At 42.6% G+C, this 56876-nt stretch carries 67 protein-coding genes, 1 tRNA gene, 1 pseudogene and 1 riboswitch (1 of these 70 only partly in view); of the genes and pseudogenes, 30 read left to right on the top strand and 39 right to left on the bottom strand.

Annotation, left to right across the window (positions count from 1 at the left end; genetic code table 11):
* On the bottom strand, window positions 1-448 hold the 5' portion of the coding sequence (locus LCY76_RS16170) for a site-2 protease family protein (protein ID WP_062233662.1). 230 nt of this gene lie to the left of the window's left edge; only the first 448 of its 678 coding nucleotides appear in the window; its start codon is at window positions 446-448; its stop codon lies off the left edge, out of view.
* Between the two features lie 13 nt (window positions 449-461).
* Window positions 462-1655: an MDR family MFS transporter gene (locus LCY76_RS16175; protein ID WP_248253469.1), complete on the bottom strand. Its 1194-nt coding sequence runs from the start codon at window positions 1653-1655 to the stop codon at window positions 462-464.
* Between the two features lie 244 nt (window positions 1656-1899).
* On the opposite strand from LCY76_RS16175, the gene mnmL reads away from it, so the two are divergent.
* Window positions 1900-2862 carry a tRNA modification radical SAM protein MnmL/YtqA gene (gene mnmL, locus LCY76_RS16180; RefSeq protein WP_248253470.1) on the top strand — a complete coding sequence of 321 codons (963 nt, stop codon included), beginning with the start codon at window positions 1900-1902 and terminating at the stop codon, window positions 2860-2862.
* Entirely contained in the window at window positions 2859-3431 is a 573-nt protein-coding gene (gene mnmM / locus LCY76_RS16185; protein WP_248253471.1) for a tRNA 5-(aminomethyl)-2-thiouridylate-methyltransferase MnmM, read from the top strand. Before mnmL ends, mnmM begins: the two co-directional genes overlap by 4 nt.
* Window positions 3432-3470: 39 nt before the next feature.
* On the opposite strand, the gene LCY76_RS16190 is transcribed toward mnmM, so the two are convergent.
* Both LCY76_RS16190 and LCY76_RS16195 read right to left on the bottom strand, forming a co-directional pair.
* Entirely contained in the window at window positions 3471-4535 is a 1065-nt protein-coding gene (locus tag LCY76_RS16190; RefSeq protein ID WP_248253472.1) for a tetraprenyl-beta-curcumene synthase family protein, read from the bottom strand.
* Between the two features lie 31 nt (window positions 4536-4566).
* Entirely contained in the window at window positions 4567-5346 is a 780-nt protein-coding gene (locus LCY76_RS16195) for an alpha/beta hydrolase (RefSeq protein ID WP_248253473.1), read from the bottom strand.
* 112 nt (window positions 5347-5458) lie between these two features.
* Here LCY76_RS16195 and LCY76_RS16200 point away from each other — a divergent pair, with 112 nt between their 5' ends.
* Window positions 5459-5977, top strand: a complete 519-nt coding sequence (locus LCY76_RS16200; RefSeq protein WP_248253474.1) for a gamma carbonic anhydrase — start codon at window positions 5459-5461, stop codon at window positions 5975-5977.
* Here the strand turns inward: LCY76_RS16200 and LCY76_RS16205 are convergent.
* Window positions 5950-6351, bottom strand: coding sequence for a VOC family protein (locus LCY76_RS16205; RefSeq protein ID WP_248253475.1), 402 nt, complete (start codon window positions 6349-6351; stop codon window positions 5950-5952). The genes LCY76_RS16200 and LCY76_RS16205 overlap by 28 nt on opposite strands.
* Window positions 6352-6524: 173 nt before the next feature.
* On the opposite strand from LCY76_RS16205, the gene LCY76_RS16210 reads away from it, so the two are divergent.
* From LCY76_RS16210 to LCY76_RS16230, 5 genes are all read left to right on the top strand, one after another.
* On the top strand, window positions 6525-6737 hold the full coding sequence (locus tag LCY76_RS16210) for a spore coat associated protein CotJA (RefSeq protein ID WP_248253476.1): 213 nt from the start codon (window positions 6525-6527) through the stop codon (window positions 6735-6737).
* Between the two features lie 6 nt (window positions 6738-6743).
* Window positions 6744-7007, top strand: a complete 264-nt coding sequence (locus LCY76_RS16215; protein WP_248253477.1) for a spore coat protein CotJB — start codon at window positions 6744-6746, stop codon at window positions 7005-7007.
* 24 nt (window positions 7008-7031) lie between these two features.
* Window positions 7032-7601, top strand: coding sequence for a manganese catalase family protein (locus tag LCY76_RS16220; RefSeq protein WP_248253478.1), 570 nt, complete (start codon window positions 7032-7034; stop codon window positions 7599-7601).
* 149 nt (window positions 7602-7750) lie between these two features.
* Complete coding sequence (locus LCY76_RS16225) at window positions 7751-8302, top strand: phosphatase PAP2 family protein (RefSeq protein WP_248253479.1); 552 nt, start codon at window positions 7751-7753, stop codon at window positions 8300-8302.
* A 17-nt stretch (window positions 8303-8319) separates the two neighbouring features.
* Window positions 8320-8490 carry a hypothetical protein gene (locus LCY76_RS16230; protein ID WP_248253480.1) on the top strand — a complete coding sequence of 57 codons (171 nt, stop codon included), beginning with the start codon at window positions 8320-8322 and terminating at the stop codon, window positions 8488-8490.
* A gap of 297 nt (window positions 8491-8787) precedes the next feature.
* Here LCY76_RS16230 and metK read toward each other — a convergent pair whose 3' ends face one another.
* Window positions 8788-9987 (bottom strand): methionine adenosyltransferase, encoded by a 1200-nt coding sequence (gene metK / locus LCY76_RS16235; protein WP_248253481.1) that lies wholly within the window; start codon window positions 9985-9987, stop codon window positions 8788-8790.
* A gap of 180 nt (window positions 9988-10167) precedes the next feature.
* A riboswitch (SAM riboswitch) is annotated at window positions 10168-10299 on the bottom strand.
* Window positions 10300-10581: 282 nt separating this feature from the next.
* Here metK and pckA point away from each other — a divergent pair.
* From pckA to LCY76_RS16250, 3 genes are all read left to right on the top strand, one after another.
* Window positions 10582-12165, top strand: coding sequence for a phosphoenolpyruvate carboxykinase (ATP) (gene pckA / locus LCY76_RS16240; protein WP_248253482.1), 1584 nt, complete (start codon window positions 10582-10584; stop codon window positions 12163-12165).
* Between the two features lie 136 nt (window positions 12166-12301).
* The gene (locus LCY76_RS16245) at window positions 12302-13576 is read left to right on the top strand and encodes an MFS transporter (RefSeq protein WP_248253483.1); all 1275 of its coding nucleotides are present in this window, start codon (window positions 12302-12304) and stop codon (window positions 13574-13576) included.
* Window positions 13530-14171 (top strand): TetR/AcrR family transcriptional regulator, encoded by a 642-nt coding sequence (locus LCY76_RS16250; RefSeq protein ID WP_248253484.1) that lies wholly within the window; start codon window positions 13530-13532, stop codon window positions 14169-14171. The genes LCY76_RS16245 and LCY76_RS16250 overlap by 47 nt, the downstream gene beginning before the upstream one ends.
* Here LCY76_RS16250 and LCY76_RS16255 read toward each other — a convergent pair.
* The gene (locus LCY76_RS16255) at window positions 14160-14960 is read right to left on the bottom strand and encodes an alpha/beta hydrolase family protein (protein WP_248254701.1); all 801 of its coding nucleotides are present in this window, start codon (window positions 14958-14960) and stop codon (window positions 14160-14162) included. The genes LCY76_RS16250 and LCY76_RS16255 overlap by 12 nt on opposite strands.
* A 145-nt stretch (window positions 14961-15105) precedes the next feature.
* Here LCY76_RS16255 and LCY76_RS16260 point away from each other — a divergent pair, with 145 nt between their 5' ends.
* From LCY76_RS16260 to LCY76_RS16270, 3 genes are read left to right on the top strand one after another with little or no spacing between them, the layout of a single operon-like run.
* On the top strand, window positions 15106-16095 hold the full coding sequence (locus LCY76_RS16260) for an ABC transporter substrate-binding protein (protein ID WP_248254702.1): 990 nt from the start codon (window positions 15106-15108) through the stop codon (window positions 16093-16095).
* A 27-nt stretch (window positions 16096-16122) separates the two neighbouring features.
* A complete protein-coding gene (locus LCY76_RS16265; protein ID WP_248253485.1) occupies window positions 16123-16902 on the top strand; it encodes an ABC transporter ATP-binding protein in 780 nt (259 codons plus the stop codon).
* Window positions 16903-16921: 19 nt separating this feature from the next.
* A complete protein-coding gene (locus tag LCY76_RS16270) occupies window positions 16922-17689 on the top strand; it encodes an ABC transporter permease (RefSeq protein WP_419714998.1) in 768 nt (255 codons plus the stop codon).
* 48 nt (window positions 17690-17737) lie between these two features.
* On the opposite strand, the gene ytkD is transcribed toward LCY76_RS16270, so the two are convergent.
* The 3 genes from ytkD to LCY76_RS16285 form a co-directional block, all read right to left on the bottom strand.
* Complete coding sequence (gene ytkD / locus LCY76_RS16275; protein WP_248253487.1) at window positions 17738-18214, bottom strand: RNA deprotection pyrophosphohydrolase; 477 nt, start codon at window positions 18212-18214, stop codon at window positions 17738-17740.
* Between the two features lie 400 nt (window positions 18215-18614).
* The gene (locus LCY76_RS16280) at window positions 18615-19133 is read right to left on the bottom strand and encodes a hypothetical protein (RefSeq protein ID WP_248253488.1); all 519 of its coding nucleotides are present in this window, start codon (window positions 19131-19133) and stop codon (window positions 18615-18617) included.
* A gap of 219 nt (window positions 19134-19352) precedes the next feature.
* Window positions 19353-19622: a holin gene (locus tag LCY76_RS16285; protein ID WP_248253489.1), complete on the bottom strand. Its 270-nt coding sequence runs from the start codon at window positions 19620-19622 to the stop codon at window positions 19353-19355.
* A 226-nt stretch (window positions 19623-19848) separates the two neighbouring features.
* Here LCY76_RS16285 and LCY76_RS16290 point away from each other — a divergent pair, with 226 nt between their 5' ends.
* Complete coding sequence (locus tag LCY76_RS16290) at window positions 19849-20061, top strand: hypothetical protein (protein ID WP_248253490.1); 213 nt, start codon at window positions 19849-19851, stop codon at window positions 20059-20061.
* A gap of 39 nt (window positions 20062-20100) precedes the next feature.
* Here the strand turns inward: LCY76_RS16290 and abbA are convergent, their stop codons facing one another.
* From abbA to LCY76_RS16305, 3 genes are all read right to left on the bottom strand, one after another.
* Window positions 20101-20283: an antirepressor AbbA gene (abbA, locus tag LCY76_RS16295; protein ID WP_248253491.1), complete on the bottom strand. Its 183-nt coding sequence runs from the start codon at window positions 20281-20283 to the stop codon at window positions 20101-20103.
* A 77-nt stretch (window positions 20284-20360) separates the two neighbouring features.
* On the bottom strand, window positions 20361-20543 hold the full coding sequence (locus tag LCY76_RS16300) for a Fur-regulated basic protein FbpA (RefSeq protein ID WP_053357475.1): 183 nt from the start codon (window positions 20541-20543) through the stop codon (window positions 20361-20363).
* Between the two features lie 98 nt (window positions 20544-20641).
* Window positions 20642-20806 carry a hypothetical protein gene (locus LCY76_RS16305; protein ID WP_248253492.1) on the bottom strand — a complete coding sequence of 55 codons (165 nt, stop codon included), beginning with the start codon at window positions 20804-20806 and terminating at the stop codon, window positions 20642-20644.
* Between the two features lie 171 nt (window positions 20807-20977).
* Here LCY76_RS16305 and LCY76_RS16310 point away from each other — a divergent pair, with 171 nt between their 5' ends.
* The gene (locus tag LCY76_RS16310; protein ID WP_248253493.1) at window positions 20978-21592 is read left to right on the top strand and encodes a DNA-3-methyladenine glycosylase; all 615 of its coding nucleotides are present in this window, start codon (window positions 20978-20980) and stop codon (window positions 21590-21592) included.
* A 13-nt stretch (window positions 21593-21605) separates the two neighbouring features.
* Here the strand turns inward: LCY76_RS16310 and LCY76_RS16315 are convergent, their stop codons facing one another.
* The gene (locus LCY76_RS16315) at window positions 21606-22307 is read right to left on the bottom strand and encodes a hypothetical protein (protein WP_248253494.1); all 702 of its coding nucleotides are present in this window, start codon (window positions 22305-22307) and stop codon (window positions 21606-21608) included.
* Between the two features lie 292 nt (window positions 22308-22599).
* Between LCY76_RS16315 and LCY76_RS16320 the strand changes: the two genes are divergently transcribed.
* On the top strand, window positions 22600-22794 hold the full coding sequence (locus LCY76_RS16320; RefSeq protein ID WP_053357472.1) for a hypothetical protein: 195 nt from the start codon (window positions 22600-22602) through the stop codon (window positions 22792-22794).
* 149 nt (window positions 22795-22943) lie between these two features.
* Here LCY76_RS16320 and LCY76_RS16325 read toward each other — a convergent pair whose 3' ends face one another.
* From LCY76_RS16325 to LCY76_RS16340, 4 genes are all read right to left on the bottom strand, one after another.
* Window positions 22944-23723 (bottom strand): GDSL-type esterase/lipase family protein, encoded by a 780-nt coding sequence (locus LCY76_RS16325; protein ID WP_248253495.1) that lies wholly within the window; start codon window positions 23721-23723, stop codon window positions 22944-22946.
* Between the two features lie 220 nt (window positions 23724-23943).
* Window positions 23944-24102 (bottom strand): hypothetical protein, encoded by a 159-nt coding sequence (locus tag LCY76_RS16330; protein WP_248253496.1) that lies wholly within the window; start codon window positions 24100-24102, stop codon window positions 23944-23946.
* An 85-nt stretch (window positions 24103-24187) separates the two neighbouring features.
* Window positions 24188-24505 carry a PqqD family protein gene (locus LCY76_RS16335; RefSeq protein ID WP_248253497.1) on the bottom strand — a complete coding sequence of 106 codons (318 nt, stop codon included), beginning with the start codon at window positions 24503-24505 and terminating at the stop codon, window positions 24188-24190.
* Window positions 24506-24552: 47 nt separating this feature from the next.
* Window positions 24553-26442 carry an OPT family oligopeptide transporter gene (locus tag LCY76_RS16340; RefSeq protein WP_248253498.1) on the bottom strand — a complete coding sequence of 630 codons (1890 nt, stop codon included), beginning with the start codon at window positions 26440-26442 and terminating at the stop codon, window positions 24553-24555.
* A gap of 259 nt (window positions 26443-26701) precedes the next feature.
* On the opposite strand from LCY76_RS16340, the gene LCY76_RS16345 reads away from it, so the two are divergent.
* Window positions 26702-26848, top strand: coding sequence for a hypothetical protein (locus LCY76_RS16345; RefSeq protein WP_248253499.1), 147 nt, complete (start codon window positions 26702-26704; stop codon window positions 26846-26848).
* Window positions 26849-27099: 251 nt separating this feature from the next.
* On the opposite strand, the gene LCY76_RS16350 is transcribed toward LCY76_RS16345, so the two are convergent.
* Together LCY76_RS16350 and LCY76_RS16355 are read right to left on the bottom strand one after the other, a co-directional pair.
* Window positions 27100-27327, bottom strand: coding sequence for a hypothetical protein (locus tag LCY76_RS16350; protein ID WP_053357468.1), 228 nt, complete (start codon window positions 27325-27327; stop codon window positions 27100-27102).
* Between the two features lie 219 nt (window positions 27328-27546).
* Window positions 27547-28200 (bottom strand): 3'-5' exonuclease, encoded by a 654-nt coding sequence (locus LCY76_RS16355; RefSeq protein ID WP_248253500.1) that lies wholly within the window; start codon window positions 28198-28200, stop codon window positions 27547-27549.
* Window positions 28201-28456: 256 nt separating this feature from the next.
* Here LCY76_RS16355 and LCY76_RS16360 point away from each other — a divergent pair, with 256 nt between their 5' ends.
* From LCY76_RS16360 to LCY76_RS16380, 5 genes are all read left to right on the top strand, one after another.
* Complete coding sequence (locus LCY76_RS16360) at window positions 28457-29830, top strand: sigma-54 interaction domain-containing protein (RefSeq protein WP_248253501.1); 1374 nt, start codon at window positions 28457-28459, stop codon at window positions 29828-29830.
* A gap of 84 nt (window positions 29831-29914) precedes the next feature.
* The gene (locus tag LCY76_RS16365) at window positions 29915-31249 is read left to right on the top strand and encodes an aspartate aminotransferase family protein (protein WP_419714953.1); all 1335 of its coding nucleotides are present in this window, start codon (window positions 29915-29917) and stop codon (window positions 31247-31249) included.
* Window positions 31250-31271: 22 nt separating this feature from the next.
* Complete coding sequence (speB, locus tag LCY76_RS16370; RefSeq protein ID WP_248253502.1) at window positions 31272-32243, top strand: agmatinase; 972 nt, start codon at window positions 31272-31274, stop codon at window positions 32241-32243.
* A 33-nt stretch (window positions 32244-32276) separates the two neighbouring features.
* Window positions 32277-33692 carry a sodium:solute symporter family protein gene (locus tag LCY76_RS16375; RefSeq protein WP_248253503.1) on the top strand — a complete coding sequence of 472 codons (1416 nt, stop codon included), beginning with the start codon at window positions 32277-32279 and terminating at the stop codon, window positions 33690-33692.
* A gap of 131 nt (window positions 33693-33823) precedes the next feature.
* Window positions 33824-33970, top strand: coding sequence for a YjcZ family sporulation protein (locus LCY76_RS16380; RefSeq protein WP_248253504.1), 147 nt, complete (start codon window positions 33824-33826; stop codon window positions 33968-33970).
* 204 nt (window positions 33971-34174) lie between these two features.
* On the opposite strand, the gene nagE is transcribed toward LCY76_RS16380, so the two are convergent.
* From nagE to LCY76_RS16435, 11 genes are all read right to left on the bottom strand, one after another.
* The gene (gene nagE / locus LCY76_RS16385) at window positions 34175-35563 is read right to left on the bottom strand and encodes an N-acetylglucosamine-specific PTS transporter subunit IIBC (protein ID WP_248253505.1); all 1389 of its coding nucleotides are present in this window, start codon (window positions 35561-35563) and stop codon (window positions 34175-34177) included.
* A gap of 38 nt (window positions 35564-35601) precedes the next feature.
* Window positions 35602-36504, bottom strand: coding sequence for an N-acetylmuramic acid 6-phosphate etherase (gene murQ, locus LCY76_RS16390; RefSeq protein ID WP_248253506.1), 903 nt, complete (start codon window positions 36502-36504; stop codon window positions 35602-35604).
* Window positions 36505-36515: 11 nt separating this feature from the next.
* Window positions 36516-37559: a DUF871 domain-containing protein gene (locus LCY76_RS16395; protein WP_248253507.1), complete on the bottom strand. Its 1044-nt coding sequence runs from the start codon at window positions 37557-37559 to the stop codon at window positions 36516-36518.
* Between the two features lie 27 nt (window positions 37560-37586).
* Window positions 37587-38954: a PTS transporter subunit EIIC gene (locus LCY76_RS16400; protein ID WP_248253508.1), complete on the bottom strand. Its 1368-nt coding sequence runs from the start codon at window positions 38952-38954 to the stop codon at window positions 37587-37589.
* Between the two features lie 241 nt (window positions 38955-39195).
* Window positions 39196-39921, bottom strand: a complete 726-nt coding sequence (locus LCY76_RS16405; RefSeq protein WP_248253509.1) for a GntR family transcriptional regulator — start codon at window positions 39919-39921, stop codon at window positions 39196-39198.
* Window positions 39922-39928: 7 nt separating this feature from the next.
* The gene (gene nagB, locus LCY76_RS16410) at window positions 39929-40669 is read right to left on the bottom strand and encodes a glucosamine-6-phosphate deaminase (protein WP_248253510.1); all 741 of its coding nucleotides are present in this window, start codon (window positions 40667-40669) and stop codon (window positions 39929-39931) included.
* 1 nt (window position 40670) lies between these two features.
* Window positions 40671-41855, bottom strand: a complete 1185-nt coding sequence (gene nagA, locus LCY76_RS16415) for an N-acetylglucosamine-6-phosphate deacetylase (RefSeq protein WP_248253511.1) — start codon at window positions 41853-41855, stop codon at window positions 40671-40673.
* A gap of 107 nt (window positions 41856-41962) precedes the next feature.
* On the bottom strand, window positions 41963-43222 hold the full coding sequence (locus LCY76_RS16420; protein WP_248253512.1) for an exo-beta-N-acetylmuramidase NamZ family protein: 1260 nt from the start codon (window positions 43220-43222) through the stop codon (window positions 41963-41965).
* Between the two features lie 13 nt (window positions 43223-43235).
* Window positions 43236-45320: a glycoside hydrolase family 3 protein gene (locus tag LCY76_RS16425; protein ID WP_248253513.1), complete on the bottom strand. Its 2085-nt coding sequence runs from the start codon at window positions 45318-45320 to the stop codon at window positions 43236-43238.
* A 224-nt stretch (window positions 45321-45544) separates the two neighbouring features.
* Window positions 45545-45883: a spore coat protein gene (locus LCY76_RS16430; RefSeq protein WP_248253514.1), complete on the bottom strand. Its 339-nt coding sequence runs from the start codon at window positions 45881-45883 to the stop codon at window positions 45545-45547.
* A 12-nt stretch (window positions 45884-45895) separates the two neighbouring features.
* Entirely contained in the window at window positions 45896-46165 is a 270-nt protein-coding gene (locus tag LCY76_RS16435) for a hypothetical protein (protein WP_248253515.1), read from the bottom strand.
* Between the two features lie 216 nt (window positions 46166-46381).
* Between LCY76_RS16435 and LCY76_RS16440 the strand changes: the two genes are divergently transcribed.
* Window positions 46382-46457, top strand: a tRNA-Ala gene (locus LCY76_RS16440).
* 357 nt (window positions 46458-46814) lie between these two features.
* On the opposite strand, the gene LCY76_RS16445 is transcribed toward LCY76_RS16440, so the two are convergent.
* The 6 genes and pseudogenes from LCY76_RS16445 to LCY76_RS16470 all read right to left on the bottom strand — a co-directional run.
* Window positions 46815-47252: an alpha/beta fold hydrolase gene (locus LCY76_RS16445; protein WP_248253516.1), complete on the bottom strand. Its 438-nt coding sequence runs from the start codon at window positions 47250-47252 to the stop codon at window positions 46815-46817.
* A 377-nt stretch (window positions 47253-47629) separates the two neighbouring features.
* On the bottom strand, window positions 47630-47779 hold the full coding sequence (locus tag LCY76_RS16450) for a hypothetical protein (protein ID WP_248253517.1): 150 nt from the start codon (window positions 47777-47779) through the stop codon (window positions 47630-47632).
* Between the two features lie 757 nt (window positions 47780-48536).
* Window positions 48537-48710, bottom strand: a complete 174-nt coding sequence (locus LCY76_RS16455) for a hypothetical protein (protein ID WP_248253518.1) — start codon at window positions 48708-48710, stop codon at window positions 48537-48539.
* A gap of 121 nt (window positions 48711-48831) precedes the next feature.
* The gene (locus LCY76_RS16460; protein ID WP_419714999.1) at window positions 48832-49092 is read right to left on the bottom strand and encodes a lipid II flippase family protein; all 261 of its coding nucleotides are present in this window, start codon (window positions 49090-49092) and stop codon (window positions 48832-48834) included.
* 160 nt (window positions 49093-49252) lie between these two features.
* Window positions 49253-50029, bottom strand: a complete 777-nt coding sequence (locus LCY76_RS16465; RefSeq protein WP_248253519.1) for a hypothetical protein — start codon at window positions 50027-50029, stop codon at window positions 49253-49255.
* Between the two features lie 399 nt (window positions 50030-50428).
* Window positions 50429-50689: pseudogene (locus tag LCY76_RS16470) on the bottom strand (sigma factor); the annotation flags it as partial.
* 91 nt (window positions 50690-50780) lie between these two features.
* Between LCY76_RS16470 and LCY76_RS16475 the strand changes: the two are divergent.
* From LCY76_RS16475 to LCY76_RS16485, 3 genes are all read left to right on the top strand, one after another.
* Window positions 50781-51092: a PH domain-containing protein gene (locus tag LCY76_RS16475; RefSeq protein ID WP_336606282.1), complete on the top strand. Its 312-nt coding sequence runs from the start codon at window positions 50781-50783 to the stop codon at window positions 51090-51092.
* Window positions 51093-51235: 143 nt separating this feature from the next.
* The gene (locus tag LCY76_RS16480) at window positions 51236-51691 is read left to right on the top strand and encodes a GNAT family N-acetyltransferase (RefSeq protein ID WP_248253521.1); all 456 of its coding nucleotides are present in this window, start codon (window positions 51236-51238) and stop codon (window positions 51689-51691) included.
* A 229-nt stretch (window positions 51692-51920) separates the two neighbouring features.
* Complete coding sequence (locus LCY76_RS16485) at window positions 51921-52313, top strand: hypothetical protein (protein WP_248253522.1); 393 nt, start codon at window positions 51921-51923, stop codon at window positions 52311-52313.
* A 415-nt stretch (window positions 52314-52728) separates the two neighbouring features.
* Here LCY76_RS16485 and LCY76_RS16490 read toward each other — a convergent pair whose 3' ends face one another.
* Window positions 52729-53568, bottom strand: a complete 840-nt coding sequence (locus LCY76_RS16490) for a tyrosine-type recombinase/integrase (RefSeq protein ID WP_248253523.1) — start codon at window positions 53566-53568, stop codon at window positions 52729-52731.
* A 352-nt stretch (window positions 53569-53920) separates the two neighbouring features.
* Between LCY76_RS16490 and LCY76_RS16495 the strand changes: the two genes are divergently transcribed.
* Window positions 53921-54790, top strand: a complete 870-nt coding sequence (locus tag LCY76_RS16495; RefSeq protein WP_248253524.1) for a hypothetical protein — start codon at window positions 53921-53923, stop codon at window positions 54788-54790.
* A gap of 11 nt (window positions 54791-54801) precedes the next feature.
* Window positions 54802-55128, top strand: a complete 327-nt coding sequence (locus LCY76_RS16500) for a hypothetical protein (protein ID WP_248253525.1) — start codon at window positions 54802-54804, stop codon at window positions 55126-55128.
* A gap of 189 nt (window positions 55129-55317) precedes the next feature.
* Here LCY76_RS16500 and LCY76_RS16505 read toward each other — a convergent pair whose 3' ends face one another.
* Window positions 55318-55737 carry a winged helix-turn-helix domain-containing protein gene (locus LCY76_RS16505; protein ID WP_248253526.1) on the bottom strand — a complete coding sequence of 140 codons (420 nt, stop codon included), beginning with the start codon at window positions 55735-55737 and terminating at the stop codon, window positions 55318-55320.
* 654 nt (window positions 55738-56391) lie between these two features.
* Here LCY76_RS16505 and LCY76_RS16510 point away from each other — a divergent pair.
* Window positions 56392-56841 carry a hypothetical protein gene (locus LCY76_RS16510; RefSeq protein ID WP_248253527.1) on the top strand — a complete coding sequence of 150 codons (450 nt, stop codon included), beginning with the start codon at window positions 56392-56394 and terminating at the stop codon, window positions 56839-56841.
* The last annotated feature ends 35 nt before the right edge of the window (window positions 56842-56876 follow it).

The raw sequence follows: 56876 nt of genomic DNA on the forward strand, positions 1-56876 counted from the left end.
AATTAAACACAAACAGCAGAACATTCAAATAAACGAGCATGTTGATCATCTTGTCGATAAAGTCGACTCCCTTTTCCGGCACACTGTCCACTACACCGGTTGAAAAGAGGGCATAAAAGATGATAACTCCTATTATTGCAATTAAAATATTGCTCAGAGGTCCCGCGATTGATACGAGAATGCTATATAAATGAGGACGTTTAAAATTCCTGCGGTCCACAGGCACTGGCCGAGCCCAGCCAAAACCGGCGATCAATAAAAGGATCGTACCGATCGGATCAAGATGGGCAACAGGTGAAAGCGTCAATCGGCCCTGGTCTTTAGCCGTAGAATCACCGCACAGATACGCTGCATAAGCATGAGCAAATTCATGAACCGTAAACGCAATAACCAATGAAATAATGACAAAAGGCATCTCTTGTAAGTTAAAAGCCAAGAAGTTTTCCATTCAGCTCTCCTATCTAACCTGTCTTTTTCTGTGAAAGGCCTCCAACAGCAATCTTCCGGTCATAGATTTGAGTAAGCACAATACTGATCATAAACAAAACAAAAATCACGCCGAAAACAGACTTCATTCCCCACACATCTGCAAGAATTCCGCCAAAAGACGGGCCGATCATCCGCCCGGCCGTTGCCGTACTGTTGACGATTCCCTGATAAAAACCTACCCTTCCTGCCGGAGCCAGATCATTGGCGATGGACGGCACACCCGGCCAGACGAACATTTCACCTATCGTCAAAATGACCATGGCTCCCATAAAACCTGAGAATGCTTCGGCACGGCTGACCGTTACAAATGAAACGATAAAAATAAGATAGCCTACGAGAATTTGAGTTTTTGTTGAAGTAATCCAGTGTTTTAATATGTAGGCCAGCACGGGCTGCAGCAATACGATCAATGCTCCGTTAACTGTCCAAAGCAGACTGTAAAGCTTCAGGCTTATCCCCGCCTCCTGCGTAAAAACGGCAATGGTCGATTGCCATTGCACATAGCTGATCCAGGCCAGCAAGTAACCGCCGCACAAAATCAGAAGCCCGGTAAAGATGGTTTTGTTCTTAATCTTAGAATCTTGCGTTAAAATCGTTTCTGGTGCAATTTCGGAAGCTTTATTGCTGATACCCTTATACCCGAACAGAACGAGCAGGAAAAACAGCGCACAAAGCAATGCGTTACCGACAAAAGACCATTGAAAGGAATAGGAAGCGACAAGCCCACCGCATGCCGCACCGGCAGCAACACCGACGTTCTGAGCGACATAGATGGCGTTAAACGCTTTTCTTCCTCCTTCTTTCCAAACGGTTCCCGCCATCGCGTACATCGATGGAAAAGTAATACCCATGCCAAAACCGATGACAGCCAGGAGAGAAGCGTAGAACATAAAATCATGATAAAAAACAAGCATAATCAGGGCTGCCAATGTGACAGATACACCAGTGAGTATGGCTCTGTATCCCCCAAGACGGTCAAACACAATACCCCCGGCAAGATTCCCGAGAACCCCCGCTCCTGAGTTACACATGAGCACGATGCCGGCGACTGTCAATGACTTGTGAAGATGCTCATGGATATAAATGGTATTCACCGGCCACAAAAACGATGCTCCCGTAACATTCAGGACCATTCCAATCACCAGCAGCCAAAGCGGTCTAGGCAATCAAAGCCCCCCTAACAAGAAAGAAATACCCCTAAGTATTGTAGAGCTTTTTATGCCCGGTGACAATCCGCAGATACGCCTTTTCCCATAAAATCACTCATTTTCTTCCTGTTGGAGATTTGCTCCCCCCGTGCTAAAATGGCTTGTAGTGTGTAAGAAGGGGCTTGGGTATAGCTCAGGCGCCCGAATGCGGGATTTCAGCTCAAAACGGCCCTTTCAGCTTTTCTAACTAAGGAGTGACACAATGTCTCAATCGATTATTCCCGCCCATTATGGCGATAAACGTTTTTATACATGGAATCAGCATCTGCGGAGCCATTTTAATGAGAAGATTATTAAGATTCCGCTGGATGGCGGGTTTGACTGCCCGAATCGTGACGGGAAAGCTGCTTATGGCGGCTGTACGTTCTGTTCTCAGAGCGGGTCCGGTGATTTTGCCGGAGACCGGCGGGATGACTTGATTACCCAGTTCAACACCGTTAAAGAACGCATGCACCTCAAATGGAAAAAGGGGAAATATCTCGGGTATTTTCAAGCCTTCTCCAACACATACGCACCGGTTGAAAAACTTCGCGAAATGTTTGAGACGGTCTTGGAACAGGAAGGTGTAGTAGGCCTTGCGATCGCGACCCGCCCGGATTGTCTCCCTGATGATGCAGTTGAATATCTCGCTGATCTGAACGAACGGACCTATCTATGGGTGGAGCTTGGTCTGCAAACGGTCCATGAACGGACAGCTCTGCTTATTAACCGTGCACACGATTATCAAACGTATGTTGATGGCGTTAATAAGCTCCGTAAGCATAATATTCGTGTATGCTCCCACATTATTAACGGGCTTCCCCTGGAAACACCTGAAATGATGATGGAGACCGCGAAAGAAGTCGCCAAGCTCGATGTGCAGGGCATAAAGATCCATCTGCTGCACTTGTTGAAAAAAACGCCGATGGTAAAGCAATATGACCAGGGAATGCTGGAATTTTTAGATTTTGATACGTATGTCGGGCTCGTTTGCGACCAGCTCGAAATCCTTTCCCCTGACATGATGATCCACCGTCTCACTGGTGACGGACCGCCTGATCTGCTGATTGGGCCGATGTGGAGCATGAACAAGTGGAAAGTACTGAATGCCATTGAATCCGAAATGGAACGCAGGGACAGCTTTCAAGGGAAATTTTATAAAAAGGAAACGGTACAACCACTATGAAGATCCAGGGTATACTTCCGTTTGCACGGACATTGCTGGAAAGTGCGGTTCTAAAAGGCAGTGCTGTCATTGACGCCACATGCGGAAATGGCCATGACACATTATTCCTTTCCCGCCTCGTCGGAAGAGAGGGCAATGTTTTTGGTTTTGATATACAAGAAGAGGCGATTGTAAACACTAGAAAACGTCTGCTGGAGCATGAGGCCGAAAATAATGTAACGCTTTTTAACACCGGACATCATCATATGAAATCATATATCCCAGATTCGTTTCACGGAAAAATAGCCTGTGCTGTTTTTAATCTCGGCTATTTGCCTGGCGGAGATAAAGAAATTGTAACTCAGAGTGAATCCACCATCGAAGCCATTAACCAGCTTTTTGATCTGCTGGCGCCGGGAGGCCTTGCTGTATTGGTGATCTACCACGGACACCCGGAAGGAAAAACGGAAAGAGACGCAGTTATGGAATATGCTCAGGGCCTCGATCAGCAAATGGCTCATGTCCTGCAGTACGGATTCATCAACCAAAAGAACGATCCTCCCTTTATTGTCGCCATTGAGAAAAGATAAAAAGGAGTGGAATCTGCCGCAGCAGTTTCCGCTCCTTTTTTAGATGGAAGGTCTTACTCTTTGCATTAGTCTTCGGTTCATATAGAAAAAGAGAGTATAGCTTCCGCCCATTCTCATGATTTTTCCTGCCGTCTTTTTAATTCCCGGATGGCGGTCGACTTTTTGGTCAGCCAGATAGATGCCTAATAGACCACGGTTGATCAATTTATGAAACTTGCGGTCTGGCAGGCGGTCAATGCTGTTATCCGCTTGCTGGACGAAATGCCCAAACCGCTCAAGAAGCTGATTGCCGTTTTCGTAATAAGAGCAAAAATTAAGGTCGCCGCCCTCTTTATCTTCTTCCTGATCCACAAAATAGTCGAGCAGAATATGAAGGCCTTGCACCCACGGAAAGTAGCCGTTCTTAATGACTTTCACTTGTTCCTTCGTAAGGCTTTCCTGTGATGCATACGAAACGAGGCAAAAAATACCGAGCGTTGAACCTGTACAAGCTGAGAACTCATACCAGCTCATCGCTGGGATAGAATCTTTATGGCTGCTGAACCAAGCCTGCAGCCGCGGAACTCTTTCTTCAATGACCACGTGCTTATGTATTTGCAGATCACAATAATAGTGAGCCAAATCAAGCAATGAATCTGAGATTGAATCGTAATGCGGTATTTCACTAAGAATGGTCTGGCAGGTTTGAACAAGGCTCCATAAATAATCCCCGTCATTCTGATCATCCCTCATGCGATAATAATTTTTGCGTTCTGCACCCGGTGTAAGCGCATGAATCATGGATTCGTGAAGAGCCTCAAAATCCAGCGGGTCCAGCGATGTGCTTCTGTCACAAAGATTATCCAGATAGTCGCTGATCGTCTGATAAGCCACTACAAATTCGATCACTCTTTTTCTTTGATCTCCGGCCAGGAGGGCCAGAATCGCTCCTCCCTGGCAGTGAAATTCCTTCGTATCAATGCTCATCAATGCTTGTTTTCTAAGTTCTTCGTTCGGAATCAATTCTGCTTTTTCACGCCATTGTTCAAGAAAGAGAGAAACATCGGGCAGAACATTGCGATAGATGCGATACATTAATGCCCATGGTTGATTCGGTACACTCATTCAATTCCCACCCCTAGCAATTATCAAAAAATCAAAAATGCAGATTCAAATAGGATTTAATAAATTTAAACACGTCGTCCCTTTCCGGTTCATTCAGTACTTCATGATACAGTCCGGGATATTCTTTGTACATTTTGTCGTGCAGTTCTAACTGGTTAAACCAGTCACGGACAGCCAGTTTGTCCACGATCCGGTCATCTCCTGCCTGAATGACGAGCAGCGGAATGTTTGGAAACCGGCCGGTATGTGTATTGGCCATCTTCATTGCATTCACAAGCTCCCGGTACCATCTGACAGATACACGGTCTACAAGAAGGGTGTCCGTTGAATCCCGGAGCAATACCTGCTCATTCCTTGTTTTATTTACAGGTTCAATGTTTGCAGCAAATTTAACAGATGGCGCCACTTTATTCAATACTTTTGACAAGGTGTCAATTCCCTTCGACGGCTGGCTCGCGAGTCCGAGACATGGAGACGAAAGAATGATGCCCTTGATATTAAAGGATCTTTCCGTAACCGCACGGATCGAAGCAAGCCCGCCCATGCTGTGGCCGAAGAGAAATACGGGCAGGTAGTAGTGAGCAGCTTCACCAATCCACGTCTCAATGGCCGTGATGTATTCATCAAACGAGTCGATGTGCCCCCTGCGGCGAGTCGTCGTCCCCTGTCCTGGAAGATCTCCCATCAGGACGTGAAAGCCAGCCAGATTAAATTGCTGAATCACCCATTCATAGCGCCCATGGTATTCTCCAGCGCCATGGACCATAATGACGACACCCTTAGCTTCGTCCTTAGTTTCCCACTTCCACATAACCCCATCCCCTTCTCGAAATAATTTTCAATTAAACTTTCATTTGATAGAATAGGTTGAAAAGCTGAAGCGCTTTGTTTTTATTATTTTATACGAAATAGGATGTGATATTTTGATCTACCCTTACAATGGCAAACACCCGGTTATCTCAGAGACTGCCTATATTGCGGATTATGTAACCATTACAGGCGATGTTACGATCGGTGAATACAGCTCTATTTGGTTTAACTCGTCGATACGCGGAGATGTTTCTCCTACCATTATCGGTAATAGCGTCAATGTTCAGGATAATTCTGTTCTTCACCAGAGCCCTAATCGGCCTCTTATTCTGGAAGACGGAGTAACCGTGGGGCACAGCGTGATCTTACATAGCAGCATCATTCGAAAAAACGCACTGATCGGCATGGGATCTCTTGTACTTGACGGCGCTGAAATCGGTGAAGGAGCGTTTATCGGAGCCGGCAGCCTCGTACCTCCGGGCAAAAAGATTCCGCCGAACACCCTTGCATTCGGCCGTCCTGCCAAAGTGATCCGGGAACTGAACGCAGAAGATATTGCCGACATGGACAGGATCCGCCGCGAATACCAAGAAAAAGGGCAATATTATAAATCACTTTCAGAAACAGACTGACGCTCTCCGTTAAATTCTATTAAATTTCCATCTGGATCACTGACATAAACCTGATGCCACGGTGTTTTATTATCCGGCTTATTTAAATAAGGTATTTGATGGTGGTCCAGCTTTTTTAACAGTCTCGGAATATCTGTAACACGGATGGCAAAATGGCCATCCCTGCTATCCAATTCATCTGTTCCTCTCAAAGCCTTGCCTTTTACGTTTGTGATCAAATGAAGCTGTGTTGCCCCAAAATCGTACCAAACACCTGGAAAGCCGAATTGAGGCCGCTCTTTGCTCGCTGAAAAACCCAAGATTCCCTCATAAAAATAAAGTGCTTTTTTCAAATCAGTAACTACTAGTGAGACATGATGGACTCCTTCGTACATGGCTTCCCCTTTCTTTCCTCTTTATTTTCCGTTCATCACTTTTCTTTTCTTGATAAATCATACCATAAGATGTTTTCTTATTTAAATTGTAGGCTCTATCCTGATAAAATCCACATAATCGCCACCGTTAGAAAATAATTTAGTAAAAGTACGATTGTCGGAGGTGAAATCCTTTGAAACATGTAAAATCCTATGTTCCTTTCCATAGCAGGTTCGATCCATGCCAGCCGATCGGAAGAAAGTATTATTCTACTCCTCCTCACTTATATATGACATTCCAGCCCTATAACCTGCCGCAGTTCTCACCACAGGAAGCATTAAAAAAAGGAACGCTTTGGCCGGCATTTTATGATTACTATGAAAATCCTTATGAAAGAAGGAGTTGATCAGGAATGGAAACAGGCCTTCCAGCTGAGTATTATCAGCTCCTCGAGGAATTACAGGCGGTTGATTTTGTGCTTGTTGAATTAACCCTGTATTTAGATACCCATCCAAATGACACAGCCAGCATTCATCAGTTCAATCATTACGCCCAGGAACGCAAAAAATTGAAGAAAGCCATTGAGTCAAAATATGGGCCGATGCAGCAATACGGAAACAGTTATTCAGGTGCTCCCTGGGATTGGAACAAAGGCCCTTGGCCGTGGCAGGTATAAAAGTAAAAGCATGGGAGGGCAACTATGTGGATTTATGAAAAAAAGCTGCAATATCCCGTTAAAGTCAGCACATGCAATCCGATGCTGGCTAAGTTTTTGGTTGAACAATATGGGGGGGCAGACGGTGAGCTTGCTGCTGCATTACGGTATTTGAATCAGCGGTATACGATCCCTGACAAGGTCATCGGCTTGCTCACCGACATAGGAACAGAGGAGTTTGCCCATCTTGAGATGATTGCCACGATGATCTATAAATTGACAAAGGATGCCACTCCCCAGCAGATGAAGGATGCAGGGCTCGATACCCACTATGCCAATCATGACAGCGCGCTCTTTTATCATAATGCAGACGGTGTGCCATTTACTACAGCTTATATTCAAGCCAAAGGAGATCCGATCGCTGACCTGTACGAAGACATTGCAGCAGAGGAAAAAGCACGTGCTACGTATCAATGGCTGATCGACATGTCGGATGATCCAGACCTCAATGACGGGCTGAGGTTTTTGAGGGAAAGGGAGATCATCCACTCTATGCGGTTCCGTGAAGCTGTTGAAATTCTAAAAGAAGAGCGTGATCAGAAGGTTTTCTTTTAACCTCATTTATACCGGAAGCTGCAAACCGCTTGAATTCATCCAGGCGGTTTTTTTCATTTATTTACAATTTCTTCACACTGCCTTTAAACAGCGGCAATAAACCTCTTGTAATCTGAAAGGGAAATCGTTATCAAGCAAGGAGGACTTCCATGGCAAGAGTAACCGGCTGGATCTATGAAAAGGAATGTGATGTGTTTAAATGGGTGAACGGCAGACTGCAGCACCGTTTGCTGGATAAGTATTTCAATGTGATCACACACATTGGCGGAGCAACGTGCACCATTCTAACTACACTGCTTCTCCTGCTTACCATTCCTGCAGATCTGAAGAAATTTGCTGCTGCAGGAATCCTGTCTCTTATTCTCAGCCATATTCCTGTTGCGATTTCAAAGAAATGCTATCCCCGGAAACGCCCTTATCTGATGATCCCGGGTACTAAGACCTTCAGTAATCCGCTGAAAGACCATTCTTTCCCTTCAGGGCATACGACCGCGATCTTTTCGGTCATCATCCCGCTCGCTTTCATCCATCCCGGATTGCTTACCTTACTGCTTCCGCTCGGATTGTCTGTTGGCATCTCGCGTATGTATCTAGGCCTTCATTACCCAACCGACGTGCTCGCCGGTATGATCCTCGGGATCAGCTCAGGAATCTTTTCCGTGTTTTTACTCAACGTTTATCTCGTTCCTTACTTTTTATAAAATTTAGGAGGGGTTTCATGAAAAAAGCACCACAGGAAAACCGTTTGATGATTGTGCAAGAAATCAGTCCGAATCTCAAACCAAGAATCGACCTAGCAGCAATCTTCAAGCTTCCTGTATTCATGAAAACCTTTGTGCATAAACCTCCAGATTTAATTGAAAAGGTGCCAGGCACCTTTCAAAAATAAACAAGTCAAAAACAGTCGAAATGTGTCGCGCTTTAACAAATTGAAAATAAAAGTTCCGTTTTTGAACATAAATTTGATTTTTTGAACATAAAATTAGTTTTTTGAACATAAAACAAAAAATTTGAAAATAAAAACTTAAAATCATTTAATAAAGTTAGTTCTCCACACTTAATGAGTTAAAAAACTTCCAATTATGACGCTTATTCAAGCTTTTCCCCTACCCATTCGCTAAACCAAAACCTTAACAAACGACTAAAAACTAAGAAAAACCGGCCCAAAGGCCGGTTTTTCTTAATATTACGCGTTTGCTTGATCTTTAAGTGCTTCTGCTTTATCTGTTTTTTCCCAAGGAAGCTCAACGTCTGTACGGCCAAAGTGTCCGTATGCCGCTGTCTGTTTGTAGATCGGACGGCGAAGGTCAAGCATTTTAATGATTCCCGCAGGACGAAGGTCGAAGTTTTGGCGCACAAGATCAACCAATACTTCTTCAGAAACTTTTCCTGTTTCGAATGTGTTAACTGCGATCGATACAGGCTGTGCTACACCGATTGCATATGCAAGCTGAACTTCTACTTTGTCAGCAAGTCCGGAAGCAACGATGTTTTTCGCTACGTAACGAGCGGCGTACGCTGCAGAACGGTCAACTTTAGTTGCATCTTTACCGGAGAATGCTCCACCACCGTGGCGAGCATATCCGCCATACGTATCAACTATGATCTTACGGCCAGTTAATCCAGCATCACCTTGTGGGCCGCCGATAACGAAACGGCCAGTCGGATTGATGAAGTATTTTGTCTTTTCGTCAATCAATTCTGCAGGTACAACAGGCTTGATGACTTGTTCTTTAATGTCGGCTTGAATTTGCTCAAGTGTAATTTCCGGATGGTGCTGAGTGGAGATAACAATCGTATCGATACGAACCGGTTTGTCATCCTCATCATATTCCACCGTTACTTGAGTTTTACCATCCGGACGAAGGTAAGGAACTTCTTCGGTTTTACGCACTTCAGCCAATCGGCGGGACAGGCGGTGTGCCAAAGAGATCGGAAGTGGCATAAGCTCAGGTGTTTCATTGTTGGCATAACCAAACATAAGACCTTGGTCACCAGCACCGATCGCTTCGATTTCTTCATCAGTCATTGAGCCTTCACGAGCTTCAAGCGCTTGGTCAACACCCATCGCAATATCCGCAGACTGCTCATCAATGGATGTAAGAACTGCGCATGTTTCAGAATCGAAACCGTATTTTGCACGGTCATAGCCGATTTCTTTAATCGTTTCGCGAACGACTTTTGGAATATCAACATAAGTAGAAGTGGTGATTTCACCAGCAACAAGCACAAGGCCTGTCGTTACGGATGTTTCACAAGCGACACGTGCGTTCGGGTCGTTTGCAAGGATTTCATCCAGGATCGCATCGGAAATTTGGTCACAAATTTTATCCGGATGCCCTTCCGTAACTGATTCAGATGTAAAAAGACGACGACTTTTAGACAATTGAGATCCTCCTTCTCTATTGAAAGCATAGAGCAATTTTTTTATAAGATACGGTACTCATTCCTATATGGATACTTTGTTTTGTAAAATATTCAGGTTCAAACTGTTCTTAGACATAAAAAAAGCCTTTCCCTGGACCTAAAATACACGAGGGAAAAGGTCTTATGTCTACGCCTTCACCTCTTATTTTCAAGGTTTTTTCACCTTGCAGGTTAGCACCTTTTCACTTCACTGCACAAGGTGCATAGTGATGATGAAGTGTCGGTTGCTGGGTTTCATAGGGCCTGTCCCTCCACCTACTCGGAATAAGAGTAGCCGTTCCCGAAATATAATAGCGCAGTTCGACAAACCTGTCAACTTGAAAAGCTATACTTTCCCGCTCCAGCGGGAGAATAGGCGATCCTTCAAACGGAATTAGTACCTATTATATATGAAAGATTAAGCTTTTAAAAACAAAGAGCCTGATTTATGAACCAATTTACAATTTGTTAAATAAAATAGTATACATTATTTGTTCCAATGTGTTATACTAATTTCGAATTTACTTACGATATTAATGATAAATATATTTCTTAAAAGGATGGTTTTGCGAACATGAATACGGTTGATTTAACGACGACTTTAGATGACATTCTATCCAGCGCTGCTACTCATGAAAATCTACCTGTACCTATGCTTGTTGAAAAGGCGCTGCTCCGAAATGAAGGCATTTTATCTTCAACCGGTGCTCTCAGGGCCACTACTGGAAAATATACTGGACGTTCTCCTGAAGACAAATTCATCGTGGATGAAGCTAGCACACAAGATAAAATAAACTGGGGCAAAATCAATAAGCCCTTTAACGAAGAGAAATTTGAACAGCTCTATAAAAAAGTACTTCATTACTTAGGACAAAAAGAGGAATTGTTTGTATTCAAAGGATTTGCTGGTGCCGACCACGCGTACAGGATGCCTATTCAGGTGATTAATGAATTCGCTTGGCATAACCTGTTTGCCCACCAAATGTTCATCCGTCCGACTGCTGAAGAACTAAAAGGAATCGAAGCGGGATTCACCGTGGTATCTGCACCTGGATTTCAAGCAGATCCTGCTGTAGACGGGACCAATTCTGAAACCTTTATTATTATATCATTTGAGAAGCGTATCGTATTGATCGGAGGAACTGAATATGCAGGAGAAATTAAAAAGTCTATCTTCTCAGTCATGAACTACATTCTTCCTGAAAAAGGGATCCTTTCTATGCATTGCTCCGCAAATGTCGGGCAGGAAGGCGATGTAGCTCTGTTCTTCGGATTATCCGGTACCGGGAAAACTACGCTCTCTGCTGATCCGCATCGTTCATTGATCGGTGACGACGAACATGGCTGGGCTAATACTGGTGTGTTTAATATTGAGGGCGGCTGCTATGCAAAATGCATCAACCTCTCTGAAGAAAAAGAACCGCAGATCTGGAATGCAATCCGTTTTGGAAGCGTTCTCGAAAATGTCGTTCTTGACCATGAAACACGCGTAGGTGATTATAACGACGGTACGTTGACTGAAAATACTAGGGCTGCCTATCCAATTCAGGCGATCCCGAATATTATCCAGCCAAGTGTTGCTGGTCATCCGAACACGATCATCTTCCTGACAGCTGATGCATTCGGCGTATTGCCTCCGATCAGCAAACTGACAAAAGAACAGGCTATGTATCATTTCCTTTCCGGCTACACGAGCAAACTCGCCGGAACAGAACGAGGAATCACTTCTCCTCAAGCGACCTTCTCAACATGCTTCGGTGCGCCGTTCCTTCCATTGGAAGCAACTGTATATGCCGAAATGCTTGGAGAAAAAATCGATCATCATGAAGTAGAAGTATACCTGGTGAATACCGGATGGTCAGGCGGAGAATATGGTGTCGGCAAGCGCATGAACCTTTCCTACACAAGAGCCATGGTTCAGGCTGCCCTTCAAGGGGAATTAAAATCTGTAGAGACGGTAACCGACCCTATTTTTGGACTGCATACTCCAGTACATTGCCCAGGTGTTCCTGATCAAGTACTTCAGCCGAAAAAGACTTGGGAGAACCCGGAAGATTACGACCGCAAAGCAAAAGAACTTGCAGGTAAGTTCAAGGAAAACTTCGAAAAATTCAACAATGTGCCAGCAGAAATTAAAAGTGCAGGACCGCTTTGCTAACTAGCATCAACTAAAACCCATCTAAAACCGCTTCCCAGCCGAAGCGGTTTTTATTTTCCATAAAAAGGTTGAAATCGACACTTATGTCGCTTATAATAACGACATAAGTGTCATTTTAATTCTGAGGAGTGATCTCATGGAAAAGAAAGCAGGTAATACATTAAGTCAGAACAAATCTTTTATGTTTTTAATGTCGGCACAGGTCATTTCCAATCTTGGTGACTGGCTTAGCATCATGGCTATTTTTTCATTGATGGCTTTTAAATGGAACGCCTCACCGCTGGAGATGTCATTTGTCATTATTTCACTTGGACTCCCCATGACGGTTCTTGGACCGGTTGCTGGCGTGATCGCCGATCGCATGAACCGTAAAACCATCATGGTCTGTTCTGATTTTTTTCGCTGTATCATTATTCTTGGTTTGATCGTTGCATCTGTGTCTTGGCATGTGTACATTCTGCTCATTCTTCTGGGAATCTTCTCCTCTCTCTTTATTCCCGCCAAAAGCGGCATGCTGAAAGAAATCGTGTCCGATGACGATATGCAGCAGGCTGCTTCGATCAGCTCTGTCATTCAGGACGCGACGAAGATTATCGGTCCTGCCATCAGTGGATTTTTAGTAACCACGGCTGGAATCAGCAGCGTTTTTATTCTTGATTCAGCCAGCTTTCTCTTGTCCGCTTTGCTGCTGTTCGTGCTTCCAGGTGTTAAACCGCTTCACGAAAAAGAAAAACGCACAAAAGGATCTGTTATATCAGATTTAAAAGAAGGCTTTCAATATATAAAAACCGTACGCTTTATTTTGTTTGGCACTGGTCTCATGTTTGTTTCCATGTTGATCTTGCAGATGGCGGATGCCCAGTTTTCCGTTCTGATCCGATTACTCGAGACGGGCAGCCCGGCATTGGTAGGTTTAGTGGTCACTTGCTCAGGAGTTGGCTTTCTCGTAACCGGCTTATGTTTGACAAAATGGCAGATCAGATCTCCATGGCTGGCAATGACGATCGGTATCTTCTCGCTTGGAGGCGGTTTTATGATCATGGGATATCTGGCTTCTCTCCAGCTTCCCCACCCATTTATCTGGGCTCCTTCGCTAACCTTCTTAGCTGCCTCAGGTGCAGGTTTAATCTTCATCCCTTTCAATACAGCCGTTCAGAGACTAACACCCGTTCATATGACAGGAAGAGTATTTGGCCTGACGGGAAGCATTATAATGCTAGCGACACTTATAGGCCCGGTGACTGGCGGATTGGCTGGAAATCAATTCGGAGTGATCTCCGTATTTATTGTTTCTGGCGCTGGACTTGTTACAATAAGCATAGCGGCATTGTTTTTACGAAAATCGATTGAACGGAGCGATCAGTATGTCACCGAAAGTGCCTCACGAGCACAAGGAACAACGACAGCGTGAAATTTTAATGGCATCTAAAAAAGTGTTTGCCCAAAAAGGCTATGAAGCTGCCTCTATTAAAGACATCATGGATGCCACATCCATTAGCAGGGGCGGGATCTATGCCTACTTCTCAAACAAAGAGCACATCTTTCTTTCTCTATTGGAACAAATGATGGAGGATAACCGCACGGAGCTGGATGAGCTCCTTCAAAAGAATAATGGATCCGTTTGGAAAACTCTCCTTACCATATTGGATGACTACAGAAAGGCTGAATACGAAGATACGGAAAATCTTTTTAGTGCGGCAATCGTTGAGTACGGAATTACGCATTGGCGAAAACCGGAAAACAGAGATTACATCGAAAAACGATACGAAGGTGCTGCCGGTATTTTTAGCGTGCTAATCCAAAGGGGTGTGGACGCCGGTGAGTTTAAACCGATTGCCCCCGTTGATGATATTAGCCGGTTCATGATTAGCTTTCTTGATGGGTTAGCCATTTCAGCGATTAGTCTGACCCATGGCCTCATGCGTACCGGAAAACAGATGGATCTTTTTGAATCCACTTTAAAAATGATGCTCAACGTACAAAAGCCGGACTTGTCACAAAGGTGACAGCTCCGGCTTTTCTTTGTTTTGCGTTTTCATCCACTCACAAAAAGCATAGGTTATTTTCCGGTTTTCCTGCGGCGGAAAATGATGAGTATATTGCGGGTAGAACCAGGTTTCTACGTTTTTCTTTGGCTCCAGGCATTCTTTCAGCATTATAGAATGCTTGATTCCAACATTTTCATCACGGCTTCCATGGATTAATAAGAGCGGAACGTTAAGTTCTTCGCAGAAATATACAGGTGAACGTGTCCTATACCCCTCCGGATTTTTAGCAGGTGATCCGCCGATGACCCTTTTCATCATTTTGCGGAGGTCTACTCGTTCTTCATAGGTAAGGGTCATGTCAGAAACGCCTCCCCATATGACGAGTGAGCGGGCTTCAGGAAACTTTAACGCTGTAAAAAACGCCATTGGACCGCCTCTGGAAAACCCAAAGATATGAAGCTGATCCTGATCAACAGAAGGCAGTGAACGGAGCACCTCAAACGCATGAAATGCATCACACCGGTCTTCCCCGCAGAAATCTTCTCGTCCCTCTCCCCCTTCATTTCCCCGATAAAACGGAGCCATCACAACAAACCCCTGTGAAGCAAGCTGGATGATTCTCGGAATCCGTACCATCCCTACTTTTTTAATCCCTCCCCGTAAATATAAAAATCCAGGAAGATGCTTTGTCTGATGTTCAGGGATAGCTAACAGCCCTTTTACGGTTAATCCTTCACTCTTATATGTAATCTTGAATAACGTAATCTGTGGATGCGGTGATGGAAATCGTTGTGCATGAGTGATCAGGCTGCTTCCTAACAACACGCATTCCTCCTTTTTTTCATTAGGCCAACACACAATTTTTCAACTCACATAAAGTATTACATGAAATGCAAAACTTCATTCGAACATAAAGGAGGCACACCGCTTGAAACGGATAAAAGCTCATATCATGCTCTGCTTAACACTACTTCTCACTGCCTGTCTGCTATTGTCGGCATGCTCATCTGATAACTCCGAAAAGCAAAAACGCGATAAAGTAAGAATTGCCGAAGTGACCCGCTCCATTTTCTATGCTCCCCAATATGTTGCTATAGAAAAAGGGTTCTTTAAAGATGAGGGGATTGATATCGATTTAAAAACCACGTGGGGCGGCGATAAAACGATGACGACCCTGCTGTCTAACGGAGCTGATATTGCCCTCGTAGGCTCTGAAACTTCCATTTACGTTGATGCCCAAGGCTCCAGTGATCCGGTCATCAACTTTGCACAGCTGACTCAAACGGACGGAACCTTTTTGGTCGCAAGGAAAAAGCCAAACTATTTTTCATGGGATCAGTTAAAAGGCAGTACCTTTCTCGGACAGAGAAAAGGCGGAATGCCGCAGATGGCCGGCGAGTTCAGTTTGAAGAAGCACGGCATTGACCCTCATAAAGATGTGAAGCTGATCCAGAACATCGATTTTGCGAATATCGCTAACGCCTTCGCCTCAGGAACCGGCGACTATGTACAGCTGTTCGAGCCCCAAGCCAGTCTTTTTGAACAGAAGGGCATCGGCCATGTTGTTGCGTCATTTGGTGAAGAATCCGGCAAGCTTCCCTATACTTCTTACATGTCAAAACAAAGCTATATAAAAAAACACGGAGATGTACTGAAACGCTTTACGAAGGCCCTCTATAAAGCCCAGCTGTATGTTGAAACACATTCTGCAAAAGAAACCGCCACTCTCATTGCTCCGTATTTTGAAGATACATCGGTTGATCTCATCGAAAAGGTAGTCGACCGCTATAAAGGACAGCACAGCTATGCGGTCAATCCGATCCTTGAAGAAGGAGCATGGAGCAACCTGCAAGCTGTTATGAAAGAAGCGGGAGAACTTCCAAAGAAAGCTGATTACAACAAACTGGTTAACACCACTTTTTCCCGTGATGCAACGAAATAAACCTTAAATAGTAATGGAGGGATCACAGTGGCCTTCTTACAATTAAAATCGGTTGGTCAAACCTACTTTTCCAAGCATACGGCCACGACTGCACTGGAGGACATCACTCTCTCTGTATCCGAGGGAGAGTTTGTTTCTTTTCTTGGACCGAGCGGATGCGGAAAATCAACACTGCTATCCATCATCTCGGGACTTCTTAAGCCCACAGCAGGAACCGTTACACTAAGAAATCAGATCATTAAAGAACCTCATCCCAAGATCGGTTATATGCTGCAGCAAGATTACTTGTTTCCTTGGAAAACCATCAAGGATAATATCATGCTGGGGCTGAAGCTTCAGCATTGCCTTACTGAAGAACGACTACACTATACATTTTCTCTTATGAAGGAAATTGGACTGTACGATACACTCGACAAGTATCCGAGCGAATTATCCGGCGGGATGAGGCAGCGCGTCGCTTTAGTGAGGACACTGGCGACCAATCCCCAGATCCTTTTGCTGGATGAACCTTTCTCAGCACTAGACTTCCAGACTAAGCTTAAGCTGGAAGACCTGGTATCCTCTACACTCAATGAACATGGCAAAACCGCCATTCTTGTCACTCACGATATCGGTGAAGCGATCGCCATGAGCGACCGTATTATCTTGTTTTCCACGAAACCCGGCCGTATCTTCCGGACGTTTCCTGTATCCGGCCATCTGCGTAAGCGCCTGCCGTTCGAAGCTCGCCAGCATCCGGAATACGCGGTCATGTTTCAACAAATTTGGGAGGAGCTGGAGCAAATTGAGCAAAACGATACTGAATAAAGCCCACTCCGACTACTTACTGAATTTGCGCAGAAGAACGATTCAAGTCAGACTTACACAGCTTCTCATCTTTGTTGTATTTTTTGGCTTATGGCAATACAGCTCGGATCATAAATGGATCGATCCTCTCCTCTTTAGCTCGCCTGCAAAAATAGCTGCCTTGCTGGCGGAAAAAATTTCTGACGGAAGCGTATTTGTGCATATTGGCATGACGCTGACAGAGACAGTCATCGGATTCTTGCTCGGAACGTTGATCGGAACATCACTGGCTGCACTGATCTGGTGGTTCCCTTTTCTGTCAAGAGTACTTGATCCGTACCTGGTTATTTTAAATGCTATGCCTAAGGTTGCAATCGGTCCCATCCTAATTGTTGCTCTGGGGCCGAACCTTTCGTCTATCGTTGCCATGGGTGTGCTGATCTCAGTCATTATTACCACAATCGTCATCTACACGTCGTTTACGAATGTTGAACCGAATTATGTAAAGGTCATTCGATCATTCGGCGGCTCTAAATTTCAGTGTTTTAAAGAAGTCATCCTTCCCGCCTGCTTCCCTGCCATCATCTCCTCCTTAAAAGTAAACGTTGGCTTGTCATGGGTCGGAGTCATTGTCGGAGAATTTCTTGTATCGAAGGAAGGACTGGGGTACCTCATCATATATGGGTTTCAGGTCTTCAACTTCACGCTTGTACTGATGAGCCTTCTGATTATTGCATTTTTAGCGACGATCATGTATCAGCTGGTTGAGGCACTTGAAAAGAAATTAATCAAGAACCGTGAATCATAACCAATAGACAAAAAAACAGCAGACTGCTAATACAGCTGCTGTTTTATTTTATAAAAATTTTTCTTTTGTATGCTGAAGACTCTGGATCAGCACTTGATCCTTCATCATGAAACTGAATTTCCTGCTGCCATCAAAGGTTTCCGGAATCGTTTCAAAGAATACCGGACCATTTGTTTCATAATAGCGCTCTTTCAGCAATATTTTATCTACGGTAGCGTAATAGATATTTTTTATAATAAGGCCGCCCTTTCCGTCTACCTTGTATTGTCCTAGATAGTGAAGGGAAGATACGTGGCCTCCGGTCTCCTCAAAAACCTCCCGGACTGCAGCCTCATCCGCTGTTTCTCCAGGTTCAACCTTGCCGCCCGGAAACTCAATTCCGCGCCGCGGATGTTCAGTCAAAAGCCATTGGCCCCTGAAACGGCACAGCACCCAGACGTGCTTCGGATCTTTTGAGAACGGGTGATCTTCAAAGGAAAGCTTTACCGTATTATCGTAGTAATCTTTAAAAATTATCGGTTCCATTGTTTAGTTACTCCAAATCCCTAGGTTATATTCATTGTAAAGAAGGAAGCATGTATTTGTCCAATCTCATAAAAGACAATCATGACTATTATTTTAATTTCTTTTCATTTTTATGAAATGATCTTTAGTAACTCAATGGCGAATACAGGGGGATGGGATTGAAGAGCCAATTGAAAAGCAGATGCGGATAAGCGAACTTTTCCACGTCTGCTTTTCAAGCTCTTCATTTTTTTCCACAAGATCCGCTGACTCCAACTGTCGTCAGCTATCCCATCCATTCTCCTGAAAAAGACTTGAGGGTCTCTTTCAAGCATCAGAATGCGATGCTTGATAGGAAAGAAATTCAACAATATGCTTAACATGGCAAAAACGCATGAGAGATCTCATGCGTCTTTTGGCATCAGGTCACGGAAGCAAAAGTAATGACCCAATGGCTATTAACTTTTTCAAATCCAAGTGTTATACTATACTCCCCATATAAATCACTCTTATTTTTTTGAATGAGGTGATAAGATGTATCAGATAATTTCTTCAGCTCATAAGGTTTGTCTTTCTCCACCCACGGAGGAAGATCTGTAGGTATGATATACAGTTTACCGTTTTTTTCTTCGAACATTCCATTCACATAATCGCTTGCTACTTTTTTAGAAGCGATGTGGCTCAAATTACGAATAAGTTCCTCTTTACTGGAATAACCTTTCACTTTATATTGATCATCAACTTCAGGAGTAAGCTTATGAATAAATTCTTGGGATAATAATTTGGCATCCGGTTTAGAAGCTGTTGTTTCCTCTGCCAGAGCACGCTGTTCTATAAATGATACCGGCTCACCTTTAGAACCAGGTGAATCTGTCAAATAGTTTGGAGAAGCAAAAACAGCCAACATTGCTATTAAAAAACTGGTTGCATAATACTTCACATCGGTTCACCACCCTGTATTTTTTAATAAAATGTGTACTTAAAGTAAAACATTCCTTAAATGCAGCAAAGGAAAACCTCTTTTTCTGAATCTTTCATTTTTAGATGTTTCAGTATTTCTCCATCTATGCGTCTATTCCTTGTATTCTTGCTGAAATCACATCTATCTTCCCACACAAAAAAATACGACTATGGCTATAGTCGTATCATACAAGACGATCTATCCTGCTTTCCGGCTTGCTTTCCCTGAGCCTCTTTTACCCAGTTCATACAATCCAGTAGCGGCAAGTCCGGCGATTCCTCCGGACCATACTCTAAGAACAACCGTCATTTCGGTAAATGGATAAGCAAGGATTCCGACAAATATTCCAATGAAAAAGCTGATTAATGGAATGAATCTTTTCTTTATAGGGAAAGTACGTTTTAGCAGCTGTACCAAGCCCGTCACAAGAGGCGTTAAAAGTGAGGCAAACGTCACAATATGTTCCATTCCTCATCCTCCTTTGCTTTTTCATCTTCTTATGTTGATTCACAAACGATAGTTATTAAGTTCAACCCCAAGATTAAAATACCTTCTATATTTAAAAAATCCGTATTGCCCTGTACCGCTTCAATACCCTTGCATAAACTAAATTTGTTGGAAACGATTTACGATCCAAGGATTTGTGCATACTAAGCGAGAGATATAGAAACAAAGCATAACAGGAGTGAAATGCATGAGAAGAGAAGATGATTTGTATTTAATAATGCTAGAATCCAATGAACTGACGTGGTGGGAATATGCAAGAAAAGTATCTCCCAACATGCGGCCCAAACAGTACAAAACCTATTGGTCATTTCTAAAAAACAAAGGGAAGCTTCCTAAAAGATTAGTAAAAGAGGCGGAATGGAGAATGGAAGCCCGTCGAAAAGGATTGCTGGATTCATAAAAAATAACCCCTCTCTTTTAAAAAGGGGTTATTTTCGTTTCAATATCCTGTTTTATGTAATACCATAAGCAAGTCGTTCAATTTCTTTACCCGGTCATTTTCCGCTTCTCTTAAGCCGAGTTCGATTTCCATCAATTCAGATTGAACCAGTTCTTTCGCATACTTTTGAGTTAACGCAAGATCGGCCAATAACAGCTTGTCAGCATCGCACAGTTGATTCATAGAAATCCCTCCCTCCATCTATTATATAGGGATAAAGGGAAGAACGGCGTGTTCAAAATATGGTAATTCCAAAGCCCTTACATGCTAACATTGTCTTTGCCCTGCACAGAACTCCATTCTCTTTCCAATTCGGACAATGTAAATTCTTGCAAAAGCCGGTGTTCCTGCAGAATAAAGCCATGGTGAAGCAACTTCTGGATAAGAAACTGTTTTCGTTTTTCAACCGCCCGACGCAATTGTCCTTGAGGAACATTCATCATTGAACAGGTATCCTTTCGTTTTTATATACAGTTCTCTCCAGCTTTTACATTTTGCATTCCTTTCAAGATAAAAAGTCCCTTCCATAGAAGGGATCCCATTATTTAACCTGAGAATTGCTCCATTCTTCCACTACGGATTGAGGAGCACTCCAGCACAGCCAAGATACCATTGTCTTCAATCCAGACTTGCTAACATACCAATATTCATAGCGTCGTTTCGAAAGGTTTTCATAGATGCCCGTTTTCTTTACTTTTCCATCCATCATTAATGCCTCCCGTCTTTACACTATAGAATTCTACCTTGCTCTCTAACTTCCTTCTTTAAACATACCCAAAATTCTGACAATTGCAAATCTGCTGATTCGACAGGATTCCACTTAAAATAAGGGTATAAAAAAGGATAAGCATTTGTTATTCGTACTGGAGGATTACTTATGAATGAGAAACTATTTGAACTCCCTACACTAAAGCTGGCTAAAACATTGTTGGGAATGGAACTGGTTCATCAAACAGATGAAGGACTGGCCTCTGGCATCATCGTAGAAACAGAAGCCTACATGGGGCCCGAAGATATGGCCGCCCATTCATTTGGAGGCAAAAGAACGCCGCGAACCGAGATCATGTATGCAGAGCCAGGCCATGTTTATGTTTACTTCATTTACGGCATGCATACATGCTTTAATATTGTTTCCGGTCCTCTCCATAAGCCTGAAGCCATCTTGATCCGTGCCCTTGAGCCGAAAGAAGGGATTCCCATAATGATGCACCGCAGATCCATGAAAATCCCTGTCTTGGAAAATGGAGCCTGGAAACCTGGACAATTAAAGAAACTGACGAACGGTCCAGGAAAACTGTGCAAAGCGATGGGAATATCGTTAAACGACTACGGGCTGAAACTCAACGCGGAACATCTTTACCTGAAAGAATACAAGAGCTTATCTGACGAAGACATTGTCTCCGGGCCGCGAATTAACGTAGATTATGCAGGAGAGGCGGTTCACTATCCTTATCGTTTTTGGATCAAAGACAACATCTATGTATCAAAATAAAAGAGCATTCCGCTCAGGAATGCTCTTTCATCATTTTTTCTTCAAAATAAGGATCATCAGACGGTTCTTCATCCGGTTCAAACGGATCGTGAAGCTTTTCATTTAAACAGGCCAGCACAACACCGTCGAGCTGAGCAAATGTACGGATTCTTTTATTCATCCACAAATGCGCAATCACAAACCAAACGAGCAGGAGCAGAACGGTTTTTACTGTACTCTCCTGAGAAAACGAAAGACCTTCCAGGTGAAGGATATCCATCGCGAAGCTGGTAAACAATCCGATCAGGATCCCAATGGCATAGCCGACCGGCTTTCCGTTCTTCATCGTTCTTGTATTGGTCTTTAAGTACGTATGAAACAGCCGAAGTTCAGTCGGCCTCATCTGCATTAACCGGCTGCGCAAATAGTTTAGGTTCGGCAGCAGTCCCCGTGAAATCTCACGTTTCATCGACGTTTGCAGAAAAAGATCTAAATCCGCCGGCGAACCTAGGCTGTTCTTTAATTTACGATGCACAAAGTTATGGTAATAATAATAACGGATGGAAAGCTCAATGATTTTCACGGTTAACATCCCGATGAAAATCGCAGCTGAAAATTGCACCCAGAAATTTTGAAATAAAACTTCAATCAGCACGCCCAGCGCAAAAAATCCAGCTGCAGCTTTTGCCCATAACAGCTTACTCACCAATACGATCAGTTGCCAAAGTTGATCCACTCTATTTCCCCCTGACAGAAGAATTTCTATCTATCATGATACCATCTTTTCCATGCAGAAAGGTAAAATTTTACGTTGATTCAGAAAAAAGACAGCATAAAAAAAGGACAAATCGAATGAGGATTTTATCCACAAACTAAAAATATTTACCAATCTCTTTTTATCTTTTTAACTTTGGGGGAAGAATAGAGTCATGCTCCTCAATTAAATCATAGATTTACCCCGACAGCTTTTTTCATTAGGGCGAAATATATAAGGAATAGACAGAAATTCCTAAATAGGAGGCAGGACGATGAGAATTGTTTTTTTTGAAAAAGGAGATTTAAGTATTATTGTAGGATCTTCCCGACTAAAAGGTGAGTTGACTATAGAGCAGATTAAGAATGAAAGTGAAAAGAAGGCAAAAGAATTAAGCCAGCTCCTTGGCCGTGAAATCGGCTTTATGATTGATATGAACGGCAAGCTTGAAAACGATATCAAGCGTTAATACTTAAAGAACGATAAGTACTTCTAGTCAATGATGCTAATATTATTGAGGATTGGGATTTGCATGATCTTCGCTTAACACTAAGCTCTTTACTAGCGAGAAAACCCCGGATAGGCCAAGCCTGTCCGGGGTTTTGCATGATAAGAATATTATCTGAGTTTCAGTTCACCAAGCACCCGCTGTGCGATCCGGTAATACCCTTTCGGATTCGGGTGGATGGAATCTGAGAAATATTCCTGTTTTTGAATGCCTAGGAACAGTTCATAGGTGGAAATGTAAGTCGAGTTCGGTGTCTCTGCGCTGACTTGCTGAATGGATCCGTTCCACCGCTTGATGACACGGGAGGATACCTCATCATAAAAGTTTTCCGTGTAAGGATTATACAAACCGAGAATATAAATATGTGCCCTCTTATTCTGATTTCTAAGCTCGGCAGTTATCTTCTCCAGATTGCTATACAGAACCTTCTGGCCGATCGCCATTTCCTTCTGATTAATATTCCTGAAGTTCCACCCCGCCGTTTTTCTGTAATCGTTCGTTCCGATAAACAAGAAGATGTAGTTCGCCTGGCGTACGGATCGTGACACCATTCCATTGCTTAATTGCTTGTACAGCTGATCAGACCGCTGGCCGCTGATCCCATAGTTGTTAAGCACGACCGGGCGCTTCAATTCCTTTTGCATGCCCTGTCTGACTAAGCCGATATACCCTTTCCGCCGAGGATCTCCTCTCCCATAAGTCAGAGAGTCACCAAGCGCGACAATTCTTAATTGTTTTGGTCTAGGTTGTTTAATGTGTGTGTTTGGTGATTTTTTTTGTTCATTCCCCTGATTCTTTTCATGACTTTTTACAGAATAAAAGATAAAAAGAATGGCTGCTGCAATAACAACAGCACTAAGGGTATAAATCACCTTTTTTCGGTTCCCCAAAAAAATCCTCCTCTATCTGATAACCATAAAGCTGTAAAAAACATACGTTCAGCTATGTTACTGAGTTCCCTTTTGCTAATCCATTAAAACAGCAATCCGGCATCTTTTCAAGTTTCATGGCATATTTCGAATGATCAATTCATCATTTCCCATTCCGCGCCTGTTGGCTACATGGTTTTGCAAGTTTATAGAAAAAACTCCTCTTATCAAGGAGTTCTCTCTACTTCAAATTATAGTCATCTGATGTATACTCCCGGTCTTCCCACAAATTATCGATATCATAACGGCCGGTATCAGATTTTACGAGAGAACTGATCAGCAGGGCGGCGCCTCCGCACACTAAAAAAACTGGCACAAGCACAAGAACAAAGGAACCCATATTCCCACTCCTCTTCTTTTTCTCATTTATATGAATGAAAGAATGAAGATATGAGACATGGCAAAAAGTAAAAGAGAAGAGAAATCTAGTTCTCTTCTCTCCAGATGATCCATTCGTTCATTTCAAGCATTTCAATAAATTTAGCAAGCCTAGGAACAACAGGAGCTGCTTCTTCCCCAAAAGCTCTCTCCAGACCGGCAGCGATATCCTCGATCTTTTTTGTTCCATCGATTTGCGCTGCAACGAACGCACCGAGCGCATCGAGCTTTACCGGAAGGAACGAAGGCTGTTTAAAAAAACGGATAGACAGCCTTTCTAAAGGATTGGTCCGGGGAATCATCAGGTATACCTTTTCGTCCTTCCGTGTCTCTGTATGAATGCCCTGCTTGAATTGAGGGATCATTGTTAAAAGGTTTTTCTTTGTCTTTTTACGTGATGTGAAAAGACCCATTATTTTGTTTTATTCACTTTCGCTCTGGCAGAGAACCAATAGAGCAGCCAGCAGACGAACAAGAAGATCACAAATGGAATTAATCGATTATCAGTCATTGGTGTCGTTGGAATATCGACCTTAAAGAAGATTAGCACTGCAATTAAGACGCCGAGCAGAGATTCTCCTGCGATCAGCCCTGAGGCAAACAAAACACCTCTATCAGATCTTTCCTGGCGTTCTTCTTTTGATTTTGCCTTCACATCAACGAGCCAGCGTACCGCTCCACCAAACATGACCGGTGCCGATACATGAATCGGAAGATATAAACCAACAGCAACAACTAATGAGTTGAGGCCAAGGAACTCAATAACAATTGCTACCGCTGCACCGATAAAGATTAAACTCCATGGCAGATCTCCCCCAAATATTCCTTGAACGAGTACTTTCATGATTGCAGCTTTTGGAGCCGGAAGCTGCTGTGAACCCATTCCATAGGATTTATCAAGAACTACAAGGATAACTCCAATCACAAGTCCAGATGCGATAACACCGATCATCATGGCCACTTGCTGCTTCCAAGGTGTTCCGCCGACAAGATGTCCAGTTTTTAAATCCTGAGAGATGTCGCCTGCAACAGCAAGAGCTGTACAAACGATAGCCGCAACCGTTAAGGCAGCCTTCATCCCTTCCATACCATGCAAGCCTGTTACTTTATAAACAAGCGTTACAATTAATAATGTAGCAATTGTCATTCCTGAAACAGGAGACGAGGAGCTGCCGACAATTCCAACGATTCTTGAAGCTACGGCAACAAACAAGAAGCCAAATATCGCAATAGCGATTGCCCCGATAAATCCAACGTTTGTAATCGGTGCTGCACCAATAATGACCACTAGCGCAACAATTCCCAAGATGACATAACGGAACGGCATATCTTTATCTGTACGCTCAATGCCTCCCCCTGTTGCACCATCTGATAGACCTTTCATGGTTTTGGCTGCTGTGGAGATTAGAGTCGGCAACGTTTTAAGCAGTGTAATCAGTCCGGCTACAGCTACCGCACCAGCACCAATGTACTTAATGTAGTTGTCCCAGATACCCCAAGCATCAAGTTTCCCGATTGGATCTTCCGCAGGGAAGATCGCCGCAGTGCTGTCCGCACCAAAAAAGGCGATCGCCGGAATTAACACGATCCAGGCAAGGAGTCCGCCTGCCAGCATCTGTCCGGCAATCCGTGGACCGATAATATAGCCCACACCGAGCAATGCCGGGAAGATATCCATACCAACTACCGTATTCTTTAACTTTCCGACCTGAGTTTCGATCTCTGTTTTAAACAGCATGAAGCCGTCACCTAAAACCTTTACAAGTCCGCCGAACAAAAACCCGATGGCGACCGTTTTGGCATTGGATCCTCCCTTTTCTCCTGATTTTAGAACCTCGGCACAAGCCGTTCCTTCAGGATAAGGAAGATTTTCATGCTCCTTGACAATGAGCATCTGCCGTAAAGGAACCATCATAAAAACCCCGAGAAGGCCCCCTGTCAGTACGATAAAAATAATTACGGTCTGAGAAAGATTAATATCCAGCAGGAAGAATGCCGGCAGGGTAAACACAGCGCCTGCTCCAATCGCTTCTCCTGCGGTTGTCATAGTCTGTACAATGTTGTTTTCCAGGATGGAATCTCTTCGGAAAATCCCTCTAAGTACTCCCATGGATATAACCGCTGCAGGAATAGAAGCAGAAACGGTCAATCCAACTTTAAGTCCCAAATACGCATTGGCTGCACCGAAAACAATGGCTAAAATAATTCCAAATATGATAGCAACCATGGTAAGTTCCGGCAATGAACGTGATGAGGGAACATAGGGAACAAAGGATGAGGACTTCTCTTGGTTGTTTTTCATCATAAACACCGCCTAATCATCAGAAATTTTCAACAGTAACTATTATAGCACAATTCGACAAAAACTGAGTTTTCCAATTATTACTCCAACAGGAGAGTAGCACTGACTCTTACAAGCTTCCCTTTCTTGAAAGATTGTTATCCACTTTTCAGAAAAAAATATTGTAGATAAGGGATTGTCCTTCTTTAAGTAAGCAGCCGGAATGTTTATAAAACGAAACAAAGGGTACGTTAATAAATGAACTTAGGAGGGATGACAAGTGGAAAACAATGAGAAGAAATCAAATGAAAATGGAAAGAAAGAAACTAAGAAAGATATAAAAGATATGTTTGAACAAGGCGCAATCGAACAGCGGGAATCCGTTGATACAGATACGCAAAAGGAAAATGACAAAAAGCAGAAGTAAAGGAGAACTGAAGAAGTGATACGCACTATCTTATTAATTATCGGAATTATTGTCGTTGTAGGATTCATAATTAACAACCTATAGGGAGGACAAACAGCAATGATCCGCACCATTCTTATCATTATAGGAGCCATCGCCGTTATCGCTTTTTTGGCTAATTCCTTATAAAAATAAATGAAAGAAGGACCAGCATTTTCTGCTGGTCCTTCTTTTCCTATTTCATATAAAAACCTGCAACTTTCTCCTGCAGGTTAACAAACATCTTTTATGTAAGTTGGCACAAATTTTAAAAGTATGGAGATGATACTGTTATATTGATCCGGTGATACATGGATGCCGTCTTTCGCGATTAATTCTTCCTTTAATTTAACGATACAGTCTAACTCCTCAACTGTGGCTTCACTCGCCATATAGTCAATGGTATTAATAAGCTCTAAAAGTTGGTTGTTTTTGTTCGTTATATAATATGTGGATTCCAACTTTATCACCCCCTCCACTTTATTATTAAAGATATGAGGTCATTTTCCTACAAAAACATTTCGTCAAATGACGACATATCTTACTTTTTCTGGATTACCGGACCCTTTTTCCTATTGACCATGTCGCATTTTGTCGTTTTTGTCAACTTATTGTCCTATTAGGAGAGAAAATGTTGATGACCAAAGTTTTATAAATATAGTTCCCGAAAACGTTTTGTTTTATCCAAATAATTTAGAAAGCGAGGCAAATGGAGATTGCACTCCATCCTCCTCCTCATCCTTGGACTGATAAACCAGCTTCTCAGGTTCAAAGATTTTCGACTCCAAGAAAGAATTCGGATTCTTCTCAATCTTGATGTCTTTATGGATGGAGACAAAAATCTTCGCAGTATTCATGGCATCGTCCAATGCCCTGTGCTGAGAACCATCCAGAGAAATTTGAAGCTTGTTCAAAGCACGGGACAGGCCGTAGCGGAAGCCCTTCTCACTGTCATGGAGAATACTGAACAAAAATTGAAGGTCATTGTGATTGATGATCCAATCTATCGGAGTGTTGTGGAACGTGGAATCTGTAATCAGCGCCCATTTATCTTCCGGCCCCCAGGAGCACAGATAATACTCTCCCTCACCGATCCAATCCCTAAACTCTTTAATGACCGCCGTAAACGGCTGGGCATTGATCAAATCTTTCTTCGTAATTCCTGTCAGGTTAGTAATTCTCGTATTTAAAATATCCATCTTAGGCTGAACAAAGGATTGAAAGTGGTCAGTCACTGCTAGTTCCCCATTTGCCATACGCAGCCGTACGGCGCCAATCTCAATAATTTCCGATAACCTGTTCGTCATTTCCAGATCATACACAATATAATCCATCATCTTCACTCCATCCCATTCTTCTTGCCTGCAGTGTCTGCTTTTTACTTTCTATTTTAGTTAATTTTTGAAGGTATTGGAATGATGTTACCATTATTTTTATACGTTCTGCTGGTCATATTTTTTATTGTATGTCGGCAGTGCTGATTATTGCCTATACCATCAAGAAAAAACCTAGGTTGGCAGGCTTCATTTCTTCCGTTATAATATTCAGAAATAAATAATTATTCACATTTGAATAAAAAGGGTGATAAGCATGACATCTCAACCATGGAATGAAAATGAAGCAATCCTCCATTCTCTTCAGGATGATATTCTCGTTACTAATCTTGATGGTACCATTTTGAAAGTGAGCGAGGCGACTGGAAAAGTATACGGAGTATCCTCTGAAAGTCTGCTCGGCAAATCAGTCTATGACCTGGCAGCAAAAGGCATGTTTACCCCGATCGCTACCCCGATGGTCCTGAAGGAAAAGAAAAAAATCACGTTCGTTCAGACGACAAATACCGGAAAGAAATTGCTTGTGACCGGCATCCCTGTGCTTGATGAGAACGGAAAAATATATAGAGTGGTCAGCTACTCGCATGATGTGACAGAGCTGCTGGAGCTGAAGAAGTTCCTTCAGACGATGGAGGGAGAAATGGAACGGGTAAAAAGCGAGCTGGATCTATTGCGCAGCCGCCAGCTTTACGACAGCGGCATTATTGCCAACAGCACAGAGATGAAGAACGTCATTACCACTTCCCTCCAAGTAGCAGAAGTAGATGTGAACGTCCTGCTGCTAGGGGAATCAGGCGTCGGCAAATCGCTGATCGCAAAATTTATTCATAACAAAGGCAGCCGGAAGAAAGGACCGTTTATTGAAGTGAACTGCGGAGCAATTCCTGAGAACTTATTTGAGGCTGAGTTCTTCGGATATGAAGCAGGGGCTTTTACAGGGGCGAATCGGAAGGGAAAGCTGGGACTGGCTGAACTGGCTGATGGAGGCACTTTATTTCTGGATGAAATCGGCGAACTGCCCCTTGCCCACCAGGTGAAAGTATTGAAGTGTATACAAGAAAAACAGTTTTACAGAGTAGGAGGAACAAAGCCGATCTCCGTCGATTTCCGACTGATCTCGGCGACCAATAAGGATCTTCTCAAGGCCATTCAAGAAAGAACGTTCCGTGAAGATTTGTATTTCCGGCTCAACGTTGTTCCATTAACCATTCCACCGATCAGAAAAAGACCTGAAGATATCATCCCTTTAATCCACTATGTACTCGATGTTTTTCAAGAAAAATATAAACGGGAAAAACGGCTCGATGAAGCGGTTCTCCACCATTTTCTTCAATATGACTGGAAAGGTAATGTCCGTGAACTTATTAATCTCATAGAACGCCTTGTTGTCATTTCCCCCTCCACACTTATCACAACCGAACATCTTCCCGATTACATAAAAGCCTCGTATTCTATCCCTGCTCCCCCCTCCAATCTTTTAAAGCCTCTGAAGGACGTGTTAGAGGATGTGGAAAAACAGATGCTTCAAAGAGCGCGCAGAGACTATAAAACTACCGTACAGATGGCAGAGGCGCTCGGGATCAGCCAGCCTTCCGTCGTACGAAAAATGCAGAAATATGACATTGATTAAACAGATTGGCACAATACTTGCAAGATAATAAAGTAAGACTGCAAATGTCCCCTTAGAATCAAATACATAAGGAGGTACGTGATTGTGCCACAAGAACTAGACACATTGATGAACGAGCTTTCCGATTTGCTGGCTCCGACCATGGCCAAGGACCACCCAAATCTGCCTGTCTTAAGAGAAGAAGGCTGCTATTACTACGGACTGGATGGCAAAACATACCTGGATTTCACCTCTGGAATTGCTACCGCTAACACCGGCCACCGCCATCCGAAAGTGGTCGAGGCCATAAAAAAAGCAGCAGATGAACTGATGCACGGTCCTTCAGGTGTCATCATGTATGAATCCATCCTCAAGCTGGCAAAGGAACTGCGTACGGTCCTGCCAGCAGGATTGGATTGCTTTTTCTTCGCCAACAGCGGAACCGAGGCCATTGAAGGAGGGATCAAGCTTGCCAAGCATGTGACCCGCCGGCCGTATGTCGTTTCTTTCACCGGCTGTTTCCACGGCCGAAGCCTCGGAGCTTTAAGCGTCACCACATCAAAGGCCAAGTACCGAAAGTATTTGCAGCCAAACGGTCTGACATATCAAGTTCCTTACGCTTCAACAGAAGGATGTCCAAAAGGTATGGACCCTGGCAAATTTGCAGCTGACAAGCTGGAGAAAGACTTAACTACTCTTTTCAAGCACCAGGTTACACCGGAAGAAGTCGCCTGTATGATTGTCGAACCCGTTCTAGGTGAAGGCGGATATGTTGTGCCTCCTGCTGCATGGCTGAAAAAAATGAGGGAAATCTGCAGCAAGCACGGGATCCTTCTCATTTTTGACGAAGTACAGACAGGTTTTGGACGTACTGGAGAATGGTTTGCGGCTCAGACTTTCGGTGTAACACCGGATATCATGGCGATCGCTAAAGGCATCGCGTCCGGGCTGCCCTTAAGCGCTACTGTCGCCTCAAAAGAACTGATGAAACAATGGCCGCTCGGAAGCCACGGGACTACATTCGGCGGCAACCCTATTGCCTGCTCTGCCGGACTGGCTACACTTGAAGTTCTAAAAGAAGAAAAGCTGGTGAAAAACTCAAAGGCGATGGGAGCCTACGCGCGTGAAAAGCTTTTAGAAGTAAAAGAAAGACATGCGGTTGTAGGCAGCATCCGTTCCATCGGGCTGATGATCGGCATTGAAATCATGGATCCGGCTACCGGTGCTCCAGATGGTGAAGGCGTGATCTCCATCCTTAACAAGTGTCTTGAAAAAGGAGTATTGTTTTATCTTTGCGGCAACGAAGGAGAAGTCATCCGGATGATTCCTCCGCTGACCGTCAGCCAGGATCAGATCAACGAAGGCATTGCCATGCTGGAAGAGTCGATTGCAGAATACGAAGCAGAACGGCTACCGGGGCGCAAACTGCAAAATGTATAACAGCTGAAAGGAGACAGTATCCATGTATAAACCAAAAGATTCTTCAGCCTCTCCCCGCTTTTGCGGTGTGAAGACATTTATGCGGCTGGAACATGTTCAGACAACCGAAGATGTCGATTTCGCGGTGATTGGTGTGCCATTCGATACGGGTGCTTCCAACCGTACAGGCCAGCGGAATGGCCCGCAGCATATCCGCAACTTTTCCACCCTGCTCCGCCCGTACAACCCTGATCAGGACATTAACATTTTTGATCATTGCGGCGGTGTGGATTATGGGGACATCGACGTAGTGCCCGGCAACATCCATCAAACGTACAGCAACATTGAGAACTTTTTGCAGCCTCTGCTTTCTTCAGGGGTGACTCCTGTCATCATGGGAGGCGACCACTCCATCTCGCTCGGCAACCTGAGAGCATTTGCTAAACAATACGGACCAGTGGCACTTGTGCACTTTGACTCTCACAGTGATACGTGGGATCACTATTTTGGCGAAAAATACACCCATGGCACGCCATTCCGGAGAGCTGTGGAAGAAGGGTTGATCGATGTCGAACATTCCATCCAGGTCGGCATGAGAGGTCCTCTTTACGGACAGGAAGATATTCAGGATGCACGCGATCTCGGATTTGAAGTGTTAACTATGAGAGACGTCCGCAAGCTCGGCTACGATGAGGTAATCCGGAAAATCCATGAGCGCACAGGGGACAAGCCTGCTTTTGTATCCTTTGATATTGATTTCGTTGATCCTGCTTACGCACCGGGCACAGGAACACCTGAAGCTGCCGGTCCGACGAGCCATGAAGCGCTCGACCTCGTCCGCAATCTTGATGGGCTAAATCTGGTTGGCTTTGATCTTGTTGAAGTACTTCCTGCCTATGACAGCGGAGAAATCACAGCCATGCTCGCAAGTACTGTGATGTTTGAAATGATTACATTGATTGCTCTGAAAAAAGCAAGACTGACATCAAGAGTGGAACAAGCAGCACAGCAGTAACTATTCAAAAATGAATAAAAGGAGGGCATTGAAATGGGGATCTTGGACACAGTTATCATTTTTCTTTATTTTGCAGTGTTAATTGCGGTAGGTATCATCGGTTCAACGAAGGCTAAAACGACAGAGGAATTCGCTCTCGCCGGCCGCAACCTCGGGCTTTTCATGTATCTTGGCTGTTTGTCTGCTGTTATTTTGGGCGGAGCGTCGACCATTGGTACCGCCAAGCTGGGCTATGAATTCGGAATTTCAGGCATCTGGTTCGTTACGATGATCGGCCTTGGCATCATTCTTTTGGGAACATTTTTTATTAAACGCATCTCCAAGTATAAAGTAACAACGATCAGTGAACTGCTCGGAAAAAAATACAAATCCGAAGCGAGGCTCATAACTGCTATCGTCGCCTCCATCTACACACTCATGGTCGCGGTGACCCAGGTCATCGGGATGGGCACAATCATCAATGTGCTTCTCGGCTGGAATTTGACAACGTCCATGTTTGTCGGCGGCGGAATCGTTTTGTTCTACACCATCCTTGGCGGAATGTGGAGCGTTACCGTAACAGACATCATCCAATTCGTCGTCATGACCATCGGAATCTTTGCCATCATGCTTCCAATGAGCATTGTGAAGGCAGATGGAATTGGCAATCTGCTAACAAAATTGCCTGAATCCCATCTCAGCCTGACATCGATCGGCTATCAGCAGATCTTTCAGTACTTTTTACTGTATACGCTTGGCATGGTCGTTTCACAAGACATCTGGCAGCGTGTATTCACAGCCAAAAACCCATCCATCGCGAAAAAAGGTTCCATGTATGCCGGCCTCTATTCCATCGCCTATGCTTTGGCAGGCAGCATCATCGGGATGTGCGCGTTGATTATCCTGCCAAACATCGACAACACTCAGAATACCTTTGCCATGCTGGCTTTAAAGATCTTGCCAACGGGCATCCTTGGGCTTGTGCTCGCGAGCGTGATCTCAGCGCTCATGTCAACGGCTTCCGGCACCTTGCTTGCTTCGTCCACACTGATCACTAACGATATTCTGCGCCAATATTTTATTAAAGATATCAGCGACAAGAAGTTTTTGGTGCTCTCGCGTGTGACTACACTTGCTGCCGGCCTGCTCGCCATTACGTTTGCAGTTTGGATTCAGGACGTTCTCGTCGCTCTTGATGTGGCCTATGCCATTCTTTCCGGTGCAATCTTCGTACCGGTGCTGCTTATGTTCTTCTGGAAGAAATCAACGGCCAACGCCGGTTTTTATTCTATTCTTGCCAGCACGGTCGTTGTCATCGGCGGATTGCTCATTGAAGGGCTCTCCTCCACCAATCCGATCATGTACGGTATTGTCACTGGCTTCGTGGTTTTGGTAGGAATCTCCCTGCTGACCAACTACCGAAACAAAGCCTCCCTCGTCGGCTCGTTCAGCAACACAAAACAGGGGTAACCCTTTTATTAATCCTATTAGCTGGCCGCTAAAAATCCGCTCATGCCTCGGTTTCACAGCCTGTATGAATTCATATGATGTATGGAGGAGGAGGGCATCCTCTTAAATAAAATAATCCGGGAGTGAAGATAATGTCTGGTGGTATCTTTAACAACTTTACTTTAATTGTCGTCCTATTCATTCTGCTGATTATTGTTGGATGCGCCTGTTACGGCGGTTATGGCGGATATGGCGGCTTCGGCTATGGGTACGGATTCGGCGGTAAGGGTCTGTACTAAAATCAGGAAAACCGGTCTTCTTTTGAAGGCCGTTTTTTTGTTGTTTGATACATACAAGTGTTGTGGTGGCTTTGAAGAAGTAATTTCGGCGGATAAGAAGTCTGAATATTTAGATCGGTTCAATCACTCCTCATTTTGGTTCAATTCCGCAGCTTCAAGCCACAAAAAAGAACCCTCAGCACAGCTGAGAGCCCTTTACTTACCCTATGAAACTCGTTCTTCTTTGGAAATGATCTTTCTCATGGCTTCTGCCACTGCTTCGACGTCCGTTCCAACGACCACCTGGACATCGGTGGAGCTCAATTTGAGTACAGCTCTTGCTCCCGCCTTCTTCAAACCGGGCTCATTCACTTTCTCAACATCTATTACTTTTAATCGCAGCCGTGTGACACAGTTATGCAGAACATCAAGATTTTCTGCACCGCCTAAGGCAGCAAGATAACGCGCCGCAATTCTATCGTACTTGTCATCGCTTGCTCCTGCACTCGTATCTTCAACGATGCTTTCATCATCTTCATCTTCACGGCCTGGAGTCTTCAAGTTCAACTTGACAATCAAAGCATAGAAGACGACATAATAAACCGCTGCAAAGACAAGTCCGAGCAGGACGAGAAGCCATGGCCGTGTTGCAAGATCCAGGTTTAAGAAGTAATCAATGGCTCCCGCGGAAAACGTAAAACCATGATGAATGTTTAATAGAACCGCAACCGCCATGGAAACTGCCGTGAGAAGTGCATGAATCCCGTATAAAAGCGGTGATAAGAACATGAATGAAAACTCAATCGGTTCCGTAATACCTGTTAAAAAAGAGGTAAATGCTAAACCAAGGAGCATTCCGGCAACAGCTTTACGCTTTTCCTTCTTAGCCGCCATGATCATCGCGACACAAGCAGCCGGCAAACCGAACATCATGATTGGGAAGAAACCAGCCATATAGAATCCTGCAGAAGGATCTCCCGCAAAGAAACGCCATAGATCACCATGGGCATTCTTGTAATCGCCGAACACAAACCAGATAAAGTTATTTAAGACGTGGTGAAGTCCTAGAGGAATCAAAAGACGGTTTAAGAATCCGAAAACAGCAGCACCAAAAGCACCTGCGTTAACCACCCAGTGTCCGATCGCTTCAATGCCATCCTGAATAGGCGGCCAGGCAAACCCAAACACCCCTGCGAGTACCACCATGGCGCCGGCTGTGACTATGGGGACAAACCGCTTTCCTGCAAAAAAACCGAGATAGTCTGGCAGTTTAATATTATGGAATCGGTTATATAGGAGTCCGGCCACAATCCCCGAAACGATTCCGCCAAGGACACCAACATTGATGGTCTTATCTATGGCAGTTGCTCCGCTGGTTAAAACAAAATACCCGATGGCCCCTGCAAGTGCTGCTGCTCCGTTTCCATCCTTGGAAAAACCGATCGCAACACCAATTGCAAACAAGATTGCCAGATTTTCAAAAATGGAATTCCCCGCTTTTTCCATGAACGGAATATGCCATAAGGCACCGAGCCTTAATACAAGCCCTGCTGCCGGCAGTACCGCGATCGGCAGCATGAGCGCGCGGCCGATCCGTTGTAAAAAACCTAACATTGTAGGTCCCCCCTATTTTTAGTTTAGATAATGAGAATTTATCCCTTAAATTCCTTGAGCGCCTGTTTCAGCATGCCGTTGTTCTTTTCCAATAGTGTTTTCGTTTCACTTGGAGAAAGCTCTGTTAACAGCTGCAGAATCGCTCCTTTCGCGTAACCATCATGATGAGAAAGCGCCTGTTCTGCCTCTTCAGGTGAACAGCCCGTCGCTTCCACCACGATATTCTTGGACCGCTGAACGAGTTTTTTGTTGGATGGCTGTACATCTACCATCAAATTGCTGTACACTTTGCCGATTCCGATCATCGATGCTGTGCTGATCATGTTAAGAACCAATTTTTGCGCGGTGCCTGCTTTCATTCGGGTAGATCCTGTTACCACTTCGGCACCGACGACTGCAGCAATCGTGAACTGTGCCACCTTACTCATTTCGGAATCAGATGAGCAGACTAATGCAGCACTCACCGCCCCGATCTCATTCGCATACTCCAGAGCACCGATCGCATAAGGCGTCCTTCCGCTGGCAGCGATGGCAACGACGACATCGTCCTTTGTTAGGTCAAGGTTTTTCAGATCATTCATTCCAGCTTCTTTGTCATCCTCAGCTCCTTCAACGGCCGTATGGATGGCTTGGCCGCCTCCTGCAATAATGCCGATGACCATCTCAGGCGGTGTTCCATAAGTTGGAGGACATTCCGAAGCATCAAGAATTCCCAGCCTTCCGCTTGTTCCCGCTCCTGTATAGATGAGCCGTCCTCCATTGCGGAACGCTGCAACGACCTGGTCTACGACAAACGCGATCTCAGGCAGCACCTTTTCAATCGCTGCCGGGACCGTTTGATCCTCGTTATTGATTTTTCGTACGACTTCAAGGCTCGAACATTCATCGATGTCCAACGTATTTGGATTTCTTTTCTCAGTTGTTAGGTGATTAATTTTCATGAAATTTCCTTTCACAGCACTAAAAATTTTTGTCCCGGACCAATATAGGGAAGCAGCATCAGATCTTCTTCACGAACTTGGCCGAGCACGTTTACTCGTTCATCAGCCGGCAGATCGGTCTTCGTAATCTGAAGTTCCCCCGCATATCTCCCGTATTTTTCATTATCGATCGTGATACTTCCCAACGGACGGGGCAGCGGCGGATTCTGAGGCGCAGCTTTTTCACCATTGTTCATCGCATACGACCGGGATTCCACGGAACGGATCACATCCCGTGCGGCGTCCTGACGATTCGTATGAACACCCGATACAGCCTCTCCCTCCATCCAATCTACTCTCAACGTTAAAATGCCGTCCTTCCATGCTGACAGTCGCTCCAGCGTCTCGTCACTGGCTTCCACATCACCGATTAAAATGTGATCGGTCTGAAGGCTGTCCAGCTCGACAGCGGCGTGAAAAGGATTGGCTTTCCGGTGCTTTTCAAGAGTCGGAAGCCCTTCAAAAACAGGTCCTCTGAGGGTCTTGTCACCGGGTACAAAAGCCGCCGTTTGAAGTCCGAGCGATTTTAAAAAGATATTCTTCTCCCGCAAGAATGAGGAGGGGATGCCTGTGTTTTGGCGAGGATAAAAATTATGCCACGCTTCCACATTTTCAGTCAGCAATCCGTTATCTTTCCAGTTGTTCACCGTTCCTTCATCAAGGGTACTCGCGTTGATTCCTATTTTCATTTCCTGGGACAAGGTGATGATCTCTTTATCAGAAAAACCGTAATCAGCACGGATGCCATCAATGTTCCATTCACGCAGCAGACCGAGTGAGTCCATGCTGATGCCGATGTTCTTCAGCGATTGCGGACCTGCATCTGCCATGATGGCCATACCGGCCTTTCCTGCCGCTTTTCCGAGAAAAATCAGCCTCTCCCGCAAAAGAGAGGCGTCTTCCTCAGGAATATGAAGCGAGGTGAAGATTTTTCGAAAACCGAAGGAGCCGGCTTTTTGGATCCACTTTATGTTCTGGTCAGGATCTTTCCCGAGATAGACTGAAATTCCTAACATGCCTGCCACTCCCTGCTTTTTATTGCATTAGATATTCTTGGCCATTGACTCTTTGTAGCCAAACAGCCATGTGAAGATAAATCCGAAAATATACGCTAGTAAAAGTCCGACGATATAAAGAACGATCTGGTTCGTGTTTTTAATCAAGAATGCCAATGGAAGTCCGGAAACGCCAATCGCCACTGTACCGATCTTAAAGAAGGCCTGGAATGCTCCTCCGACAGCAGCACCCAGACACGCTGTAAGGAACGGACGTCCGAGCGGGAGGGTTACACCAAAGATCAAAGGCTCTCCGATTCCAAGGATCCCAACAGGCAGTCCGCCTTTGATGACACGCTTCAGCTTGGCATTTTTCGTTTTGAAATAGATCGCAAAGGCTGCACCGACTTGGCCTGCTCCACCCATCGCCAGAATCGGTAACAATGGATCCACTTTAATCGAGTTCAATAATTCCATGTGTACAGGAGTCAAACCTTGGTGCAGACCGGTAACAACAAGCGGAAGGAAGGTACCTGCAAGAACGATTCCGGCAAAAATCCCGCCAATATCAAGAAGGTTTAATAATCCTTTCGTGATCAGATCAGAGATGAAGCCTCCCACAGGCTGAAGAACGAACAGTGTCGCGATTCCGGTAGCCAGCAAAGCTAAAGTAGGAGTTACAATAATATCAACAGCAGCCGGCACGAAACGGCGTATTCTTTTTTCACTCCAGGCAATAAACGCAGCAGCAAGCATAACACCGATCAGACCGCCTCGGCCTGGCAAGAGCTTTTCACCAAACAACGTGATGTTGGCAAGCGCCGGGTTGATGAGCATGATTCCGGCCGCGCCCCCAAGTGCCGGTGTTCCGCCAAACTCTTTTGCAGTGTTGATCCCGACAAAGATCGCAAGGTAACCAAAAAGCCCCCAGCCGATCATATCGAGCATCTGCATCAATGGTACATCTTTTGGAACTCCGCTTCGTACCAGGACGTTCGTAATACCGGCAATCAATCCGGAACCGACAATCGCCGGGATTAACGGAATAAAGATGCTGGCGATTTTACGAAGAAACAGCTTAAACGGTGTAGCGTTCTTTCGGTTGATTTCATCTTTCGTAGTCTTGGCGAGATCATCTTCTCCATCTTCATCCAGAGCCGAAACTTGAAGTCTCGTATTTCTGGACATCTCATCGGCTACCCGGTTGACTGTTCCAGGTCCGACAATGATTTGCAGGGTTTCATCCCCTACGACTCCCATGACCCCGTCAATGTCTTTGATGCCTGCTCTGTCCACTTTGGATTCATCCTTCGGCGTTACGCGAAGCCGTGTCATACAGTACGTTAAGCTTTGAATGTTTTCGGCGCCGCCCAGTTTTTCAATAATCTGCTGCGCCATTAATTGTTCCTTTTTCATGATCTTATCCCCCTTTTAAGAAAAGCGTAAGCGTCCCGTTAAGGTCCAACAAGCGCTGGAACCCTTACTCAGCAACACGCTTTTTGTGTTGAGGAGTAAGAGTGAAGCGACCAAGACGAATTGTATTTTTTCAATTCGTCCCTCGAGGGCCTATGCTGAAAACAAGAAACACGTTTTCAGCCTTGGACGCTGGAGCTAGACATCATTTCTATGCGAGTTCAAATGTAAAAAAGCGCTTACATCATCCCCGCTGCATATCGATGATGAATTTATAGCGGTCCCCTCGGTAAATTGACTGCACGAGCTCCAACGGACGCCCGTCTGTCAGGCAGGTGTATCTTCGAATAAATAAAACCGGCGATCCTTTTGCAATTCCAAGAATCTCGCTTTCAGCTTCGCGGGCGACAGAGGCTTCGAGCTCCTGTGTTGCATAATCAATGCTGAGTCCAAGCTCCTCCTCTACGTATTGATAGAGTGAACCTTGTACGATCTTTTCGTTCAGTCCCTTGACCAAGTCAGCCGACAGAAACGTGGTTTCAAGCGCCATCGGTATTTGATCCGCGAGCCTGACCCGCTGGATCTCATACACCGCAGCCCCCGCTTGAATTCCTAAACCTGTGGCCGTTTTCCCATGGGCTTCACTCAGTTTAAAATCCAATAGTTTGATAGATGGCGAGAGCCCTCTGGCCTTCATGTCTTCTGTGAAGCTCGTCAGGCCGACCAGCTTTTGCTCAATCTTTTTGTTGGCGACAAAGGTTCCCTTGCCTTTTCGGCGGGTCAGGTAACCATCATTGACGAGGTTGGTGATCGCCTGTCTGACAGTCATCCGGCTGATTCCGTAAGTTTCAGCGTATTCCCGCTCGGAAGGAATCATCTCCCCTTCTTGAAGTTCTCCTTTTTCAATCCGTCCTTTGATCGCTTCTTCAATTTGATAATAGATCGGCAGTGGTGAGTATTTATCAATCATTTCTGTATCACTTCCCTAACGAGTTCACCAGTTTTAATGCCTGTGAATCTGCAATAATGGTTACATTTCCATGCATGTTCAAGGCCGATGCCGGTACGGTTTCTGTAATTTCTCCGCGCAACAGATGGAACAGCGCGTCCTGTTTCTTTTCTCCCGAGGCGAGAAGAAGGATTTCCTTGCTTTGCAAAATGATGGAGATGCCCATCGTGAGTGCTCGTGTCGGCTGTTTGGAGAGATCTGTAAAATACTCCGCGTTTGCCTCAAGCGTCGATGGAGTTAAGTCCACCACATGTGTTTTTGATGAAAAAGACGTTCCCGGTTCATTAAACCCGATATGCCCGTTCTGCCCGATACCGAGCAGCTGCAGGTCGACGCCTCCGATGCTCTCAATCAGTGAGTCATAGCGCAAGCATTCTTGAAGGAGTTCCTCAGCCGATCCGTTTGGAATGTTCGTTTGATCGAGCGGAATGCTCACCCGGTTAAAAAGGTGCTCGCACATGTAGGAATGATAGCTTTCCGGATCGCTTGACGTCAGTCCCACATATTCATCGAGATTGTACGTGTGCACATGGTCAAACCGCGTTCCGTTCTCCTCATGATCCCTAACGAGCTCCTTGTACGTGCCAAGCGGTGTGCTGCCTGTCGCAAGTCCCAGTGTGACACGTTCCTTGCTCTTGACTTTTTCCAAAATAATTTGGGCACTAACCCTGCTCATTTCCTCGTAATCCGCAACTTCAATGATTTTCATGTTATACGTCCTCCCTCCGCTGATAAGAAAGTTTTCCACGGCAGAAAGTGAAGATAACGTCTTTTTCCTCGTTAAGCACGACAACATCGGCATCCTTGCCTGCTTTCAAACTTCCCTTGCGTTCATAAACTCCAAGCTCTTTCGCCTGGTTAATGGCGGTCATCTGAATGATGTCCTCCGTGGAACACCCGGTAAACTCCCTCATGTTTCGGGCTGCGTCCTTCATCTTTAAGATACTGCCGGCAAGCGTACCGTCTGCCAGCGTCGCTTCGTTTCCATCGACCGTTACGTCCTGCCCGCCAAGTGTATATGAACCATTGCCCATACACTTTGCCCGCATGGAATCGGTAATGAGTACGACCCGCTCGCTGCCTTTGTTGCGGTAGGCGAACTTCACCATCTCAGGCCGGGAATGAATGCCGTCGACGATGATTTCTGTTGTGATCTCATCATGCAGCAGAATCGCTCCTGCCACTCCGGGCTCCCGGTGGTGAAGGCCTCTCATTCCGTTATACAGATGAGTCGCATGCGTAACACCTGAATCAATGCTCTTCACAACCTCCTCATACACCGCATCAGAATGGCCGATTGATGCGACAACTCCAGTTTCTTTTAAATAGGAAGAAAGCTCATATCCACCCGGTTCTTCAGGTGCCAAGGTTACGAGTTTAATTGCATTGCCGGAAAGCTCCTGCCATTTCTTAAAGAGCTTGACGTCCGGGTTTTTAATATGGTCCAAAGGCTGGGCTCCTGCCCGCTTCGGGGAAATAAACGGCCCTTCTAAATGAAGGCCGATCACCTCCGCCTCCCCTGGAGGATTGCCTTCTCCCATATACTCCCTGACATTTTGCAGTGCGCTTTCAATTTCTTCTTCGCCTTGCGTCATCGTTGTTGCAAGAAAGCCCGTCGTTCCTTCTTGAGGAAGGGTCACTGCCATCGTTTTTAATGCTTCCTCTGTCCCATCCATCACATCTGCGCCGGCAGCACCATGAATGTGCAGATCAATCATGCCGGGAACAACAGATGACGTGGCCGGCAGCTCTAGAACATCATAATCTTCACGATTTAACGCATCAGCTCCTTTACCCACCTCTGCTATTTGCTGGTCTTTAATGATGAGGTACCCCTTTTTCAGCTCGCCACTCTCTGTATAAATGGTCCCTCCGGTTATCAGTAATGGTTTCATCTCCACTCACCATCCTTATTATCTCTATGCACAGGGTACCACGCTTATGACTAGTTGTCTATACCAGTCGAACTATTTTGTTAATTCTGAATATAGGTCTTATCTCCTTATTTATAGAGAAGGTAGTGCTTTCTGACCTTTTTGAACTGTTCAAGCTCAGGCATCCACTTCTTTTTGATTTCTTGTAAAGACGTTCCTTTTTCGATTTCTTCCCGTACCCAGCCGTTTCCGATCAGGTTATCAAAATACGAAATTCCCTGGCTGTTCTCTGCTCTGAACTGAAAATCGTTGGGATACAGATCATGTATCGTTTTCACAACCGCAAGCCCTGTATCCACCGAATTATAGGAATTGTAATCTGTGATATGCAGTTGAACACCGTTCGACAGCACATTTGCAAATTTTGAGAACGTTGGGGTGAAGGAATTGGAACGGAACATCACTCCCGGTAGCTTCAGTTCGTTCAATTTTTGTGCGAGCACATCTCCGTCAATGAACGGTGCTCCGATCGTTTCGAATGGCCTCGTCGTTCCTCTTCCTTCCGACACATTTGTTCCTTCAATCAATCCTGCTCCCGGATAAACGAATGCGGTGTCCACGGTTGGCATGTTAGGCGAAGGCATCACCCACTGAAGCGGAGTTTCGTAATACGTCTTCCAGCGGTGCCAGCCTTTCATCTTAACGACCTTGAGATCCGCATTGATATTGAACTCCTTGTTAAAAAGCATCGCGAGTTCACCGACCGTCATCCCGTGGCGGAGCGGGATCGGATATAATCCAACGAACGTTGCATACTTCGGCTCAAGCACCGGCCCTTCCACTGCTTCCCCGCCTAGCGGATTCGGACGGTCAAGCACGACAAACTCGATGTTGTTTTCCTTCGCCGCTTCCATCGCGTACGCCATCGTATAGATGTACGTGTAAAAACGGGTACCCACATCCTGAATGTCAAAGACGAGAACATCAATGTCCTTCAGCATCTCCGGGGTTGGTTTTTTCGTTTTCCCGTAAAGACTGTAAACCGGAAGCTGTGTTTTCTTATCAATGTAAAAATCAACATAAGAGCCGGCCTGCTCGCTTCCCCGAACCCCATGTTCCGGACCGTATAAGGCTTTCAGTTCAAAGTTCGGGTTGTTGTGCATCGCGTCGACGATACTGTTCAGCTTTCCGTCAACTCCTGTCGGGTTCGTGATGAGCCCGACACGCTTCCCTTTTAAAAGGTCTTGTTGGTCGTGAAGCAGCACTTCTGCACCCGTTTTAAAATTTTGCGGTGAATTTTTATGATGATTGTCATCCTCTGCCATCGCTGACGACAGCAAGGTGATCACCAAAACAAATAACATCCCTGCACTCAACCACTTTTTCATCTTATTTCACCCCTTAATAAGATAGTCCGTGCCCGTATGGATACAATGTTTCTTTGTTGCTGTTATAGATGGTTACTGGCAGCTTTCCCGACGGATTGTTCTTGCCGAAAATCGTATCCGCCACTGCTGCAAAGCTTGCTGTTCGGAAGCTGTATTGTGCGAGATACGCATCTACATCAGGAAACGACATAATGTCATATGGATTTCGGATACCGACCGCAATGACTGGTTTGTCACTTTCCCTGTTCACTTGATTCACCATTTTCATTTGGGCACTGTCAGGAGCTCGTCCTGCTACAGAAGATGTGTACGTTCCAACGATGACCGCTTTTGCTGATTTTACCGTTTGAAGCTGATCAGCCGTTAATGGGCCTGCAGCTTTAATCATGACACTGTTTGGATAAAGTCGTTTCACTTGAGCAGCCAAATCTTCTACATACGTGTTGCCGATCACGACCACTGGAGCACCCGCATCCGTACTCAATGGAAGAGTATTTTGGTTTTTAATGAGTGTAATCGACTTTTCTGCTGTTTCCTTTTCGATCTGTTTATGTGCAGGGGAACCGACGACTTGTTGGGCATTTTCAATGAGCTTGTTTACATCTGCAGGTTTTTCAGCTTTAAAGATGCTGCGTTTCACTTTCAATGTAAGAAGCCGTTCAACAGACTGGTTCAAGCGTTCCTGTGTAATTTCACCTTTATGGACCGCATCATATAAACCATTCGCTACGGCCTCAAGACCAACAGGCATGAGTACTATATCTGTTCCGGCGTTTACCGCTCGGATGGCTGAGTCTACAGGTCCGAAGTTGTCAGAGATCGCCTGCATGTTCATCGCGTCGGTTGTAATGACACCTTTATAGCCCATGTCCTCTCTCATCAGTTCTGTCAGCACTTTATGGGAAAGTGTGGCTGGGATGGCAATCGTGCTGCCGTCTTTCTTGGAAATAGCAGTGGATGGATCGACTTTTGGGAACGTCACATGAGCAGTCATGATTGCGTCCACCCCAGCATCCATCGCTTTTTGGAAAGGAAACAGCTCTACTTTTTTCAAGCGCTCCAAGTCATAGGGTACTTCCGGAAGGCCGATATGGGAATCAACTGCTGTGTCCCCATGGCCCGGGAAATGTTTTGCTGCACCCGCGGTGTTTGTGGACTGCAAACCTTTGATGTAAGCAGTTCCTAAATCTGTAACAAGCTGAGGATCTTCTCCAAAGGAACGAGTTCCAATTACAGGGTTGTCCTGATTGTTGTTTACATCAAGCGAAGGTGAAAGATTAAAGTTGATCCCAAGCGCGTTTAGTTCTTCACCAATCGCTTTCCCTACCTTTTCAGCTAACTCAGGAGATCTTGTTGCACCAAGTGCCATGTTTCCAGGAAAATCTGTTCCGCTTTGAAGGCGGGTAACAATACCACCCTCTTGGTCAATCGAAATAAGCAATCCGTTCTTTTCAGAAGCTTCCTGATAATCGGCCACAAGTTTGGTTGTCTGTTCTGTCGTTACAACATTTTCACGGAACAAGATGATGCCGCCTAGATGATATTTCTTCACGAGTGCTTTAATCTCTGGTGTGACCTCTGTTACGTTCTTGCCATTAAACGTTCGGAAGTCTGGCATCAGCATCTGACCGACTTTTTCTTCCATACTCATCTGTTTGATGGCTGCCGGAATCACATTGTACTTTTTCCCTTTTTGCTTTTGGATTACAGCTGTCTTTGTTCCTTTATGGTCTTTCACGGAGATTTGTGTATGGTCGATCTTTCGTCCATCCGTCACAAAAATGCGAGTGTCGCCGCTGTGGCCTTTAAGGGTTACAAGGCCTCTTGGGTCTACAGTGGCAACCCGCGGATTTGCCGACCACCATCTCAAAGCTTCCGTCTCCATGAAATGGCCGTCCACTTTATACACATGAAGAGCATGAAGTTGGATTTGATCACCATTAACCTCCTTTAACGCCTGTGGAATGTTGCTGGAGATGATCAAGTCTTTTTGATCAGGATGGCTTTCTGCAGCTGCCTGCTTTGGAACCGTTCCAAGGAACGAAGCAACGACGAGCATACAGGCCATCGCATATAAAAACGCTAGTCTTTTCTTCATTGCATGTTATCCTCCTTTAGTTTTATGAACGATACTTCTTTCTGGAGGAATTTGTCGTTTCCTTTCGACTCAGGCGAAAACAAAGCAATAGGCCCAGGAAGGTTTTCTGCCATATAGTTCTAGTTGTCTATACCAGTTAACTTTATTCACAAAAGAGTGGTAATAAATCCTTATAAAGGAAAAAAGCTGTGGAAGGAGCTCCACAGCTTTTAATAACTTTGTCTTTATTGCATGGGTGGGTTATGAGGAAACTGGGACATGTACCCGGTAAACTGCTGGGCAGCCTGCTGCAGCTTCTGCGGCTGTTCCGGCGTCAGCGCATACCAGCCTTTTTGGAACATAAGCTCATAGAGTTCACGCTGTATGTTTTTCGTCTCATCAAAAATCGAATGAATCTCCTGATAGAGCGCGTCATGGCTCGCTTCATTCATGGCTGTTGAATACGAAGCGGTCATGTACTTTTCATAGGAAAGAATGTCATTCAGGAAATCCCGGTCATTCATCTGAGGCGTTTTCGGCACCTGAGACTCCGGATTTTGAATTTTGTTCTGATTGTTATTCATCTTCCGTTCCCCCTATTGATTCATATTCTGGCTTCCGCCGGATTGAAGTTTCTGCAAGATTTGCTGATAATGCTTTTCGTGCATGTGGCACGCCTTCTCAAGCGCCGCACTCACCTGCTGGTCCTGACACTGGCTCGCTGCAAAATGCGCCTTCTTAAATCCAAGCAAATTCCATGAAAGCATGTCGGTTAAGTAGTTAAAGTCTTTCCCTGTGATCACATTCGGCGGCTGTTGATACATCTGCTGCTGGTTCTGTCCCTGATTCGGTTGCTGCTGTTGCATACGTATGTCCTCCTTTATTCCTTGATTTACCATGTTAGCTTTCCATCTTTTTGAGAAAGTATGCCAATAAGTTGGTAAATTTATAGAACTTGAAAAGATGAGCCCTGTTAAGGCTCATCCCGTTTTGAAAATCTCATTGAAAGAATTTTTAATAAAGAGGCTTGCTTTTCTTTCTACTTCTGTTATATAATTTTCCTTGTCAGCAACAACCATCGTGGGGGCTTAGCTCAGCTGGGAGAGCGTTTGGCTGGCAGCCAAAAGGTCAGCGGTTCGATCCCGCTAGTCTCCACCATACATATCAGTCAAAAACCCTTGAGAAATCAAGGGTTTTGTTTTTGATAAAGAGCAAATTTTTATAAAATAAAATTGTTTCTTCACATAGGTTCACATTTGGTTCACCTTTAGTTAACTAAAGGGCAGGTATATCGCGGTATTTCCGGTTAAAATACAAAAAAGGCACCTCAATTATCTACTCTTGCCCGAGATAATTGAGGTGCCTTTATATATCATTTATTAACAAAACTTTGTTACACTGCGGGAGGTTGCTGTGCAAGGAATTCACTTCAAAGCAAATAGACAACATCATAGGTTTAGTTCGTTTATATGGCTATCTACATTATTAGCCTTCGTTAGCTTAATAATGAAAGCATTACGACTTCAAAAACTCTAATACTACGTTTATAAATTTTTCTGTTTCTTCTAAATCCGGGAAATGGGCACTATTATTGAATAATTCTAATGTACTGTTAGTTAATTCTCTATGAATTATTTTAGAGATATTAACTCCAGTATTACGGTCAAAAACGCCTGTAATTATTAAAGTAGGTTGTTTTATGTCCTTAAGACGGTATTGTAATGGAAGGTTACAAGGGGTGTTTTCAAGGACGTTCATCATTAGTCCAGTGTTAATTAAATTACTTTCTCCCCATAAATTTCTATTTATTTTTGCGATTTCCTGGTTTTCAAATAACAACAAATCAACTGTTTCGGTGTCAACAAGTTCCCACAGTTTTTCATAAACATTGGCAATTGAAGTAGATTCTTTTTGAAGTAATAAAATCTTATTGTAGAGGTTTTTATTTGCCACTGACATGAAACCAGTTTATTTTTCCATTCTTAGATTTAAAATCACTAGTTGATAAAATACTATACTCACCCTTTCAAAATATTTAATCAGATTTTACCCATTCTATAATGCTTAATTAAAGAAAAGAATATCACCTTTTACTGCAATTCTATTGAATTAATCAATGTCCTCAAGCCCATATAACAGCCCTTTTTAAGATTCGAGTTCTAATGGAAAATTCCATCTCTTATTCAACAATCCTGCCCGTTTGTATAATAAGTTCAATAAAAAAGCGCAGATTTCCTTTTTAGAGAAATGCACCCGATTGCAGAAGATATTGAAAAAAATTTCGAATAAGAAAAACATAGGGAGAATTTAATCTTCCTATGTTTTTCTTATTATTTATCTGTTTGTTTTTGCTTCTTTTTCAAATACTCCGCACGTATTTTTTCAAGTTGCTTCTTTTTATCAAATTTGGCAGGCGTGTGTTTTTCATGAAACTTTGTCACAGCTACCTGACCTTTGTAATCCAATTGATATTTCCCCACTTTGTTCACCTACTTTTCTTATCTTTAAAGAGAATCTATTCAACAAATATAATATACCTTATTTTACTGAAGTAAACCTTATTACTTTATTAGTGTACTGCTACTTTACATATATCAGTAAAAACATTAGAAACTTAGTAAAATTAATTAATCATTCTTTTTAAAGGAGAATATCTTAAATTTATCCAAGGTTATTATTCCTCCTAATATAAGAGATTTGACTACGCCTTTTTTTCAAGAAAAAGTGCACTTCTCCTTCTTGAAGAAATGCACCCGTTAGTTGAAAAAGGAGGATGTTGTATTTAGATACAAAATAACGATATATCCTATAAAAATGAGAGAAAATGAAATTATAATAATCCATAACTGGAAATATAATGTCCATTGGAAAACGCTTCGGTAATTTTTAATCTGATGTATTTCCTTTGCTACGTTATTATTTGTATAAACAAATCCTATCGAAAATAATAATGCAGAAATTAACGGGAATAGAAAGGGTGTAGCGAAAGGGATCGTATTACTAAAAAAATATAAAGGGAAACCCAGCCATAAAAATGCTGTAAAGATGGTAATAACCAAGATCGCCATATGCAACATTATATCTTTCTTTATTGTTTTAATATAAATTGATGGTATTTTATCCATAGATGACGCTCCCAATTTTATATATATCAAAAAGTTTCCTTATTCCACAATCCTGCTACTTTAGCTTAAGAAAAAGCTACATGAACAGCTTTAAGGATCTTAAACTTGGACTCTACTTACCTTGTTTTTTACTAATATGGATAGCAATATATAACAAAACACCAAATGTCGCCCCACCGAGAAGAATTAAACCAAAATTACTTGCTGCTAAAACTAACGCGTAGGCCACAATCATTCCAAGTAGAATAAATAAGATTATTTGCACCAAATCTTCCCCCACACCCACTAATTGTAATAACTCCTAATTCAATAAGATTTGATTAGATATTTAATTCCAATTATTTCAAATTTAATTTTGTAAAGCAATCCCTTATTCAACAATCTGGCCCGATTGTTGAATATACTTTTTATATCCATTTAGCAAACCAAGCAACATAATATGCAGCAGGTATAAAGATAAGTACTAATGTACCTATAAATTTTGAACATATCATTGTTAACGAGTAACTTTTTAGAAAAACATACTTACTTTCTTTCTTAACCACTCTGTCAGTTAGAACTGATGCTTTTGGATCAATAAACAATGTTAAATGGATGGTTGCAATACCGTTAATAATGCCAGATGACATTAAAGCTGCTTGTGCATAATCTTTTGGTTCGAAGCGTATTTATAAATATCTTGTATAGCCATTTCGGCATTTGGTCGATGTCCGGCTTCATACCTAAACTAATGGAAAAAAACAGGACAAACCCCTTTTCAATATAAATTGAAAGGAGTTTGTCTACGGTCTAAAAGGGAGGAGGATTCTCCCTTTTGGAACCAATTTTTTATTTACTTTTACTATATTCGGTTATCCTTTTTACAATCGTTTGCTTGAATTGTTGTTCGTTTAAATGAGTTGTTTCCCGTAATGCCTTGTTAAAATTCATACCTTGTTTTATTTTTTCTACAATATGTATTACCGCCATTTTTCCTCCTGCGTCAATAATCTGTTCAATCGCAAATTGGCTCTGTATAAATGGGTCTCCCGGTCTTCTAGTTTGCTTCTCAAACTGTTCAGCTGTTCTTAGATTATTAAATTCAATAAACGGAAAATTAATTTTATCTTTCTTAAATTCTTCATTTTTTGCTATATAACTGGCTAAACCTTCATGAAACCATCTTGGAAAATCTGAAGCCGAAACATTTTGACTTTTAAGTCGAGAAATGAAAATGAAATACCCATATTCATGAGCTATTCTATTCTTAAAATCAATAGGTATCTGTCCCTCTTTCACTAAAACAGAGATATTATTTTTTTTAGCGTCGTAATATGCCCCAATCATGTTGGAATTATAGATTTTTTCAAAAGAACTATTATCTTTCAGATATATTGGTACTTTTCCTTCAGGTACAAGTCCAATAGATAAAGCAACTTTTTCTGCACTGGATATTGCCTGCTTGGTTGGTATTTCATATTTTTTATTTTCATCATTATAATACAATACCCCATTGGTAAGCTTTTGTTTGATATCTAAGTTTTGTGCATTAACAAAAAAAAGGACATATGCTCCTATAAGAATTACAACTAAAACGAAACAAATTAACCCTCTTTTAATTAACAAAATCGCCACCTACTCTTTATGGAATGACTGTACTTTAGCAAATACCTGAGACTTAAGAGAAAACCAAAAATCTAAATCATTAGGGTTCATGGTTAAAAATTTATTGTAATAATATGATGCTTTTTGATCATTACCTCTTTCATTGTACAAGTTACCCATGATGATATAAAGGACATCGTTATATTGATTATTTTTCTTCGCTATCTTATTTAATTTAACTTAAATCTTCTTGTTATCTTCATATAAACTTACAATATTAATGATCTCTTTTTCACTTTCCATGTCTCGTAATGAATTAAGTTTTTCCTGTAGAGTAAGTAAAGATCTTGAATTATTTTTAACAATATATTGTGATGCTAATAAAACATATCCTTTGTAGTGCTAATGACATTAGAATCCATTTTCTATACAACTTGCCGCGTAAGTTGCTAACTTTGTGCCTTTCCCCTTGAATAAATTTCAATTGCTTTGATGAGTCCAATGGTTCCAATGGAAATCAGATCTACCGTATCTTCCCCTGTATTCTCAAATTTCTTTACGATATGTGCAACCAAACGCAAGTTATGTTCGATCAGTTTGCTTCTGGCCTCCTGATCCCCCCTTGGCCATTAGCCTTAAGTATTCTTTCTCTTCATTTTCAGAAAGGGGCTGCGGAAATGAAAGGTGCTATGAAGGACATGCCCAAAACAGAACTTCTCCATTATGAATACGCATTCAAAGCCCTTCGAAAAGACATGAAGGGACGGAAACCATTCATTACTTTACGGTAGACGACTCCAAGTTAACCAAAACAGGTTTTATTGTGGTTGCAGACAGCAATCTATATCTTGTTTCCATGAAGATGGGGTTCTTTGGCGGAGCACAGACCGAAGCCATTCCCTATAATAACATCAAGAGTATTGATTTTGATCTAGCACCTGATCCGGTCGGTATAGCATTGACGAATCTCGGCATTCTGTATTTGGAGATAAATGGAATCATCGGGTCCAGCAAACGTACGATTCGTAACATCCCTGAAGAACATTTAGATAACCTGCGGAAAGCAATTCAGGCTAAATTATAAAGGCTCTTTTCGTAAGTATTGTTGCTGTTAAAAAGATAATATTAAATTTACTTTTTACGGTATTATATATACAGGAGCTTATTCAGCTAAAGCCAAGGGTAGTTGGTTTTTAATTTCTAATTATTAGCTAGGGGGGTAAAAAATTGGTTAGATTAGAAGAAATGAAATCAGATGAGTTTCAAAGATATCTCAGTTATGCTATTAAAAATTATGCAGACGAACATGTTAAGGCTGGCAATTGGAATGAACTAGAGGCATTTAGTAAAGCAACTCAAGAATTTGAAAAACTATTACCAGACGGAGAAAAGACCACTAATAATAACTTATACATTATTCGAGATGAAGAACAAGAAGTGGGTATGGTTTGGCTGGCTCAACGGTCTAATGAAAAAGGATTTATTTATGACATAAACGTCTGGGAAGGTAATCAAGGTCGTGGTTATGGAAAAAAAGCGATGAAAGAAGTAGAAATCGTAGCAAAGAAATTAGGTTTAAAAAGTATAGGACTTCACGTCTTTGGTCACAACCAGACAGCACGAGGTTTATATGAGAAATTAGGATATATAGAAACGGATATTGTGATGAAAAAAAAGATTTAACAAAGAAATAACATAACAAATACAGCCATTCCATTACGAAACGGCTGTATTCGTTATTCAACAAAAGCACCCGTTAGTTTAAGTGCATTTATTCACAATGTTCGCTGTCTATACAAAGAAGAAGCTTGCTGACTCTTACAAGTTAGTGAGACTAACAGCAAGTTTGCTTAAAATTTTAATTGTTGTAAAATAGTGTAAAGGTAATTTTATTTTACGGAGGGTAATGAAAATGAAGATTTTGTATGATGAAACATACACTTCAAATGAAGGAAGGCGAGCAAGCAGGAATATTTGGTATGGAGATGCTGATATATCAGTTGATGGTGAGCATGGAAAAATCATTAATCTTTATGAAGATTTTATGGATAATTTATGCGAAATAATAAAAAATGATTTATCTAAAAATGCAGCAAATAAGCCTACTGAAACTAACTGGTATATTTATGGAAGTGGTGTAACTCTGGAAACTATTGGAGACAATAACCTTCCGACAATTATGGTTCGTGAGAAGTCTGACGAGTTTATAACTAATTTTAATATCAGTGACCACGATTTTGCTGTAAATATTGATGCTATTCTGCTGTTTAAGGCTGAATTTGAAAAACGTTTAGCTAGTAATTGAGGAGTAATATCACTATAAGCATTTTCAAACTATTTGAGGGGATGATTTCATAATGAAATCATTCTCCTTTTTCATGTGATGGGAGTCTTTTTGTATGGAGGAAAAGGACATTTAGAAATACAGATTGTGAATAATTACACTTAAATTAACCTGCCCCTTTAGTTCCATAAGAAAAAGCTGCCTTATAGACAGCTTCAATCTTCAGCTAACGCACCCATTTGTTGAACACAAGTTAACACTTCTCTTCAACAAAACTGCTACATTTGTTGAATAAGAACATAATATTTTTTCCTAAATTGTATTCTAGAAAGATACCGTTCAATCCTTCAGAGTAAATAAGAATACAAGTAAGATTACATCAAAAAACCTCCTCATTTATAAACGAGGTTTTGTATACTTTATTGTGCTATTACTTTTAAAAATATTTACTATATAAATCATGTCTTAACTTGCCACTAAATTGTGCATACACCTTTGTTGTTTCGCTTTTCTCATGGCCAAGTAAACTCTGAATTACCTCAAGTGGCGCTCCGTTATTCATCATATGAGTGGCATAGCTGTGACGCAACTGGTGTGGATGAATTCTCTTCTTAATTCCGGTACGATCTGATATACGGGTTATAAATCTCATTAGATCGATACTCATTCTTCTTTTGGGTCTTCTTTCTGTAATAAATAAGCAAGGGTAAAGATCATCACGTGAACCTAGGTATCTCTTTAACCATAAAGAACAGCGAGTATTAAAGTATACCTCACGTTCTTTATCACCTTTTCCATGAACAATCACAGAATTTGTTGTGAAATTAATATCATCACGATTAAGTTTTACTACTTCCCCAATGCGACAACCTGTGGAGTAAAAGAACTCAAACAATGCATTTTCCATAGCGTTTTCACAAGATTCCCTGAGATGTTCGATTTCAAGTTCAGTAAGGAATTTAGGAATCCTCTTCCCAAGTTTGGGTTCCCTTAATTTAGCTGCAGGATTATTCTTAATAAACCCTTCGTCAAAAGCCCACTTGAACAAAGAACGAATGAATCGAACACGGTGGCCTAAGCTTGAGGGCTTTAAGTGTTCTCCTTCCTCAATTAAATAGGTCTTTAGCTGATCTGTTGTAACACTATTAACATCAATATCTCCAAAATATCGAAGCAACATATTGAACTGAAAGGAATAGGTTTTTAATGTTAATGCTGAAAACCCTTCAATTTTTTTATCGAGTTGATATTTGTCCCATCCAATTGATAATAACATCTTACTCACTCTCCAATTAAAGAACCAATTACACTATATTCTAGTATTGACGTGATGAACAATTATCATTCAAATGGTGTACAAGATTTGGCTCGCGAAAAAGAGGAAAAGATTAACCCTTTTCCCTTTTTATTACAGATTGCATATAACAACTTTCTTCATTTAGGAAAATAGGCATAAATATTCATTAAATAATAACATATAATTATGCCTATTTTCCCAATATCATTCTTTTCTAATTTGGTTTACCATAAAAAGGAATCATAATTAATAATCAAATAGGAGGTCAGTAAGAAATATAATTACAAAAATTATGAATTCAGATTAGAAAACATAAGTACAGGGGATAAAAATGAAAAAATTAGCATGTTCATTAGTTTTAGCAACTTCAGTGTTCGCAGGATTAGTTAATGTATCGCCGGTTAATGCAGCTGGAACATCACCCATGGATTTAAATACTCAGTTAAAGAATATTGGGGTTCCAGGTGACTTAATAGCTGATATGAGTGATTCCGAGAAAAATGATATACTTTCTGAAGATGGGATTGTATTTAACTCAGCAACTACAACAATTTACAATAATTTAGATGATGATACCAGTACACTAGCAGGAAAAATAACGTACCTAGCTAAACAAGGACCGATTTTTGAACCTGGTCCAGATCCAATACCAGGGGGAGTGTCGACTCAAGCTACAATTTCAAAGGGTCGTTTCGATTATACTGTTAAATCCTTTGATATTAAATCAAAAGACGGTAGGACAAGGCAAAGAGCATATGTAAGTTATCATTGGAAAAATGCGCCCGCATGGGGGCTAACCGATTCTTTCGGTGTAGCATGGTCTACAAAATGGAGAGCAATTGACGGAACTTCAGTGAACCATGACGAACACAAATTGACAAGTTCTAGCGATTGGGTAACGGATGATCATACCACAGCAGTAGCATACGCTTCTGGTGATGGAATTGGCTGGCATGCTGACTTAAACAATTTTCTAATTCATAATATTAGTGAAGCTAAAGGGTATGGACGAGTGAATATCGAAACAAAAGCAACAAATAATCCTTCTGGTTCCGATCAACTATTTGCGAACTATGCCCATATAAAAGGTACCTTCGGGAGCATTGGTTTGGGCTTTGGTCCACTTAGTGTTACTTATGAGGGTTCTGCTTCAGCGGATACACGGGGTGATTGGACGACATTTAAATACCAACCAAAATAGGAGTAAACATTATGAAATTCCAAAAAGTGTTTATTGTATTGATTTCCATTGGGGTTTTGTTAACAGGTTACACAGTGTATTCATTTAATAAAGAGCCGAATCATAGTACTACTTTTTCAGCCAGGGTACTAAAGAAAGCGCATAATGGCGACAAATTCACAGTACAAGTCCAAGATACTGAGAATAAAAATCGGCAGGGTAATGTTATTATAAAGAGTGAAAATGTCTGGAACTTAATTGAAAAAAACAAAAGATATTTTATAGTAGTTAGTTACAAATCTGACAAGTTATTTAGCGAGGGTCCAGCATCTTTGCAACAAATTGATAAAATTAAATAATACGTTCAGTCATCATCAATTTCATTAATTTTAAACAACATCACACCATACAAAAAAGAAACTGCCTAAAGTTTGGGCAGCTTCTTTTCATTTGGTACTCCTTCCTTCGAAGAAAACAATGGGGTTAGAACTTACATTCTAGACGAACATGTTTCTTTGTTTTAAAAAGTGGCCGTTAGGGCCACTCCTCTATTTAGACAAGGAATTTAGATAGCTAATATAACCTAACGCGGTCTGTAATTCTTTAACACTTAGAGATAATCTATTAGCTTGTACTTTTAAAGGTTCTGGCTCTTCAGGCTGTCTATTAATAATATCGGCCACAACTTGAAATATGTGATTAAACACTGGTAGCTCCGGACTTTCAAATTTAAGAACCCTATACATTCCTCTGTCAACTTTCTCTACATATCCATTTTCTTTTAAGCGGCTGATATACTTTGTTGCTTGGGTTTGAGAAACCATCAAGATCCTTGCTATTTCAGGAACACTTATAGAAGCAATTCCATTCGAACCTTCCCTTTTCTTAATTATCTTTAATATTTCGTAATGCTGAAGAACAAATTTTTGTAGAAAATTCCACTCAGGAGAATTTAACACTTCTTGCACTTAAAATAACCTCCATGACTATATCACCAATGAATTAGTGAGCTGAATTTGTATGGTCCCCTCACCTTAAGTCACCTAATTCTTGTTTATAAATAGGTGTTCCGGCTGAAGTAAAGTATTTAGGAAATTAAGAGAGCCCCATTAATTAGCTCAAAATATGTTGAATAAAGCCTCTTTTTGCTGCTTCTTAGTTATATCATCACTTTCAAAAATCAACAGCCCGTTAGAAATAGCATTAGTAAAAATACTGTCACTATGATGATCTTGTTTCTTTCGGTAATACACTGGTACATTCAATGCAAACAGAATATGTAGTAATCAACAGAATGCCAGTATTTTCCCCATTCATCTTCGATCCGGAATAAAGAAAGGTTTATCATTTTATAAATCTAGAACATTAAAACGCGAAGGATATTTCCCTTGTAGATATTCCGTCCCATGTCTAAGTTGCTCTTTAGCAAAGGCTCTTTTTGTAAGGATTGTTGCTTTTAAATAAGATAAGGTTATATTCATTTTCTATGCTATTATATTTGAATTAGCTTATTCAGCAAACGAGGCATTTTAGTACAACAATGTGAAACCTTCTTTACAATTAAGTCGTATAAATTATACAAAATAAATCAAGTTTTGATTAAGCTAAAAGAGGGATTTAGATTGGGAAATCAAGAAATTTTCTTGTTTTATTTTATACTCATACTTGGAGTCTTGTTTGTTTTAGCGGCAATGTTTACCTTTATTGCTATGTATAGTAATAAAGATTATACAATATTGAATGTAGGTAAAAGCTTTGGAATCTTGTTACTTGGTGTTTTATTTTTAGCCATTACTCTCCCAAGCCTAAAATATATGGCTCTAAAGGAATATGATGTCGCCAGAGGGAAATGTGTTATAGAAATAGATTCAACAGATCGTTCTTCTGAAGCGAGCTTTAGAATACTCGATTCAGGTGAAATATTTACCTTCAGAGATATTCCTGTACTTGATGCTTATGGAAAGTCAATTCCTTATTATTGTAAGGTGACAGTTACAAAAGACCATATGTTTGAAATTAGTTATAAAATATACGATGTTAAAACACGAAAGTTAATATTATTAAGTAAATAGTTTATAGATACTTCAGTTTGTAAATAACTTCAACT

The sequence above is a fragment of the Fictibacillus marinisediminis genome (assembly GCF_023149135.1).
In the GTDB taxonomy this organism is placed as follows: domain Bacteria; phylum Bacillota; class Bacilli; order Bacillales; family Fictibacillaceae; genus Fictibacillus_C; species Fictibacillus_C marinisediminis.

Coding starts and splice junctions, on each gene's coding strand:
- LCY76_RS16430 (WP_248253514.1), bottom strand. CDS start 45,883: ATGAATAACAATCAGAACAAAATTCAAAATCCGGAGTCTCAGGTGCCG.
- LCY76_RS16230 (WP_248253480.1), top strand. CDS start 8,320: ATGAAAAAAGCACCACAGGAAAACCGTTTGATGATTGTGCAAGAAATC.
- ytkD (WP_248253487.1), bottom strand. CDS start 18,214: ATGGAACCGATAATTTTTAAAGATTACTACGATAATACGGTAAAGCTT.
- LCY76_RS16360 (WP_248253501.1), top strand. CDS start 28,457: ATGACATCTCAACCATGGAATGAAAATGAAGCAATCCTCCATTCTCTT.
- mnmL (WP_248253470.1), top strand. CDS start 1,900: ATGTCTCAATCGATTATTCCCGCCCATTATGGCGATAAACGTTTTTAT.
- LCY76_RS16220 (WP_248253478.1), top strand. CDS start 7,032: ATGTGGATTTATGAAAAAAAGCTGCAATATCCCGTTAAAGTCAGCACA.
- abbA (WP_248253491.1), bottom strand. CDS start 20,283: ATGAATCAACTGTGCGATGCTGACAAGCTGTTATTGGCCGATCTTGCG.
- LCY76_RS16215 (WP_248253477.1), top strand. CDS start 6,744: ATGGAAACAGGCCTTCCAGCTGAGTATTATCAGCTCCTCGAGGAATTA.
- LCY76_RS16425 (WP_248253513.1), bottom strand. CDS start 45,320: ATGAAGAAAAGACTAGCGTTTTTATATGCGATGGCCTGTATGCTCGTC.
- speB (WP_248253502.1), top strand. CDS start 31,272: ATGTATAAACCAAAAGATTCTTCAGCCTCTCCCCGCTTTTGCGGTGTG.
- nagE (WP_248253505.1), bottom strand. CDS start 35,563: ATGTTAGGTTTTTTACAACGGATCGGCCGCGCGCTCATGCTGCCGATC.
- LCY76_RS16310 (WP_248253493.1), top strand. CDS start 20,978: ATGAATGAGAAACTATTTGAACTCCCTACACTAAAGCTGGCTAAAACA.
- LCY76_RS16335 (WP_248253497.1), bottom strand. CDS start 24,505: ATGATCCCTCAATTCAAGCAGGGCATTCATACAGAGACACGGAAGGAC.
- LCY76_RS16245 (WP_248253483.1), top strand. CDS start 12,302: ATGGAAAAGAAAGCAGGTAATACATTAAGTCAGAACAAATCTTTTATG.
- mnmM (WP_248253471.1), top strand. CDS start 2,859: ATGAAGATCCAGGGTATACTTCCGTTTGCACGGACATTGCTGGAAAGT.
- LCY76_RS16395 (WP_248253507.1), bottom strand. CDS start 37,559: ATGTTAGGAATTTCAGTCTATCTCGGGAAAGATCCTGACCAGAACATA.
- LCY76_RS16495 (WP_248253524.1), top strand. CDS start 53,921: ATGAAAAAATTAGCATGTTCATTAGTTTTAGCAACTTCAGTGTTCGCA.
- LCY76_RS16500 (WP_248253525.1), top strand. CDS start 54,802: ATGAAATTCCAAAAAGTGTTTATTGTATTGATTTCCATTGGGGTTTTG.
- murQ (WP_248253506.1), bottom strand. CDS start 36,504: ATGAAAATTAATCACCTAACAACTGAGAAAAGAAATCCAAATACGTTG.
- LCY76_RS16190 (WP_248253472.1), bottom strand. CDS start 4,535: ATGAGTGTACCGAATCAACCATGGGCATTAATGTATCGCATCTATCGC.
- LCY76_RS16490 (WP_248253523.1), bottom strand. CDS start 53,568: ATGTTATTATCAATTGGATGGGACAAATATCAACTCGATAAAAAAATT.
- LCY76_RS16205 (WP_248253475.1), bottom strand. CDS start 6,351: ATGTACGAAGGAGTCCATCATGTCTCACTAGTAGTTACTGATTTGAAA.
- LCY76_RS16400 (WP_248253508.1), bottom strand. CDS start 38,954: ATGAAAAAGGAACAATTAATGGCGCAGCAGATTATTGAAAAACTGGGC.
- LCY76_RS16195 (WP_248253473.1), bottom strand. CDS start 5,346: ATGTGGAAGTGGGAAACTAAGGACGAAGCTAAGGGTGTCGTCATTATG.
- LCY76_RS16320 (WP_053357472.1), top strand. CDS start 22,600: ATGAGAATTGTTTTTTTTGAAAAAGGAGATTTAAGTATTATTGTAGGA.
- LCY76_RS16300 (WP_053357475.1), bottom strand. CDS start 20,543: ATGATGAATGTTCCTCAAGGACAATTGCGTCGGGCGGTTGAAAAACGA.
- pckA (WP_248253482.1), top strand. CDS start 10,582: ATGAATACGGTTGATTTAACGACGACTTTAGATGACATTCTATCCAGC.
- LCY76_RS16485 (WP_248253522.1), top strand. CDS start 51,921: ATGAAGATTTTGTATGATGAAACATACACTTCAAATGAAGGAAGGCGA.
- LCY76_RS16420 (WP_248253512.1), bottom strand. CDS start 43,222: ATGAAAAAGTGGTTGAGTGCAGGGATGTTATTTGTTTTGGTGATCACC.
- LCY76_RS16290 (WP_248253490.1), top strand. CDS start 19,849: ATGAGAAGAGAAGATGATTTGTATTTAATAATGCTAGAATCCAATGAA.
- LCY76_RS16285 (WP_248253489.1), bottom strand. CDS start 19,622: ATGGAACATATTGTGACGTTTGCCTCACTTTTAACGCCTCTTGTGACG.
- LCY76_RS16330 (WP_248253496.1), bottom strand. CDS start 24,102: ATGGGTTCCTTTGTTCTTGTGCTTGTGCCAGTTTTTTTAGTGTGCGGA.
- LCY76_RS16225 (WP_248253479.1), top strand. CDS start 7,751: ATGGCAAGAGTAACCGGCTGGATCTATGAAAAGGAATGTGATGTGTTT.
- LCY76_RS16375 (WP_248253503.1), top strand. CDS start 32,277: ATGGGGATCTTGGACACAGTTATCATTTTTCTTTATTTTGCAGTGTTA.
- LCY76_RS16380 (WP_248253504.1), top strand. CDS start 33,824: ATGTCTGGTGGTATCTTTAACAACTTTACTTTAATTGTCGTCCTATTC.
- LCY76_RS16405 (WP_248253509.1), bottom strand. CDS start 39,921: ATGATTGATAAATACTCACCACTGCCGATCTATTATCAAATTGAAGAA.
- nagA (WP_248253511.1), bottom strand. CDS start 41,855: ATGAAACCATTACTGATAACCGGAGGGACCATTTATACAGAGAGTGGC.
- LCY76_RS16260 (WP_248254702.1), top strand. CDS start 15,106: ATGCTCTGCTTAACACTACTTCTCACTGCCTGTCTGCTATTGTCGGCA.
- LCY76_RS16250 (WP_248253484.1), top strand. CDS start 13,530: ATGTCACCGAAAGTGCCTCACGAGCACAAGGAACAACGACAGCGTGAA.
- nagB (WP_248253510.1), bottom strand. CDS start 40,669: ATGAAAATCATTGAAGTTGCGGATTACGAGGAAATGAGCAGGGTTAGT.
- LCY76_RS16355 (WP_248253500.1), bottom strand. CDS start 28,200: ATGGATTATATTGTGTATGATCTGGAAATGACGAACAGGTTATCGGAA.
- LCY76_RS16305 (WP_248253492.1), bottom strand. CDS start 20,806: ATGGATGGAAAAGTAAAGAAAACGGGCATCTATGAAAACCTTTCGAAA.
- LCY76_RS16435 (WP_248253515.1), bottom strand. CDS start 46,165: ATGCAACAGCAGCAACCGAATCAGGGACAGAACCAGCAGCAGATGTAT.
- LCY76_RS16340 (WP_248253498.1), bottom strand. CDS start 26,442: ATGAAAAACAACCAAGAGAAGTCCTCATCCTTTGTTCCCTATGTTCCC.